The 56907-nt window shown below is 69.9% G+C and carries 53 protein-coding genes (2 of these 53 cut by a window edge); 36 read left to right on the forward strand and 17 right to left on the reverse strand.

Annotation, left to right across the window (positions count from 1 at the left end; genetic code table 11):
* Positions 1-651, forward strand: the final stretch of a protein-coding gene (locus JOF29_RS40600; protein ID WP_209699608.1) for a proline--tRNA ligase. 1113 nt of this gene lie to the left of the window's left edge; 651 of the gene's 1764 nt are visible here — the last part of the coding sequence; the start codon falls outside the window, past its left edge; it ends in the stop codon at positions 649-651.
* A gap of 171 nt (positions 652-822) precedes the next feature.
* Positions 823-2205 carry an FAD-binding oxidoreductase gene (locus JOF29_RS40605; RefSeq protein WP_209699609.1) on the forward strand — a complete coding sequence of 461 codons (1383 nt, stop codon included), beginning with the start codon at positions 823-825 and terminating at the stop codon, positions 2203-2205.
* 117 nt (positions 2206-2322) lie between these two features.
* On the opposite strand, the gene JOF29_RS40610 is transcribed toward JOF29_RS40605, so the two are convergent.
* Both JOF29_RS40610 and JOF29_RS40615 read right to left on the reverse strand, forming a co-directional pair.
* Positions 2323-3381, reverse strand: coding sequence for an RNA polymerase sigma factor (locus JOF29_RS40610; RefSeq protein ID WP_307863949.1), 1059 nt, complete (start codon positions 3379-3381; stop codon positions 2323-2325).
* Positions 3378-3767, reverse strand: coding sequence for a YciI family protein (locus JOF29_RS40615; protein ID WP_209699610.1), 390 nt, complete (start codon positions 3765-3767; stop codon positions 3378-3380). Before JOF29_RS40615 ends, JOF29_RS40610 begins: the two co-directional genes overlap by 4 nt.
* Positions 3768-3870: 103 nt before the next feature.
* On the opposite strand from JOF29_RS40615, the gene JOF29_RS40620 reads away from it, so the two are divergent.
* Both JOF29_RS40620 and JOF29_RS40625 read left to right on the forward strand, forming a co-directional pair.
* The gene (locus JOF29_RS40620; protein ID WP_209699611.1) at positions 3871-4647 is read left to right on the forward strand and encodes a sulfite exporter TauE/SafE family protein; all 777 of its coding nucleotides are present in this window, start codon (positions 3871-3873) and stop codon (positions 4645-4647) included.
* Between the two features lie 22 nt (positions 4648-4669).
* A complete protein-coding gene (locus JOF29_RS40625) occupies positions 4670-5422 on the forward strand; it encodes a class I SAM-dependent methyltransferase (RefSeq protein ID WP_209699612.1) in 753 nt (250 codons plus the stop codon).
* Here the strand turns inward: JOF29_RS40625 and JOF29_RS40630 are convergent.
* The gene (locus tag JOF29_RS40630) at positions 5406-6542 is read right to left on the reverse strand and encodes a cytochrome P450 (RefSeq protein ID WP_209699613.1); all 1137 of its coding nucleotides are present in this window, start codon (positions 6540-6542) and stop codon (positions 5406-5408) included. The genes JOF29_RS40625 and JOF29_RS40630 overlap by 17 nt on opposite strands.
* Positions 6543-6664: 122 nt before the next feature.
* Between JOF29_RS40630 and priA the strand changes: the two genes are divergently transcribed.
* The 5 genes from priA to JOF29_RS40655 are packed head-to-tail and all read left to right on the forward strand — an operon-like array spanning position 6665 to position 13468.
* Positions 6665-7402, forward strand: coding sequence for a bifunctional 1-(5-phosphoribosyl)-5-((5-phosphoribosylamino)methylideneamino)imidazole-4-carboxamide isomerase/phosphoribosylanthranilate isomerase PriA (gene priA / locus JOF29_RS40635; protein ID WP_209699614.1), 738 nt, complete (start codon positions 6665-6667; stop codon positions 7400-7402).
* Positions 7399-9723, forward strand: coding sequence for an HAD-IB family hydrolase (locus JOF29_RS40640; protein ID WP_307863950.1), 2325 nt, complete (start codon positions 7399-7401; stop codon positions 9721-9723). Before priA ends, JOF29_RS40640 begins: the two co-directional genes overlap by 4 nt.
* The gene (locus tag JOF29_RS40645) at positions 9720-10919 is read left to right on the forward strand and encodes a zinc-dependent alcohol dehydrogenase (protein WP_245359901.1); all 1200 of its coding nucleotides are present in this window, start codon (positions 9720-9722) and stop codon (positions 10917-10919) included. Before JOF29_RS40640 ends, JOF29_RS40645 begins: the two co-directional genes overlap by 4 nt.
* A 36-nt stretch (positions 10920-10955) precedes the next feature.
* The gene (gene larAH / locus JOF29_RS40650; protein WP_209699615.1) at positions 10956-12536 is read left to right on the forward strand and encodes an NPN-dependent hydroxyacid isomerase, LarAH14/15/16 family; all 1581 of its coding nucleotides are present in this window, start codon (positions 10956-10958) and stop codon (positions 12534-12536) included.
* Positions 12536-13468 carry a lysophospholipid acyltransferase family protein gene (locus tag JOF29_RS40655; protein WP_209699616.1) on the forward strand — a complete coding sequence of 311 codons (933 nt, stop codon included), beginning with the start codon at positions 12536-12538 and terminating at the stop codon, positions 13466-13468. The genes larAH and JOF29_RS40655 overlap by 1 nt, the downstream gene beginning before the upstream one ends.
* Before the next feature lie 98 nt (positions 13469-13566).
* Here JOF29_RS40655 and JOF29_RS40660 read toward each other — a convergent pair whose 3' ends face one another.
* Both JOF29_RS40660 and JOF29_RS40665 read right to left on the reverse strand, forming a co-directional pair.
* Positions 13567-14703, reverse strand: a complete 1137-nt coding sequence (locus JOF29_RS40660; protein ID WP_209699617.1) for a M1 family aminopeptidase — start codon at positions 14701-14703, stop codon at positions 13567-13569.
* On the reverse strand, positions 14700-15083 hold the full coding sequence (locus tag JOF29_RS40665; protein WP_209699618.1) for a hypothetical protein: 384 nt from the start codon (positions 15081-15083) through the stop codon (positions 14700-14702). Before JOF29_RS40665 ends, JOF29_RS40660 begins: the two co-directional genes overlap by 4 nt.
* Positions 15084-15211: 128 nt before the next feature.
* Between JOF29_RS40665 and hisF the strand changes: the two genes are divergently transcribed.
* The 4 genes from hisF to JOF29_RS40685 all read left to right on the forward strand — a co-directional run bounded on the left by hisF (position 15212) and on the right by JOF29_RS40685 (position 19010).
* Positions 15212-15973: an imidazole glycerol phosphate synthase subunit HisF gene (hisF, locus tag JOF29_RS40670; RefSeq protein WP_209699619.1), complete on the forward strand. Its 762-nt coding sequence runs from the start codon at positions 15212-15214 to the stop codon at positions 15971-15973.
* Complete coding sequence (locus JOF29_RS40675) at positions 15970-16524, forward strand: MarR family winged helix-turn-helix transcriptional regulator (RefSeq protein WP_307863951.1); 555 nt, start codon at positions 15970-15972, stop codon at positions 16522-16524. Before hisF ends, JOF29_RS40675 begins: the two co-directional genes overlap by 4 nt.
* Before the next feature lie 372 nt (positions 16525-16896).
* Positions 16897-17403 (forward strand): MarR family winged helix-turn-helix transcriptional regulator, encoded by a 507-nt coding sequence (locus tag JOF29_RS40680; protein ID WP_209699620.1) that lies wholly within the window; start codon positions 16897-16899, stop codon positions 17401-17403.
* Positions 17403-19010 carry an MDR family MFS transporter gene (locus JOF29_RS40685; RefSeq protein WP_209699621.1) on the forward strand — a complete coding sequence of 536 codons (1608 nt, stop codon included), beginning with the start codon at positions 17403-17405 and terminating at the stop codon, positions 19008-19010. The genes JOF29_RS40680 and JOF29_RS40685 overlap by 1 nt, the downstream gene beginning before the upstream one ends.
* Here the strand turns inward: JOF29_RS40685 and JOF29_RS40690 are convergent.
* From JOF29_RS40690 to dacB, 5 genes are all read right to left on the reverse strand, one after another.
* Positions 19007-20263 (reverse strand): MFS transporter, encoded by a 1257-nt coding sequence (locus JOF29_RS40690; RefSeq protein ID WP_209699622.1) that lies wholly within the window; start codon positions 20261-20263, stop codon positions 19007-19009. The genes JOF29_RS40685 and JOF29_RS40690 overlap by 4 nt on opposite strands.
* Positions 20260-20853 (reverse strand): ArsR/SmtB family transcription factor, encoded by a 594-nt coding sequence (locus JOF29_RS40695; RefSeq protein ID WP_209699623.1) that lies wholly within the window; start codon positions 20851-20853, stop codon positions 20260-20262. Before JOF29_RS40695 ends, JOF29_RS40690 begins: the two co-directional genes overlap by 4 nt.
* Before the next feature lie 100 nt (positions 20854-20953).
* Positions 20954-21904, reverse strand: a complete 951-nt coding sequence (locus JOF29_RS40700) for a GNAT family N-acetyltransferase (protein ID WP_209699624.1) — start codon at positions 21902-21904, stop codon at positions 20954-20956.
* Positions 21901-22851, reverse strand: coding sequence for a GNAT family N-acetyltransferase (locus JOF29_RS40705; RefSeq protein ID WP_209699625.1), 951 nt, complete (start codon positions 22849-22851; stop codon positions 21901-21903). The genes JOF29_RS40700 and JOF29_RS40705 overlap by 4 nt, the downstream gene beginning before the upstream one ends.
* Positions 22852-22901: 50 nt before the next feature.
* Positions 22902-24467, reverse strand: coding sequence for a D-alanyl-D-alanine carboxypeptidase/D-alanyl-D-alanine endopeptidase (gene dacB, locus JOF29_RS40710; protein ID WP_209699626.1), 1566 nt, complete (start codon positions 24465-24467; stop codon positions 22902-22904).
* Between the two features lie 163 nt (positions 24468-24630).
* Between dacB and JOF29_RS40715 the strand changes: the two genes are divergently transcribed.
* The 4 genes from JOF29_RS40715 (at position 24631) to JOF29_RS40730 (ending at position 29495) form a co-directional block, all read left to right on the forward strand.
* Positions 24631-25929: a family 43 glycosylhydrolase gene (locus JOF29_RS40715; protein WP_307863952.1), complete on the forward strand. Its 1299-nt coding sequence runs from the start codon at positions 24631-24633 to the stop codon at positions 25927-25929.
* 70 nt (positions 25930-25999) lie between these two features.
* Positions 26000-28105 (forward strand): alkaline phosphatase family protein, encoded by a 2106-nt coding sequence (locus JOF29_RS40720; protein WP_209699628.1) that lies wholly within the window; start codon positions 26000-26002, stop codon positions 28103-28105.
* A 47-nt stretch (positions 28106-28152) separates the two neighbouring features.
* Positions 28153-28917 (forward strand): MBL fold metallo-hydrolase, encoded by a 765-nt coding sequence (locus tag JOF29_RS40725; RefSeq protein WP_209699629.1) that lies wholly within the window; start codon positions 28153-28155, stop codon positions 28915-28917.
* Positions 28914-29495, forward strand: a complete 582-nt coding sequence (locus tag JOF29_RS40730; protein WP_209699630.1) for a DedA family protein — start codon at positions 28914-28916, stop codon at positions 29493-29495. The genes JOF29_RS40725 and JOF29_RS40730 overlap by 4 nt, the downstream gene beginning before the upstream one ends.
* On the opposite strand, the gene JOF29_RS40735 is transcribed toward JOF29_RS40730, so the two are convergent.
* Positions 29481-30122 carry a TIGR03085 family metal-binding protein gene (locus JOF29_RS40735; RefSeq protein WP_209699631.1) on the reverse strand — a complete coding sequence of 214 codons (642 nt, stop codon included), beginning with the start codon at positions 30120-30122 and terminating at the stop codon, positions 29481-29483. The genes JOF29_RS40730 and JOF29_RS40735 overlap by 15 nt on opposite strands.
* A 159-nt stretch (positions 30123-30281) precedes the next feature.
* On the opposite strand from JOF29_RS40735, the gene JOF29_RS40740 reads away from it, so the two are divergent.
* Both JOF29_RS40740 and JOF29_RS40745 read left to right on the forward strand, forming a co-directional pair.
* Positions 30282-32102 carry an ABC transporter ATP-binding protein gene (locus JOF29_RS40740; protein ID WP_209699632.1) on the forward strand — a complete coding sequence of 607 codons (1821 nt, stop codon included), beginning with the start codon at positions 30282-30284 and terminating at the stop codon, positions 32100-32102.
* A 76-nt stretch (positions 32103-32178) separates the two neighbouring features.
* Positions 32179-33975, forward strand: coding sequence for an ABC transporter ATP-binding protein (locus JOF29_RS40745; RefSeq protein ID WP_209699633.1), 1797 nt, complete (start codon positions 32179-32181; stop codon positions 33973-33975).
* A gap of 105 nt (positions 33976-34080) precedes the next feature.
* On the opposite strand, the gene JOF29_RS40750 is transcribed toward JOF29_RS40745, so the two are convergent.
* Together JOF29_RS40750 and JOF29_RS40755 are read right to left on the reverse strand one after the other, a co-directional pair.
* Positions 34081-34395, reverse strand: a complete 315-nt coding sequence (locus JOF29_RS40750) for a Fe-S cluster assembly protein HesB (protein WP_209699634.1) — start codon at positions 34393-34395, stop codon at positions 34081-34083.
* A gap of 125 nt (positions 34396-34520) precedes the next feature.
* On the reverse strand, positions 34521-35522 hold the full coding sequence (locus JOF29_RS40755) for a hypothetical protein (RefSeq protein ID WP_209699635.1): 1002 nt from the start codon (positions 35520-35522) through the stop codon (positions 34521-34523).
* A gap of 192 nt (positions 35523-35714) precedes the next feature.
* On the opposite strand from JOF29_RS40755, the gene JOF29_RS40760 reads away from it, so the two are divergent.
* Entirely contained in the window at positions 35715-36581 is an 867-nt protein-coding gene (locus JOF29_RS40760) for a GNAT family N-acetyltransferase (RefSeq protein ID WP_209699636.1), read from the forward strand.
* Here the strand turns inward: JOF29_RS40760 and JOF29_RS40765 are convergent.
* Complete coding sequence (locus JOF29_RS40765; RefSeq protein WP_209699637.1) at positions 36578-37693, reverse strand: dipeptidase; 1116 nt, start codon at positions 37691-37693, stop codon at positions 36578-36580. The genes JOF29_RS40760 and JOF29_RS40765 overlap by 4 nt on opposite strands.
* A gap of 89 nt (positions 37694-37782) precedes the next feature.
* Between JOF29_RS40765 and hisI the strand changes: the two genes are divergently transcribed.
* The 13 genes from hisI to JOF29_RS40830 all read left to right on the forward strand — a co-directional run bounded on the left by hisI (position 37783) and on the right by JOF29_RS40830 (position 47888).
* Positions 37783-38112 carry a phosphoribosyl-AMP cyclohydrolase gene (gene hisI / locus JOF29_RS40770; RefSeq protein WP_209699638.1) on the forward strand — a complete coding sequence of 110 codons (330 nt, stop codon included), beginning with the start codon at positions 37783-37785 and terminating at the stop codon, positions 38110-38112.
* Positions 38109-39602, forward strand: a complete 1494-nt coding sequence (locus tag JOF29_RS40775) for an anthranilate synthase component I (RefSeq protein ID WP_209699639.1) — start codon at positions 38109-38111, stop codon at positions 39600-39602. Before hisI ends, JOF29_RS40775 begins: the two co-directional genes overlap by 4 nt.
* Positions 39603-39609: 7 nt before the next feature.
* Entirely contained in the window at positions 39610-40140 is a 531-nt protein-coding gene (locus JOF29_RS40780) for a Trp biosynthesis-associated membrane protein (RefSeq protein ID WP_209699640.1), read from the forward strand.
* Between the two features lie 56 nt (positions 40141-40196).
* A complete protein-coding gene (locus tag JOF29_RS40785) occupies positions 40197-40454 on the forward strand; it encodes an HGxxPAAW family protein (RefSeq protein ID WP_245359903.1) in 258 nt (85 codons plus the stop codon).
* A gap of 13 nt (positions 40455-40467) precedes the next feature.
* Positions 40468-41274: an indole-3-glycerol phosphate synthase TrpC gene (trpC, locus tag JOF29_RS40790; protein ID WP_209699642.1), complete on the forward strand. Its 807-nt coding sequence runs from the start codon at positions 40468-40470 to the stop codon at positions 41272-41274.
* Between the two features lie 76 nt (positions 41275-41350).
* A complete protein-coding gene (gene trpB, locus JOF29_RS40795) occupies positions 41351-42559 on the forward strand; it encodes a tryptophan synthase subunit beta (protein ID WP_209699643.1) in 1209 nt (402 codons plus the stop codon).
* Positions 42556-43377: a tryptophan synthase subunit alpha gene (trpA, locus tag JOF29_RS40800; protein WP_209699644.1), complete on the forward strand. Its 822-nt coding sequence runs from the start codon at positions 42556-42558 to the stop codon at positions 43375-43377. The genes trpB and trpA overlap by 4 nt, the downstream gene beginning before the upstream one ends.
* Positions 43378-43384: 7 nt before the next feature.
* On the forward strand, positions 43385-44041 hold the full coding sequence (locus JOF29_RS40805) for an SCO family protein (protein WP_307863953.1): 657 nt from the start codon (positions 43385-43387) through the stop codon (positions 44039-44041).
* The gene (locus JOF29_RS40810) at positions 44038-44526 is read left to right on the forward strand and encodes a MauE/DoxX family redox-associated membrane protein (RefSeq protein WP_307863954.1); all 489 of its coding nucleotides are present in this window, start codon (positions 44038-44040) and stop codon (positions 44524-44526) included. Before JOF29_RS40805 ends, JOF29_RS40810 begins: the two co-directional genes overlap by 4 nt.
* Positions 44523-45224 carry a DsbA family protein gene (locus JOF29_RS40815; RefSeq protein WP_209699645.1) on the forward strand — a complete coding sequence of 234 codons (702 nt, stop codon included), beginning with the start codon at positions 44523-44525 and terminating at the stop codon, positions 45222-45224. The genes JOF29_RS40810 and JOF29_RS40815 overlap by 4 nt, the downstream gene beginning before the upstream one ends.
* A 64-nt stretch (positions 45225-45288) precedes the next feature.
* Positions 45289-46308, forward strand: a complete 1020-nt coding sequence (lgt, locus tag JOF29_RS40820) for a prolipoprotein diacylglyceryl transferase (RefSeq protein ID WP_209699646.1) — start codon at positions 45289-45291, stop codon at positions 46306-46308.
* Positions 46305-47030 (forward strand): VIT1/CCC1 transporter family protein, encoded by a 726-nt coding sequence (locus JOF29_RS40825; RefSeq protein ID WP_307863955.1) that lies wholly within the window; start codon positions 46305-46307, stop codon positions 47028-47030. Before lgt ends, JOF29_RS40825 begins: the two co-directional genes overlap by 4 nt.
* Before the next feature lie 81 nt (positions 47031-47111).
* Positions 47112-47888: a hypothetical protein gene (locus JOF29_RS40830; RefSeq protein ID WP_209699647.1), complete on the forward strand. Its 777-nt coding sequence runs from the start codon at positions 47112-47114 to the stop codon at positions 47886-47888.
* Here JOF29_RS40830 and JOF29_RS40835 read toward each other — a convergent pair whose 3' ends face one another.
* Positions 47889-48917 carry a 1-aminocyclopropane-1-carboxylate deaminase gene (locus tag JOF29_RS40835; protein WP_209699648.1) on the reverse strand — a complete coding sequence of 343 codons (1029 nt, stop codon included), beginning with the start codon at positions 48915-48917 and terminating at the stop codon, positions 47889-47891. It lies immediately after the preceding gene.
* A gap of 26 nt (positions 48918-48943) precedes the next feature.
* On the opposite strand from JOF29_RS40835, the gene JOF29_RS40840 reads away from it, so the two are divergent.
* Positions 48944-49732, forward strand: coding sequence for a serine/threonine-protein kinase (locus tag JOF29_RS40840; protein WP_209699649.1), 789 nt, complete (start codon positions 48944-48946; stop codon positions 49730-49732).
* Here the strand turns inward: JOF29_RS40840 and JOF29_RS40845 are convergent.
* Entirely contained in the window at positions 49657-50487 is an 831-nt protein-coding gene (locus tag JOF29_RS40845) for a phosphotransferase (RefSeq protein ID WP_209699650.1), read from the reverse strand. The two genes, JOF29_RS40840 and JOF29_RS40845, sit on opposite strands and share 76 nt — an antisense overlap.
* A 78-nt stretch (positions 50488-50565) precedes the next feature.
* Positions 50566-51396, reverse strand: coding sequence for a phosphotransferase family protein (locus JOF29_RS40850; protein WP_209699651.1), 831 nt, complete (start codon positions 51394-51396; stop codon positions 50566-50568).
* A gap of 240 nt (positions 51397-51636) precedes the next feature.
* Here JOF29_RS40850 and gltB point away from each other — a divergent pair, with 240 nt between their 5' ends.
* Both gltB and JOF29_RS40860 read left to right on the forward strand, forming a co-directional pair.
* Positions 51637-56175, forward strand: a complete 4539-nt coding sequence (gltB, locus tag JOF29_RS40855; RefSeq protein WP_209699652.1) for a glutamate synthase large subunit — start codon at positions 51637-51639, stop codon at positions 56173-56175.
* Positions 56175-56907, forward strand: the start of a protein-coding gene (locus JOF29_RS40860) for a glutamate synthase subunit beta (RefSeq protein ID WP_209699653.1). It continues 734 nt past the right edge of the window; the window shows 733 of its 1467 coding nt (coding positions 1-733); the start codon lies at positions 56175-56177; the stop codon falls past the right edge of the window. Before gltB ends, JOF29_RS40860 begins: the two co-directional genes overlap by 1 nt.

Consider the following 56907-nt stretch of genomic DNA (forward strand, 5'->3'; position numbering starts at 1 on the left):
GAGGGTTCCGCGTGGGTGACCGGTGCGGACAAGTCCGGCTTCCACGTGATCAACCTCGTGCACGGGCGGGACTTCACCGCGGACGGCACGATCCAGGCCGCAGAGGTCCGCGACGGCGACCAGGCGCCCGACGGTTCGGGTGCGCTGGAGACCGCGCGCGGGATCGAGATGGGGCACATCTTCCAGCTCGGCCGTAAGTACGCCGACGCGCTCGACCTGAAGGTCCTGGACCAGAACGGCAAGCTCGTCACCGTGACCATGGGGTCGTACGGCGTCGGCGTGACCCGTGCGGTGGCCGCGGTCGCGGAGGGGAACCACGACGACCTCGGCCTGATCTGGCCGCGCGAGCTGGCGCCCGCCGACGTCCATCTGGTTGCTACGGGCAAGGACAAGGAGGTCTTCGACAAGGCCGCGGAGATCGCCGCCGAGTTGGAGGCCCGCGGTCTGACCGTGCTGTACGACGACCGCGAGAAGGTCTCCCCAGGCGTCAAGTTCAAGGACGCGGAGCTGCTCGGCGTCCCCACCATCGCCGTAGTCGGCAAGGGCCTCACCGACGGCACCATCGAAGTCAAGGACCGCCGCACCGGCAACCGCACCGACGTCCCCGTCGCAGAAGTCGTCGACCACCTGGTAACCACAGTCCGCAGCTGACCCAACCCCACCCGGCCCCGCTCCCCCCAAGGAGCGGGGCCGCTCCGCGTCCCCACCCCGCACGGGTTCAGCGTCCCTCGGGCGATTGTGGGTGGGGATGTCGAGGAATGGTGGGTGGCTTCGATCTGGGGGTGTGGCGCCGAGGGGCGTCTGGGATTGAGGGAGTTGGCGATGAACGAATTTGTGGTGGCCCTGGGTGGGCTCGACGAGTTGCGGGCGGTTGTGGTGGGGGAGGTGCTCGTCGACGGGGACGCTGGGTATCCGGAGGCGGGGCGGGTGATGATGAATGCGGGCAGGCCGCGGGTTGTGGTGCGGTGTGTGGGGGCGGGAGACGTGGTGGCGGCGCTGCGGTATGCCGAGGGCAACGATCTGCCGGTTGCGGTGCGGAGCGGCGGGCATCACGCGGCCGGGTTCGGGACGAACGACGGCGGGGTGGTGATCGACGTACGAGGAATGGACGACGTGCGGGTACTGCCGGACGACGTCGTGCGGGTCGGTACCGGCGCCACCTGGGGTCACGTCGCGGGGCGGCTCGGCGAGCTGGGGCTGGCGATCTCGTCGGGTGACACCGCGAGCGTCGGCGTCGGCGGGCTGATGGCCGGCGGCGGCATCGGGTGGATGGTCCGCAAGCACGGGCTGGCGATCGACAACGTGGTCGGGGCCGAAGTGGTGACCGCCGACGGCGCGGTACGCCGGGTCGACGCCGCCACCGAGCCGGAGCTGTTCTGGGGCCTCCGCGGCGCCGCGGGCGGCCTCGGCGTGGTCACGTCGTACGACATCACCGCCGTGCGGCAGCCGACCGTCCACTTCGGCACCCTGCTGTACCCGTGGACACAGGCGGAGCAGGTGCTCAAGGGCTGGTCGGAGTACGCCGCCGACGCGCCGGAAGGGCTCACATCCTCGCTGCAGCTGGCCCCGACGATGATGGCGGATCGGCAGGTCCCGCTCGCGATCCAGCTCTGTTCGACGGACGAGGCGCTCCTCGAACCGCTGCGGCACCTCGGCTCGCTGATCACCGAGAAGGTCGCCGAGGTCCCGTACGCCGACGTGTTCGTCGACATGGCGATGCCGTCCGAGTGGCGCCCGCGGATCCGCAACGGCTTCTACGCCACGTGGTCGGACGCCCTGACCACGAAGCTGCTCGAGGCCCGTCCCCGGATCCCCGGGCTCGCGATCGAGATCCGGGCACTCGGCGGCGCGTACGGCGCGATGCCCGCGGACGGCACCGCGTTCGCGCACCGGGACGCGCGGTTCCTGGTGAACTCGGTGCTGATGGGATCACCCGGGCAGCAAGGACCCCAGCAGCCGAAGGACTTCGACGCGCTGTGGCGATCGCTGGAGCCGGACGGTGCGTACCTGAACTTCCTGTCCGACCCGACCGAGGCCGACCTCGACGCCTGCTTCCCGGAGCCGCACCGCAAGCGGCTGGCCGCGCTCAAGCAGTCCGTCGACCCGGGCCACGTGTTCCGCAACCCGCTCACCGTCCCGCCGCGCCCCGAATGGACCGGCGGCCGCCGTCACCTGATGAGGTGGGCGATGCGTTCGCGCAGGTAGTTCTGCTCGGCCGTGTTCCGGGTGCGCTCCAGCGCCGCGAGGTAGTTGGCGCGTGCCCGGTCCGGGCGGCCCGCGAGTTCGTGGAGGTGCGCGAGGACGGACAGCCGGCGGTGGTGGTCACCTACGTACCGGTCGTCGGCCAGCCCTTCGACGATCGCGATGCCGGCGTCCGGGCCCTTCGGTCATCGCGACCGCTACGGCCGCGCCGAGCGTCACCATCGGACTCGGGTCGACGCGTTCGAGGAGCCGGTAGAGGCCGGCGATCTGGATCCAGTCGGTGGTCTCGACCGATTCGGCCTCGCTGTGTACGGCGGCGATCGCGGCCTCCAGCTGGTACGGGCCGACGGCGCCGGCGCGGAGCGCCTCCTCGACCAGGCGGGTGCCTTCGGCGATCTCGCCGGCGTACCAGCGGGAACGGTCCTGCCGGTCGGCGGGGATCAGGCTGCCGCCCGGACCGGTGCGCGCGTCGCGGCGGGCGTGGGTGAGGATCATCAGCGCGAGCAGCCCGGTGACCTCGCCCGACCCACCGACGGACCGGTGCAGCAGCCGCGTGATCCGGAGCGCTTCGTCCGCGAGATCCACGCGCTGCAACGACGAGCCCGCGCTGGCGGTGTGACCTTCGTTGAAGATCAGGTACAGCACCTGCAGCACCGCGCGGAGCCGTACGTCGTACTCCTCGGCCGTCGGCAACTCGAAGCGCGCGCCGGCGATCTGCCGCTTGGCCCGGCTGATCCGCTGCGCCACGGTCGTCTCGCCGACCAGCAGCGCGGCCGCCACCTCGGCCGTCGTGAGACCGCCGACCGACCGCAGCGTGAGCGCGATCTGCGAGGCCGGGGTGAGCGCCGGATGGCAGCAGAGCACGAGCAGCCGCACGGTGTCGTCGGTGTCCTCGTGGTAGTCCTCCGGATCGGGATCCGCCGCCCGCAGGAAGTCGTTCAGCTCGCGCTGCCGCCGCGCGTTGTCCCGCCGCCAGCCGTCCATCATCCGCCGGGTCGCCACGCTGATCAGCCACCCGATCGGCTGCTCCGGTACGCCGTTCTCGCGCCACCGCACGAACGCCTCCAGCAGCGCCTCCTGGACGGAGTCCTCGCACTGGTCGAACGCGTCGTACCGCCGGACCAACGCGGCCAGTGCCCGCGGCGCGGCGGCCCGGATCGCGGCCTCGACCTCGCTCACAACTCGTTGAGCCCCGCGAGGAAGTCGTCCTGGTCGAGCCGGATCTCCCGGAACTCGACGCGCCGGAACTGCGCGAGCGGGATCAGCGCCGCGATCTCCAGCGCCCGCTCGGGCGAGGTGCAGTTCAGCACCATCGCGCCGGCCAGGTACTCCTTCGTCTCCAGGAACGGCCGGTCCGAGACGACCGGCGTACCGGCGACCAGTTGGACCTCCTTGGACGGTCCGGGCTCCTCCAGCGCGAGGACCGACACCAGCTCACCCGTCTTCAGCAGGTCGCGGGCCAGCTCGGCGATGTGCTTCGGTCCACCGGACATCTCCATCAACTGCTGCTCGGTGAAACCTTCGAGTGCTTCGGCGTTGTTGTGGATCAGCAAGAGAAACTTCACCCGGCCATTCTCCCGGATCTGGGGGTGCCTCCCGGTGTCATAGATCTCATCGGCCGGTGTAAAGGTTGAGCGGTACTACGCCCTTACCGGATCATGGTCGCCTGTGCCTGATGTTTCCTTGCTGACGTTGCTGTTTCTGGTGATCGCGGCCTTCGCGGCGGGGTGGATCGACGCGGTGGTCGGCGGCGGTGGGCTGCTGCAGCTGCCCGCGATGCTGCTCGGTCTGCCGAACGCTTCGCCCGCGCAGATCCTGTCCACCAACAAGATCTCGTCGCTGTGCGGTACGACGACCAGCGCGGTCGCGTTCGGTGTCAAGGTGCGTCCGGACCGTAAAACCGTGCTGCCGTTGGCGATTCTGGCCGGCCTCGGTGCCGCGGCCGGTGCGCTCGTCGCGACCAGGATCCCGATGTCCTGGTTCAAGCCGATCGTGCTGGTGCTGCTCGTCGTGGTCGCGATCTACACCGCGATGAAGCCGTCGCTCGGCGCCCGTACGGCGTTGCGCTTCGACGGCCGCGACCACTACCTGGCCGCGGCCGGTGTCGGCGTACTGATCGGCTTCTACGACGGCGCGGTCGGGCCTGGGACCGGGTCGTTCCTGATCTTCGCGCTGGTCGGCCTGCTCGGGTACAACTTCCTGCAGGCCAGCGCGAAGGCGAAGATCGCCAACGTGGCCACGAACCTTGGCGCGATCCTGGTCTTCGCCCTGCACGGCGCGCCGCTCTGGGGACTCGGCCTGATCATGGGTGCGGCCAACATGCTCGGCGGCCTGCTCGGTGCCCGGACCGCGGTCGCCCGCGGCAGCCGGTTCGTCCGGGTGATCTTCCTGGTGGTGGTCTCCGCGCTGATCCTGCGACTCGCCTACGACGTGTTCTTCGCGTGACGCGCGGCGGTAGGTTGACGTCATGGTCGACTACGACGGTCGGATGAGCAGCGTGTACGTCGCGGGCCGGCGGATCTCGCCGGCCGAGGTGGCGCGGTGGACGACCGCGTTCGCGGCGTACGTGCCGGAACGGCGGCCGTTGGACGTGCTCGATCTCGGCAGCGGTACGGGACGGTTCACGCCGGGTCTGGCGGCCGAGTTCGGCGGGCGGGTGTATGGCGTGGAGCCGGCGGACCGGATGCGGGAGGTGGCGGAGCCGGGGCCCGGGGTGAGCTATCTGAAGGGCAGCGCCGAGGACATTCCGTTGCCTGAGGCATCGGTTGACCTGGTGCTGATGTTCCTCACGTTCCACCACTGGACGGATCCGCTGCACGGGCTCCGGGAGGTGCGGCGGGTGTTGCGGCCCGGGGGAGTTGCGTTGCTGCGGACGCAGTTCTCGGACCTGATGCCGGACCTGTTCTGGTACCGGTACTTCCCGTCGGCGCGGGTGGTCGACGCGGCGATGTACTGCACGGTGGCCGAGGCACGGGCGCTCGCCGTCGAGGCGGGGCTGGTGCCGGACGCGGACGTCGTGCGGATCACCGGGGAGGACCCGCGGACGGTGCGGGCGACGTACGAGCGGTTGAGTGTGCGGGCGTTGTCGACGTTCGAGCATCTGCCGGAGGGGGAGACCGAGGCCGGGTTCGCGCGGTTCGCGGCGGACGTGGAGCAGGATCCGGAGCGGGTGCTGCCGGTGCACGAGGCGACGATGCTGGTGCTCACACGTCCCAGGTGACGTTCAGCGCGGACGGTTTGCGGAAGACGAGGCCGTGCGGCGGGGGTGAGTCCGGCGCGAGGCGGAGACCCGGGAGTTGGAGGACGGCTTCGAGCGCGGCGAGGGTTTCCAGGCGGGTCAGATGCATGCCGAGGCAGATGTGCGGGCCGCTGGCGAAGGCGAGATGGCGGCGGGCGTTGGTACGCCGTACGTCGAAGGTGCCGGGGTCCTCGAACACGTCCGGGTCCCGGCCGGCGCCGGCGAGCGAGACGGTCACCATGTCGCCGCGGCGGATCCGGCGTCCGGCGAGCTCGCCGTCGCGGGTGGCGTAGCGGTCGACCACGGCGGCCGCTGGTTCGAGGCGGAGCGATTCCTCGATGGCGTTCGGGAGGAGCGTCGGGTCGGCCTGCACCAGGGCTAGTTGGTCGGGGTTGGTCAGCAGGTACCAGAGGGCGTTGGTGATCATGCCCTCGGTGGTCTCGATCCCGCCGAACATCAGCACCGCGGCATTCGCCACCACCTGGTCCACCCCGAGCCCGGCGTGCGCGGCAGCCGCCAGCAGCGAGTCACCCGAGTCGATGCCCGAGGCAACGTGCTTGTGGAGCTCGGCGAATGCCGCCGCACCGGCGTCCGTCACCGGCCGTCCCGCAGACACGCCCGACACGGACTCGGAGATGTCCGAGTACCACCCCAGAACTGCCGGAGCAGATGCAGGCGGAAGCCCCAAAGAGTAGGCGACCACAGCAACGGACAACGGCCCCGCCAGCGCCGTCCGCAGATCAGCAGTCCCACGCCCGGCGGCTGCGGTGGTTTGGTGGATGGCTGTCATCAGGTCGGCCACCGTTTGCTGTACCGGTGCTGCGAAGCGGTGGCGGGTTTCGGCTAGGCCGAAGGGGGATTCGAAGGGGTCTCGGTGGGCTTTGTGGGGGTTGCCGTCGAGGGAGAGCATGGAGGGGCCGACCACCTGGGCGGTGGAGAAGCGGGGGTCGTCGACGGTGAAGGTCTCCGGGTCGCGGAGGACCTGGACGGCCAGCGCGCGGCTGGTGACGACCCAGGAGTTGAGGGGGTCGACCCAGCCGACCGGACGGATGGCGGCGAGGGTGGGATGAGGGTCGCGTTCGAGCTGTTCCAGGGTGACCACCCGACCTAGCCTAGGTGTAATACCATTGGCCCTACTGGTATTGCTGAGACAGATCGATTTCAAACGACTCAGGAGCCCTCCGGGTTACGGATCTCTCAGCAAAGCCCTCTAGGGTGTGGGCCATGTCTGACCATTTGGTGCTGCTGCCTGCCGTCGATGTGGCGGACGGGCAGGCCGTCCGGCTCGTGCAGGGCGAGGCCGGGAGCGAGACGTCGTACGGCGATCCGCTGGCGGCGGCGACGGCCTGGCAGGAGGCGGGAGCGGACTGGATCCACCTCGTCGACCTGGACGCGGCGTTCGGCCGCGGCAGCAACCGTGAGCTGCTCGCCGAGGTGACCGGCAAGCTCGACGTACAGGTCGAACTCTCCGGCGGCATCCGCGACGACGAGTCGCTGGAAGCCGCGCTGGCAACCGGCGCGCGCCGGGTGAACATCGGCACCGCCGCCCTCGAGGACCCGGAGTGGTGCGACCGGATCATCCAGCAGTACGGCGACCGGGTCGCGATCGGCCTGGATGTCCGCGGCCGGACGCTGGCCGCCCGTGGCTGGACCAAGGAAGGCGGCGACCTGTACGAGGTGCTCGCCCGGCTGGAAGCGGCCGGCTGCGAGCGGTACGTGGTCACCGACGTCACCAAGGACGGCATGCTCCAAGGCCCGAACCTGGACCTCTACCGCGACCTGTGCGCACGCACCGACAAGCCGATCATCGCGTCCGGCGGCGTCTCGAGCCTCGACGACCTCAAAGCACTCAGCACCTTGGTGCAGGACGGCGTCGAGGGCGTCATCGTCGGCAAGGCGCTGTACGCCGGCGCGTTCACCCTGACCGAGGCACTCGAGCTCACGCGTGGAGGCGACAAGTGAGTCTGGGCGGCAAGCTCAAGGACAAGCTCAAGGACAAGAAGGTCCTGGTCACCGGCGTCACCGGCTTCGTCGGTGAGGCGCTGCTGCACCGGATCATCGGTGAGCTGCCGGGCACCACGGTGGCCGCGATCATCCGCCCGAAGGGCTCGCTGACCGGCGTCGACCGGATGGCGCAGCTGCTGAAGAAGGACATCTTCAAGCCGTTCTACGGCGAGGGCACGCCGTACGCCGACGCGGAGGCGCTGACCGCGGCCCGGATCCAGGTCGTCGAGGGCGACCTGTCCGACGTACCGGAGCTGCCGAAGGATCTCGACATCGTCGTGCACTGCGCCGGTGACGTGAGCTTCGACCCGCCGATCCACGAGGCGTTCACGACCAACGTGCTCGGCACCAAGAGCCTGCTCGAGCGCATAGTGGAGACTGAGCGGCCGGTTCACTACGTCCACATCTCCACCGCTTACACCGCGGGCCGCCGGCGGGGTGCGATCCCGGAGGCGTCGGTCGAGCACAGCGTCGACTGGCGGACCGAGGCCGAGGCCGGGATGGCGATGCGGCCCCGGATCGAGGAGCAGTCCCGGTCCGCGCAGATGCTGGCCAAGTTCCGCAAGGCGGCCGAGAAGGAGCACCGCCGCGCCGGTCACCTGACGGCTGCGGCCGACACCGAGCGCCGCCGTACCGAGTGGGTCGCGAAGAAGCTGGTCGAGACCGGCACCGAACGGGCCCGCAGCCTCGGCTGGACCGACTGCTACACGTTCACCAAGGCGCTCGGCGAGCGGGTGGTGGAGGAGTTCTCCGGCACGTTGCCGACCTCGATCGTCCGCCCGGCGATCATCGAGTCCGCGCTCCAGAGCCCGCACCCGGGCTGGATCGAGGGCTTCAAGATGGCCGAGCCGCTGATCCTGGCGTACGGCCGCGGCGAGCTGCCCGAGTTCCCGGCCTCCCCGGACTCGGTGATCGAGATCATCCCGGTCGACCACGTGGTCGGCGCGATCTGCGCGGTGATGGCGACCGAGCCCGAGCTGAGCAAGCCGGAGTACTACCACATCGGCTCCGGCTCCCGGAACCCGTTGACCTTCGAGCAGTTGTACGCCGGAGTCCGCGCGTACTTCTCCAAGCACCCGTTCGATCTCGGCGAGCGTGGCGCGGTCCGGCTGCCGGTGTGGAAGTTCCCCGGCGGCGACTCGGTCGAGACGATGCTGCGGTACGGCGAGAAGGCCCACAAGATCGCCGACCGGATCATCACGACGGTGCCGCGCAGCGAGCGAGTCCGCAAGTACGCCCGCGAGCTCGACGTACAGAAGCGGCGGCTGGACTTCCTGCGCCGCTACATGGACCTGTACTCGGAGTACGCGCAGGCCGAGCTGCAGTTCATCGACGACAACGTCCTGGCCCTGCACAACGCGCTGGAGGGTGACGACAAGGAGAAGTTCGCCTGCGACACCTCGGTCGTCGACTGGCAGTACTACCTGCAGGAGCTGCACTGCCCGAGCGTCACCGAGTCGATGCGCCGGCTCGACGTCGTCCGGAAGAAGCGGAACAAGGCGCTCGCCGAGTCCGCCGGCGTACTGAAGAAGGTCGAGCCCTCCACAGCTGATACGGCCAAGGTGATCGCCGCGTTCGACATGGACGGCACGCTGCTGTCCTCGAACGTGATCGAGACCTACCTGTGGATGCGGCTGCCCGAGCTGGACGGTCCGCAGCGGGCCAACGAGATCGGCGCGATGCTCCGCAAGCTGCCGAAGCTGATCGCCGCCGAGCGCAAGGACCGCGGCACGTTCCTCCGCACGATCTACCGCCGGTACGCCGGTGCGGACCTTGAGGAACTGAACCAGATCGTCGACGAGATCCTCGCCGAGCACGTGCTGGAGCGGCTGAGCGGTGCCGCCGTCCGGCGGATCCGCGAGCACCGGGCGGCCGGGCACAAGACGATCCTGATCACCGGCGCCGTCCGGCCGCTGACCCGGCCGCTGGAGCCGCTGTTCGACGAGATCGTGGCGGCCGAGCTGGCCGTCGACGACCGCGGTCGGTGCACCGGCTTCCTGTCCGGTCCGCCGCTGGTCGGCGAGTCCCGGGCCGCGTGGATCAAGCACCACGCGCGACAGACCAACATCGACCTGTCCAAGTCGTACGCCTACGCCGACAGCCACTCGGACCTGCCGATGCTGTCGACGGTCGGCAACCCGGTCGCGGTGTCGCCGGACGTGTCGCTGTTCCGGGCCGCCCGGGCCGCACGCTGGCAGATCGTCGACTGGAAAACCCCGTCCACCTCGTCCCGACTGGAGCTCCCTGGGGTGCAGCGTTCCGGAGGTTTGGCCCGATGATGCTCGCGCTAGAGATGTACCGGTCGCCGGCCAAGTTCCTGGCGGCCAAGGCGGTCGGCGGCCGGATCCCCGGCATCCTGACCGGGCCGGCCGCGCCGCTGCGGCTGGTCACGATCAACGAGCCGAAGGCGGACCGGGACGGCTGGGCGCGGATCCGCCCGATCCTGTCCGGGATCTGCGGCTCCGACCTCGGCATGGTCACCGGCTCCACCAAGCTGTACTTCTCCGCGGTGGTGTCGATGCCGTTCGTTCCCGGCCACGAGATCGTCGGCGAACTGCTCGACGACTGCGAGGACCTGCCGAAGGGCACCCGCGTCGTCATGGACAGCGTCCTGACCTGCGCGGCCCGCGGCGTCGAGCCCTGCGCCGGCTGCGCGTCCGGGAACACCAACCGGTGCGACCGGATCACGGTCGGCCACGTGGCGCCTGGTCTGCAGACCGGGTTCTGCCAGGACACCGGCGGCGGCTGGGGCAATCTCCTGGTCGCCCACCGGAGCCAGTTGTACGCCGTACCGGATGGACTGACCGACGAGCGGGCCGTCCTGGTGGAGCCGTTGGCCGGTGCGGTGCATGCCGCGCTCCGGGCCAAGATCCAGCCAGGGCAGTCGGTGCTGGTCAGCGGAGCCGGGGCGGTCGGGCTGTTCGCGACGCTCGCGCTGCGTGAGCTGACGCAGGCCGGCCGGATCACCGTCGTCGCCAAGCACGCGAAGCAGCGGGAGCTGGCGCGGGCGTTCGGCGCCAGCGACGTGGTCGCGCCGGACGAGGTGTTCCGCGGTGTCCGGCGGTCCACCGGGGCGTTCCGGCTCAAGCCGGACTTCGGCGCGGGCGAGTTCCTGCTCGGCGGCGTGGACGTCGCGGTCGACGCGGTCGGCAGTAAGGACTCGATCGACACCGTGCTGCGAGTGACGAAGGCCGGCGGCCGGGTGGTCCTGTCCGGGATGCCGGCCAGCGGAGCCGACCTGTCGCCGGTGTGGTTCCGTGAGCTCGAGGTCACCGGTACGTACGCCTCCGCGCAGTTGGAAGTGAACGGCCGCCCGGCGTTCGAGACCGCGCTGGAGCTGGCCGGCCGGGCCCCGCTGGACGGGATCGTCGGCGCGAGGTACCCGCTGTACCGCTGGCGGGAGGCGCTCGACCACGCGCACTCCGCCGGCCGACTGGGCACAGTCAAGGTCGCATTCGATGTGAGGGCCTCATGAGGGCCGCGCCGTACGTACGACGAGAGAGGTTCTGACATGTCTCGGCCAGGTTTTGTGCTTGAGGTGGACGACCGGACGCCGCCGCTGCTCGTGCACAACGGTGAGGGCTTCCTGCTGGAGCGGTTCCCGCAGGGCACCCGGGTGGTGTACCCGCCGGAGGCGCTGCCGCCGGTCCGGGACGTCGACGAGGCGATCCAGAACGCGCTGCTGCACCCGATCGAGTCCGAGCCGCTGCCCGAGCTGCTGCGCGCCGGGATGCGGCTGACGATCGCGTTCGACGACATCTCGATCCCGCTGCCGCCGATGAAGAAGCCGGACATCCGGCAGCGCATCATCGAGGCGGTGCTGGAGCTGGCCGCACAGGCCGGTGTCGACGACGTCGAGCTGATCTCGGCGAACGCGCTGCACCGCCGGCTCACCCCGAACGAGCTGCGCGACATCGTCGGCGAGCGGGTGTTCCGGTCGTTCTTCCCGGACGGCAAGCTCTACAACTTCGACGCCGAGGACGCCGCGAACCTCACCCACCTGGGCCAGACCAGGCACGGCGAGGACGTCGAGATCTCCAAGCGGGCGGCCGAGTCGGACCTGCTGGTCTACGTGAACGTGAACCTGGTGGCGATGGACGGCGGGCACAAGTCGACGTCGATCGGGCTGGCGTCGTACAAGTCGCTGAAGCACCACCACAACAGCCACACGATGATCCACTCGCGGTCCTTCATGGACCACAAGCGGTCGAAGATGCACGAGTCGGCCTGGCGGATGGGCGAGATCCTCACCCAGCACGTCAAGGTCTTCCAGATCGAGACCACGCTGAACAACGACATCTTCGGCGGGCCGCTGGAGTTCCTGCAGAAGCGCGAGTGGGAGTGGTCGGTCAAGGACCAGGCGTCCTTCCTGGCCGCCAAGCGCGGGCTCGCCGCCGCGCCGGCCAAGCTGCGGCACAAGATCTTCACCGACACCCGCTCGAACTACGGGCTCACCGGAGTGCACGCCGGCAAGATCGAGCCGGTCCACGACAAGACCCTGGAGAACGTGCACCGCCAGCACCTGGTCGAGGTGCAGGGGCAGTCCGACGTCGCGATCATGGGCGTGCCGTTCATCGGCCCGTACAACGTGAACTCGGTGATGAACCCGATCCTGGCCGCCTGCATGGGGCTGGGCTACTACTTCAACTCGTACCGCGGCAACCCGGTCGTCCGCAAGGACGGCGCGGTGATCCTGTACCACCCGGTCGACTACGAGTTCAGCCAGCTGCACCACCCGTCGTACGTCGACTTCTTCGAGGAAGTGCTTGCCGAGAGCACCGATCCGGCGACGATCGAGGCGAAGTTCGAGAAGCAGTACGCCGAGGACCCGTGGTACATCCACCTGTACCGGACGTCGTACGCGTACCACGGCGTGCACCCGTTCTACATGTGGTACTGGATCTCGCACGCCCTCGACCACTGCGGCGACATCGTCTGGGTCGGTGCGAACCGCAAGACCGTCGAGCGGATGGGGTTCCGGTCCGCGTCGACGCTGTCCGACGCACTCGAGATGGTCAGCCATTCGGTCGGCCGGTCGCCGTCGATCACGTACCTGCACAACCCGCCGCACCTGCTCGCGGACGTGCGCTGATGGGCACGAGTCTGGTGAAGTTCGGCCGCGACACCGCGCGCGACGTGAAGCAGGTCGCGCGCGGCTGGCGCTGGGGCCGGCGGCCGCAGGTGCCGCGGTCCGCCGAGCCGTACGTGATCCCTCGCGAGTCGACGGTGTTCCCGACCAAGTGGGCCCGGACGCCGGCCGCGATCGCGGTCCGCGACCTGATCCAGAAGGGCCCGCTGAACGCGGTACTGAACTTCGAGGTCAGCCCGCAGGTCAGCGGCCTGGACTCGCTGCTCAAGCTCGACGGCCCCGCGATCATCGTGGCGAACCACTCGTCGCACCTGGACACCCCGCTGCTGCTGCTGTCGCTGCCGGACGCGATACGCCGTCGTACGGCGTTCGCGGCCGCGGCGGACTACTTCTTCGACACCTGGTGGCGGGCAGCCGGGTCGGCGATCGTGTTCAACACGTTCCCGATCGAGCGTCGCGGCGGCAAGATGAGCTCCACGCCGGGCGACCTGCTCGCGGACGGCTGGAACGTCGTCGTGTTCCCCGAGGGCACGCGGTCGCCGGACGGCTGGGTGCAGCGGTTCCGGATGGGCGCGGCGTACCTGGCCGTCGAGCACGACGTACCGATCATCCCGGTCGGCATCAAGGGATCGTTCGCCGCCATGCCCCGCGGCCGCGGCTGGCCGATCCCCGGCCGGCCCGCGGTGCACGTCCGGTACGGCGACCCGCTGCGCCCCGCCTCGGGGGAGAGCGCCCGGGACTTCGCGCCCCGGATCGCCGCTGCCGTGTCGGCCCTGCTCGACGAGGAATCCACCACCTGGTACGAGTCCCGCCGCCGCGCCGCGATCGGCGCCTCACCCGCCCAAACCGGCCCCGACGCGGCCCGCTGGCGCCGCGTCTGGGAATCCACCCGCCCCATGAAGTCCACCGACAACCGCCGCCGCGCCTGGAAGTAGCAGCCGAGGTCGGCGGACAGGAGAACCCGGCGCGTCCGCTGACCGCAGTGCTCGCGGGCGCGCTCGGGGTCCTCAGTGTGGCCGTTGATCGAGGTCGCTCAGCCTTCGTAGCGGTCGGTCTGGACGTTCGCGGTCCGCAGAGCCTTGGCGGTCGGTGGGGTGACGGTCCAGTCCGGGTGGTTCGGCATCTGAGGTTCCTTGGTGCCGTAGAGCCAGTCCTCCAGGAACGGCCGGACCGTCTCGTCGCCGCTGACCTTGGTGGCGAGAGCGATGTAGTCCTCGGTCGTTGCCGACCGGTTTCTGTAGGTCCGCAGCCAGGCCTGCTGGATCTGGTCGAACTTCGCCAGGCCGATCTTCTCGGAGAGTGCGTAGAGCGTCAGGGTGCCACCGGTGTAGCGGATGTCGTCGAACAGGTTGGCCGCGTTCGGCTTGGCCACCGGACCCGACTTGGCGCGCCAGATGTCGCCGTTCCCGTAGGTCTCCTTCATCCGGTCGAGCATGGTCGTCTTGCCGTGGGTGTCGGTCCAGCCGCGATCGTACTGGTAGCGGAACGAGTAGTAGTTCGCGTTGCCCTCGTTGAGCCACAGGCTGCCCCAGTCGCCCGGCGAGACACTGTTGCCGAACCAGCTGTGCGTGAGCTCGTGCACCATGTGCGTGCCGATCTTGTTCTCCGGCTGCTTCAGGTAGTTCGGCTTGTACAGCGTCAGTGTCTGCGTCTCCAGCCCGGTGAAATCGAAAGCGTCCGAAGCATCCGAGTTCGCCGGCAGCAGCCCGTACGCCTCGAACGGGTAGTTGCCCAGTCGCTTCTCCAACCAGCCAAGCTGTCCCTTGGTCAGATCCAGCGCGGGTGTCAGTTCGGCCAGCCGCGCCTTCGGTACGACGTCCCGCAGCCGGGCACCGCCCGCCGTCGTGCCGTGGTCGACGATGGCGAAGTCACCGACGGAGATCTGCACGAGCTCGGTCGGCATCGGTGACCGCGAGACGTACGTGAACGTCGTGCTGCCGTCGGCGTTGGCGTGCTCGGCCACCTTGTCGCCGTTCGCGACGCCGATCGTGCCGTGCGGAGCGGTGACCTTGAACGTGTAGAAGGCCTTGTCGGACGGGTGGTCGTTGCACGGGAAGACGGTATGGCCGACGTCCGGCTGCGGCGCCGTACTGAACCCGTCCGGGGTCGCGACGAAACCGCCCAGCGGCGGCTTGAGCCGGCGCGGATCGGCCTGGTAGTGGACCTTCACGCTGAACGGCGAACCGATCGTGCGGGCCGGGGTGATGACGAGTTCGTGAGCCTCCTCGCGATAGCCGGCCGGCCGTTGACCTCGACGGATTTGATGTCGAGCCCGTAGGAGTCCAGGTCGAACCGGGACAGGTTCTGGGTCGGCGTGGCCGTCATGGTCATCGTCGCGTCGATCAGTTGCGTCGAGGCGTCGTACCCCATCTCGATCAGATAGTGGTCGGCCTGGTAGCCGCCGTTGCCGAGGTTGGGGAAGACGGTGTCCCCGACTCCCGGTGCTCCCGGCGTACCGGCCTGGTCGGCGAGCGCCGGAGCCGCCGCGGCACCGGACAGTAACGCCAGACTTGCCGTGGCTGTGGCAAGACGGCTGATGGATCGGCGCATGGACGGATACCTCCGCTGGATGACGGGATGAGAGATCTGCACCAAGGGGACGCACCGACCGCGTAAAACGCTGACCAACGGGGAGGTATTCAGCCAGGGTCTAATGGTCGCCTGGGTAGTCTTGCTGCGTGAGTCTTGCTGTGCGGGTCATTCCCTGTCTGGACGTCGACGCCGGTCGCGTGGTCAAGGGCGTCAACTTCGCCGACCTGCGGGACGCGGGCGACCCGGTCGAGATGGCCCAGGTGTACGACGCCGAGGGCGCCGACGAGCTCACGTTCCTCGACATCACCGCGTCCTCGGGATCCCGGGAGACGACGTACGACGTGGTCCGGCGGACGGCCGAGCAGGTGTTCATCCCGCTGACCGTCGGCGGCGGGGTGCGGGAAGCGGCCGACGTGGACCGGCTGCTCCGGGCGGGGGCCGACAAGGTCGGGATCAACACCGGCGCGATCGCGCGGCCGGAGGTGATCCGCGAGATCGCGCACCGGTTCGGCAACCAGGTGCTGGTGCTGTCGCTCGACGTACGGCGGTCCGCGGAGCAGCCGAGCGGGTTCGAGGTCACCACCCACGGCGGCCGGCGGTCGGCCGGGCTGGACGCGATCGAGTGGGCGCAGCGCGGCTGCGAGCTGGGCGCGGGGGAGATCCTGCTGAACTCGATGGACGCCGACGGTACGAAGCGAGGGTTCGACCTGGAGCTGATCAAGGCGGTCCGGGCGGTGGTCGACGTACCGCTGATCGCCAGCGGGGGAGCGGGTGCGCCGGAGCACTTCCCGCCCGCCGTCGAGGCAGGCGCGGACGCTGTACTCGCGGCGAGTGTCTTCCACTTCGGCGACTTCCGCATCGCCGACGTGAAGAACGCACTGCGCGATGCCGGGATCGTGATCCGGTGAGCACCCCCGCCCACGTCCACCCCTCCGACCCCGCCCCCACGACCCCCACCGGGCAACCCGCCCCCACGACCCCCACCGGGCAGCCCGCCCCCGCGACACAGCCCGAGCGGTCTGAGGCGAAGGTTGCTGCGATCGAGCAGGAGTTGTCCGCGCTGTTCCGCCGTTCGCGCTCGGCCTCGCTCCGGCTGGCTCGACGCGTGCACCCCGAGATGGACGCCGCCGGGTACGCGTTGATCTCGCAGATCGAGATGGGTACCGGCAACGGCGCCGGCGTCCGGGCGTCCGACGTCGCGCACGTGCTCGGCCTCGACAAGTCCACGGTCAGTCGCGGCATCACCCAGCTGGAGAACCTCGGCCTGATCGAGCGCGTCGGCGACCCCGACGACGGCCGCGCCCGCCTGCTCCGCCTGACCACCTCCGGCGCCGAACGCTACGAGGCGATGCGCACCCAGCGGCAGACCGAGTTCCGCGCCATCCTCGACCGCTGGAACCCCACCGACCTCGCCGACCTGGGCCGCCTCCTCGGCCGCCTCAACGCCGACCTCGGCTAAACCACCGGCATCCGTCGACACGCGTCAGCACGCGCCCGCACCTGCGGGCGCTCGCCCTGCGTCGCCGGGTGTGCGTGCGTTGCGCCGGTCCGGCGCGCGGCGTCTGTTGAGGGGTTGCCCGTTCATCTGGTGGGTTGCCTATTGAGATTTTCGGGGGGCAAGCATCCATTTCAATGGGCAACCCCCGAGACGGTCGGGGTCGCGGCGCTGGGGTGCTGCCGTGCGTAGGCGGCTGTCGGCGCGGTAGGCGGCGACCAGGTGGTGGTCGGCGCCGGGGAGCTGGACTCAACCGGTCGTGACCGTGTGCGACCAGCAGTCGACAACCTGCGCATATGGTTGTGGAAACCAACTATCCAGGTATATAGTTGGGTTATGCAACTAGCTCAGCAACCCCTTGTCCCCGGGGTAGAGCGGGATGCGGCGGCTCAGGAGTTGCTCGAGGGGGTCAGCTCCCTGATCCGGGCCGTGCGCTGTATCGAGCACCGGCACCTCGGCAACGACGGCGGACTGCGCCGGTCGGACGCGAGCGTGCTGAAGGTGCTGATGAAGGACGGCGAGCAGCGCGGCGGCGAGATCGCCGGCAAGCTCGGCGTCGACGCGTCGGTGGTGAGCCGGCAACTGACCGCGCTGGAAGCCGACGGACTGGTGAGCCGTCGGCCCGATCCGGCGGACGCCCGTGTCGGGCTCGTCAGCCTCTCACTCCGAGGCAAGGCCCAACTGGAGGCGCTCTACTCCTCCTACACGCAGCAACTGAGAACCGCCTTGTCGGACCTCGACGACGACGCGCTGATCGCGGCCGCTGCCACCATGCAGCGCGTCGCGGTCGCGATCACCGAGGCCAACAAGCTCGTGAGGCAAACGCCCAAGACTGGAGAGTAATGACTGCCACCGAGACCCGGCAGCTGACTGGGCCCAATTCTGGGCCGGCTGCGCCGGAACTCACCCATCGCGAGATCCTCGAGATCCTGATCGGCCTGCTGGCCGCGCTGTTCACGGCGATGCTCAGCTCGACGATCGTCAGCAACGCCCTGCCGACGATCATCGCCGACCTCGAGGGCACCCAGACGCAGTACACGTGGGTCCTCACCGCGAGCCTGCTGGCCACCACGGTGTCCACCCCGATCTGGGGCAAGCTCTCCGACCTGGTGAGCAAGAAACTGCTGGTCCAGCTGGCGATCACGGTCTTCGTGATCGGGTCCGCGCTGGCCGGCCTGTCCCACAACGTGCCGTTCCTGATCGGTGCCCGGGTCCTCCAGGGTCTCGCGATGGGCGGTCTGATGGCGCTCGCCCAGGCCATCATCGGCGCCGCGATCCCACCCCGGTCGCGGGGCCGGTACTCCGGTTACATGGGCGCCGTGATGGCGGTCGCGACCGTCAGCGGCCCGCTGATCGGCGGCGTCATCGTCGACACCTCGTGGCTCGGCTGGCGCTGGTGCTTCTATGTCTGCGTCCCGCTGGCCGTGGTCAGCCTGGTGATCCTCCAGAAGTACCTGCATCTGCCGGTGCTCAAGCGCAAGGTCCAGATCGACTACCTCGGCGCCGTCCTGATCAGCATCGCGGCCAGCCTGCCGCTGCTCTGGGTCACCTTCGCCGGTACGAAGTTCGCCTGGATGTCCTGGCAGTCCGCCCTGTTCGTCGGCGGCACGCTGCTGGTCGGCTTCCTCGCCGTACTCGTCGAGAACCGGGTCGCCGAGCCGCTCGTCCCGCTGAAGGTCGTCCGTGAGCGCACCACCGCGCTGGCGATCGTGGCCAGCCTGTCGGTCGGTGTCGCGATGTTCGGCAGCGCGCTGTTCCTCGGGCAGTACTTCCAGATCGCCCGCGGGTACAGCCCGACCGAGGCCGGCCTGCTGACGATTCCGATGATGCTCGGCTCGTTCGTCGGCTCGGCCGGGTCCGGGCAGCTGATCAGTCGCTACGGCAAGTGGAAGCGGTACCTGGTCTCCGGCGGCGTCCTGCTGCTCGTCGGCCTGCTGATCCTCGGCACGATCGACCACAGCACCCCGTACTGGTACGCCGGACTCGGCATGCTGGCGATGGGCCTCGGCATGGGTATGACGATGCAGAACCTGGTGCTCGCCGTACAGAACACCGTCGACGTCACGCAGATCGGCGCCTCGTCCGCGACCGTCGCGTTCTTCCGCAGCCTCGGCGGTGCGGTCGGCGTCTCGGCACTCGGTGCGGTGCTCGCGGCCCGGGTCAAGACCCTGATCGTCGCCGGCGTACTCGCCGGCCCCAACGGCCCCGAGACGGCGCGCAAGCTGCAGGAGGGCGGCTCCGGCAGCACCAGCCTGCTGGACGTGAAGAACCTCCCGCCGCAGCTGGCCACGCTGGTCCGGCACGCGTACGGCGATGCCACCGGCCGGATCTTCCTGATCGCCGCCGCGTGCGCGGTCGTCAGCCTGGTCGCGGTGATCTTCATCGAGGAGGTCCCGCTCCGCAAGACCGTCAACAAGGTCGACGTCGTCGAGGAACTGGTCGAGGACTAAACCTCGGGCGGCTCCAGACCGGTCAGGTCGCGGGTGCGGATGATCGGCGAGCCGACCAGCCAGAGTACGGACAGCAGGCCGCCGGCGGCGGAGACGAGGAGGGTTTCGCGGACACCGATCCAGGTGCCGAGGAACCCTCCGGCGACCGCGCCGAGCGGCCTGATGCCGTAGTTGATGCTGCTGAACGCACCGGAGACCCGGCTCCGCATGGTGTCGTGGCAGACCGCGGCCTGCAACGCGTTCAGCGGTACGTCGAAGCACATCACCGCGAACGCCCCGACGAACTCGGCCACCGCCAACGCGACTGCCTTCAGCCAGGTCGGCCCGCCCGCCAGAGCGGCGATCGCGATCGAGCTCGGGAACACGACGGCGCCGAACGCGATCACCGGACCGGCACCGAACCGGCGGCTGAGCGGGGAGGCACTGACCGCACCGAGCAGGCCGCCCGACGCGCCGATACCGAACGCCAGGCCGATGACCCCCGCGGACAGCCCGAGGATGCGGCTCGCGAACAGCACGAGCAGCGCCGTACTCATCAGGTTGAAGAAGTTCACGGTGGTCGCACAGCCCAGGCTGCGGCTGATGTACGGGTGCCTCAGCACGTAACGCATCCCGGCCGCCGCCCGGCGAAGCATCGGCTCGCCGGACTCCTCCGCCGGACCCGGCTCGATCTTCAGCCGGCCGAGCTGTACCGCCGAGAACACGAACGTGAGCGCGTCGACGAAGATCGCGACCGGCGCCGTCAGCCACTGCACCAGCAGACCGGCGACGGCAGGCCCGCCCATGAACGAGATCGACCGGGTCGCGGACAGCTTGCTGTTCGCTTCGAGGTACTGCTCACGATCCACCAGCCGGACGAAGAACGACGCGTACGCCGTGTTGAACACGACGTGCGCCGTACCGGCGAGGATCGCGATCGCGTACAAGTGGCCGAGGGCAAGGAAACCGGACCAGTACGCGACCGGCAGCGTGAGCAGCAGCACCGTCCGGGTGAGGTCGGCGGCGATCATCAGCGGGCGCTTGTCGCGGCGGTGGTCGACCCAGGTGCCGATGAACAGCGACGCGATGTTCGGCAGCCAGACCGCCGCGGTCAGGAAGCCGACCTGGCTGGGGGAGGCGTCCAGCATCGTGACCGCGATCAGCGGCAGCGCCAGCTCCGTGATCCGGTCGCCGAACTCGGAGACACCCTGCGCGGACCAGAATCGGCGGAACCGTAGGTCGCGCCAAAGGCTCGTGGCGGCGAGCGCCTTCATTCGGAATCCGTTGCTTCGGGCAACGACAGCCGGATGTGCCGAACCGGCCTGGCGTCGTCCGGTACCTCGTCGGTGCCGTAGCGCTGGATGTACGGAGCGAGCAGTTGCTCGATCGCCGACTCGATGGCCTCGGCCTCGGCGGGGTTGACGACGAGCAGGGTGTTCGCGGACCCGGCCAGCCGGCTCCACTCCGGCTCGAGACGCGGCTCCATGTCGACGAGCCAGCTCTGGGCGGCCTCGAGCGCCTGGTTCATGATCTCGGCGCGCAGCAGCCGGCCGGCCTCGGCGTCCTCGGGCGTGCTCGGCATGTCGTACCGGAACCCGCGGGCGACGGCGTACCACCAGCGTTGCCGGCGGTCGGAGCCGCTCGGCGGTGGGCCGTCGTTGACCAGCCCGAATCCGGCCAGGTGCCGCAGGTGCCAACTGGTCACGGAGGGGGAGGCGCCGACGTGTTCGGACAGTTGGGTTGCGGTCGCGGGACCGTGGCGTTGCAGGTAGCTGAGCGCGGAGAGCCGGACCGGATGCGCGAGCGCGCGCATCGCCTGCGGGTCGGTGATCTCGAAATCGCCGTACGGATTCCTGAGAGACATGTTTCGAGAGTAGTCTCTCAGATCTCCCGGAGGCAAGGTTATGGACCTGCAGGCAGGCAGAACCCACCTTTTCGAGGGTGCTTCGACACTGTTTCGGGGGTTATGCCTGCCTGCAGGAACACCGCGTCCAGATGTCGCTGATCAGGTCCGGGCGCATGCCGACGGCGGTGTAGAGGGCGAGCGCCGGGGTCGGGTTGTTGGTGTCCACGTGCAGGATCGTGCCGGAGCGACCGGCGGCGGAGTCGACGGCGAAGGCGTTGCGCAGCAGGTACTTGGCCAGGCCGCGTCCGCGGGCGGACGGCACGACGTCGAGCCTTCCGACGTACCCGCAGTTGTCGGTGCTGACGACGTTGTCGTTGCACTCGGTCATCCCGACCGCCTGCCCGGCGCGCTCGACGATCGTCACCTGCGGCCAGTCGAACGTCGACCGGCTCTCCCGCGACGCCACCCACTCCTCGTACGGCCGCGGCAGTGTCCCGGGCTGCTCCGCGAACGCCTCCATCAGTACGGCGTGCGCCGCCCGCCGACTCGCCTCATTCAGAGCTCCACGCCGAACAACAATCCCCTCCGGCACGTCGACCGCCGGCACCGCACCGTCGAACGCGATCCGCATCCGCTGCACCGACGTCCCAACCACATACCCCCGCGCAGCAAGAACACCCCCGAGCAACTCGTCCTGCCGAACCACCCCCACCCGCACCACAACCCCCCACCCGCCAACCGCGCGCTCAGCGCCCGCCGCGCGCGCTTCCGCCTTTTCCAGGAGCCAGTGGAGGATGGCGGGGTCGGGGCTGAGGATGTCGACGACTACGTGGGAGCCGGCGGTGATTGGGACTGCGGTGGCTGAGCCGGCGAAGTTGTGGGGGCCGGACACCAGCCAGCTGTCGGTGGTCAGGTTGGTGCCGGGGTCGCGGAGGTAGTTCGCGACGTCCTCGGCGCTGTGCTTCGCGAACCCGAGCAACGCGGAGGTGTGCTCCGCGGACCGCGCAGCGATCAGCCCCGCGTCCTCCAGTCGCATCGCCCGCCAGGTGTAACCGGCGGGCAGGCTCATACGGCGACCTCGAGTCGCCAGACCTCCATCACCAGCACGGCCTGCATCCCGACCGACAGGTACACGCCGAGCGCCGGCGTCGGGTTGTTGGTGTCGACGTGCAGGATCGTCCCGGCCCGCCCGTTCGCGGCATCCACCGCGAACTGGTCCCGCAGCAGGAACTTCGCGAGCCCCCTCCCACGAGCCTTCTCGAGTACGGCGAGCCGCCCGACGTACCCGCAGTCCTCGTCCTCGACGAACTGGTCGTTCGCGGCCAGCATCGCGACCGCCTCGCCGTCCACCTCGAGCAACGTCAGCTGCGACCAGTCGAACGCCGAGTGGTTCTCCTGCGACGCCTGCCACTCCTCGAACGACCGCGGCGTGAACCCGAACTGCCCGTCGAAGGCCGCATTCAGTACGCCGTGCGCAGCCCGCCGACTCGCCTCGTCGGGCGTACCCCGGCGCACCGTCACCCCGGCCGGCACCTCCGGCGCAGCAACCGGACCGTCGTGGACGATCCGCATCCGATGGAAGACCGTCCCGCGCGCGTAGCCGTACCCCGCCAGCCGGTCGCGGCGCGCGGTGTCGGCCTGGTACGCGACCGCGTCGAGCTGTACGACGCTCTGCCCGTACTCGCGCCCGAGCTCCCGCGCCCGCTCCTCGACCCGGTCGAGCAGCCACCGCTCGAGTGCCAGGTCGTCGGCGACCACGTCCTGGTCGAGCTGCCGGCGATCGCCCTTGCCCGCGACCCAGCCGAAGCCGGCCGGCCGGTCGCCCTCGAAGACCAGCCAGCCGTCGCGGGCGGGGTCGAACGACTCGTCGGTGAGGCCGTCCACCGCGTCGTCGAGCGTCCAGTCCGCGAACCCGATCACCGAGGTGTTGTAGGCGGACACCAGCTCGAGGATCGTCCGCGCGTCCTCCGTCGTTGGCGGGCGGACGGTGTACTTCTCAGGCAGTACGGCGGTCATCCGCCCATCGTGGTGAACGACCGCCGTACTGTCCATGTGATTAACGGCGATCAACAGGCCTTGTCCCACTCCGATTCACACGTCGTCGGCGCGGTCCGCACACTGGCGACGGCGGCCGGTGGTGACTGGTCGGACCACGAGGCGAGCGTGACGCCGACCGCGTCCTCGATCGAGCGCGGGCTGACCAGGTAGTTGTTGCTGATCATCGAGAACACCAGCTTCCGGCCGTCCTTGTCGGTGACGTATCCGGACAGCGACGTCACCCCGGTGAGCGAGCCGGTCTTGCCGTGCAGGTTGTTGGCGGCCGGCGTGTTCTGCATCCGGCTGCGCAGCGTGCCGCCGACGAACCGGTTCGGGTTGCCCGCGATCGGCAGCGCGTCGTACCACTGCTTCCACCACGACTCCTTCTGCGCACCGATCAGTACGTCGGTGATCGAGTCGGCCGTGACATTGACCTTCCGGGACAGGCCGGAGCCGTCCGACAGCCGGATCCGGCTGGTGTCGACGCCGAGCGTCTTCGCGTACTTCGTCACCACGTCGAGGCCGGCCGGCCAGCTGCCGTCGGCTTCCGCGACCGCGCCCATCGTCTTGACGAGCGTCTCGGCGTGCATGTTGTTGGAGAGCTTGAGGAACGGCGTGAGCAGTTCGCCGACCGTCATCGACTCGTCCCGGGCCAGCCGGCCGGCGCCGGCCGGGGTCGCAGCGTTCTTGATCCTGCCGGCGACCGTGATGCCCTGCGCGGCGAGCGCCCGCCGGAACACGTCGCCGGCATACAGCTCAGGCTCCCAGACGGTCACCCAGTCCTGCTCGACCGCGGACCCGAGCGGCATCGAGCCGGTGATCCGGACGACGTTCGTGCCGTGGTCGCGGTCGACGCTGATCGTGTTCGCGGAGCCGGCCGCGCCGGTGGTCGCGGTGTTGACCAGCTTGAGTACGCCGTTCGCCGGTACCAGGTCGAGCTTCACCGGAGCGCCCGCGGCGGCACCGGGACGGCTCTCGACGATCGCCGTACCGGAGTCGTAGTCGGTGTTCGGCGCCAGCGTCAGCGCGGAGATCTGCGCGTTGTAGTAGTACGGCTCGTCGTCCCAGGCCCAGCTGTCGCCGAGGCGGACGTGGTCGAAGTACGTGTCGTCCGCGACCAGGTCGCCGAAGACCCGCCGGACGCCGGCTGCCTTGAGCTGTTTCGCCAGGCCGACGTAGTCCGACTCGAGCGCGGTCGGGTCGCCGTACCCCTTGAGGTAGAGGTCACCGAGCAGCAGGCCACCGCGGACGGGTGCGGTGGCGAGGACGTCGGTGTGGAAGCGGTACGACGGGCCGAGCGTGTGCATCGCGGCCGTCGAGGTGAACAGCTTGGTGTTCGACGCGGGCAGCAACCGCTCGGCGCCGTTCTTGTCGTACAGCGTCTCGCCGGTGGTCGCGTCCCGCACCACGAGCGCGACCTGCGAACCGTCGTACCGGCTGTCGTTCAGCAGCCCGTCGAGCCGCTGCTGCAGAGGCGTCGCTTGTACGGCGGTCGGCGCCGCGGCGGACTGACCGACAAAGCCGCCGGTGACGGCGGCGACCGCGGCCACGGCGGCCACCATCCCGCGCCCCGACATTCTCGGTAAAAGACTCACGAGACACTCCCTTGATCCAGGCGGAAATCAACTAGCGGGAGTCTCTACCCCGGGTTCGCCCGGGTCCAGGGATGGAAGAAAAAAGATGGAAGGGGGTGCCTCTCAGGTGAATCGATGTAAAAGTGGGGATCCACAGGTATCCGCCCCACCTGAGGAGTCAACCGTGAAACGACTTCTGGCGGCCGTGCTGGCCGTCTTCAGCATCTCGACCTTCCTCTCGCCGGCCGTTCACGCGGCGACTACCGCGGCCGTCTTCCCGAGCGAGATCATCGGCGAGAACTTCCCCGACCCGGACGTCTTCGAGCAGAACGGCACCTGGTACGCGTACGCGACCAACGGCAGCCGCGGTACCGTCCCGGTCGCCACCGCGCCGAGCGCCAACGGCCCGTGGACGATCCGCGGCGACGCGATGCCCGGCGGCCCGTCCAGCGCCTGGGCCCAGCCCGGCCGCACCTGGGCGCCGGACGTCTACCCGAACCCGGACGGCACCTACACGCTCACGTACACCGCCTGGCACAAGGCGTCCGGCAGGCAGTGCATCGGCGTCGCCACCGCCACCAGCCCGCTCGGCCCGTTCCAGCCGGTCGGTACGGCGCCGTTGATCTGTCCGCTCGACATCGGCGGCGCGATCGACCCGAACACGTTCGTCGCGAACGACGGCACCCGGTACCTGGTCTGGAAGAACGACGGCAACGCGGTCAGCCAGCCGTCGACGCTCTGGCTCACCAAGACCGCGAACAACGGCCAGACCGTGGTCGGCGGCAACACCGCGATGCTGACGTCGAGCGGCATCATCGAGGCGCCGGACCTGGTGCAGCGCGGCTCGCAGTACGTGCTCTACTTCTCCGGCGGCGGGTACAGCGACTGCAACTACCTGACCTCCTACGCAACGTCGAAGAGCCTCGGCGGTCCGTGGACCACGGCGTACCGGCCGCTGATGACGACCGCGACGTTCGACAGCCACGTCTGCGGGCCGGGTGGCGCGGACTTCGTCGGCGACAAGGTGTTCATGCACGGCTGGGTGAACGGCGGCCGGCACCTGTACGTCGCGGACGTCGGGTACGCGAACGACTACCCGGTGGTCCGCGGCAGCCGGGTCCGGACCGAAGCTGAGCGCGGGACGCTCAACCACTGCTGGGTCCGTTCGAACGCGGCCGGCGCGTCGGACGGCAAGGTGGTCGCGTACATCGACTACGCGGACTCGTGGGTGGAGAACACGGTGTTCGCCCCGGTCGCCGGCAGCTACACGCTGTACGTCGGGTACGCCAACGGTTCGGCGTCGACCGCAAGCCACGGTCTCGTTGTCAACGGCAACAACGCGGGCTCGGTCAGCTACCCGGTCACCGGATGGGACAACTGGCACGAGAGCGCGGTGCCGATCACGCTGAACGCCGGGTGGAACACGATCCGGCTGACCAAGGGCACGCTGTACACGGAGGTCGACTACCTCGAGGTGCAGTAGAGCTGTCGTAGCGACCCCGTAGTCTCGTACTGCACCGTGAATCTCAGCGGGCACTACGGGGAAGCAGGCGATGGCGAAACCACCAGAACAGGTGTCGAAGACCCGGCGACGACGTCCGGTATGGCTGGATCTCCGCCGTACCGGACGTGGCCTGGGAGCGATGCTGTACGGCGGGCTCGCGTCGCTGATCACGCTCACCCTCACGTTCTGGCTGCTGCCGCAGATCAGCAGCGACGGCCGGCTGCCGATCTTCCGGCTGGTCGTGCTGCTGGCGGTGTTCTCGGTGCTGATGCGCTGGATCCTGTCCGGGATCGCGATCCTGATCGGGTCGATCGGCGTCCTGGTCGGCGGCCTGCTGTCGCAGTTCGCGGTCGTGTATCTCGGGATCACCGTCGACCCCGGCGTGGACCTGCACGGCGGGGTCGAGGCGCCGGTGCTGGTGTCGATCGTGATGTCGTCGATCAGCGCGTTCGTCGGCTGGGTCGCGTACGCCGGCAGCGACGACGCGTACGTCGCCGAGGTGATGCGGGTCGTGCACCGCCGCGCCCGGCGGATCCAGCCGGCGCCGAAGACCGGGATGCTGATCGTCCAGCTCGACGGCCTGTCCGCCCCGCTGCTGAACTGGATGGTGCTGGCCGGCAACCTGCCGAACCTCGGCGGCTGGATCCGGGACGGGAACCACTCGCTGCAGACCTGGCACACCGGCGTACCGGCGACCACGCCCGCGAGCCAGGCGGGCATCCTGCACGGCGGCTCGATGCACATCCCGGCGTTCCGGTGGTACGAGAAGGAGACCGGCCGGGTGATGGTCACCAACCGGGTCCGGGACGCGGCGGAGATCGAGAAGCGGATGTCGACCGGGCGCGGGCTGCTCGCCGACGGCGGCGTCAGTATCAGCAACAACTGGTCCGGCGACGCCGAGAAGTGCGAGCTGGTGTTCAGCCAGGCCGCCCTGCCGAACAGCCGCAGCCGGGGCTACATCCGGTTCTTCTCCAGCCCGCAGGGCGCCGCGCGCGGCCTGATCCTGTGCGTCGCGGAGGTGATCAAGGAGCTGCACCAGGCCCGCCGGCAGCGCGTCCGGCACCTGGTCCCGCGGGTGAAGCGCGGCGGCGGGTACATCTTCCTGCGCGCGATCACCAACGTCCTGCTCCGCGACCTGAACGTCTCGCTGATCACCGACGAGCTGGTCAAGGGCACGCCGGTGGTCTACTGCGACTTCGTCGACTACGACGAGGTCGCGCACCACGCCGGACCGACCCGCGCCGAGTCGCTGCAGACCCTGGAGGGCCTGGACCGGGTGCTCGGTGCGCTGCAGCGGATCATCGACATCCTGCCGCACTCGTACGAGATCGTCGTACTGTCCGACCACGGCCAGAGCCAGGGCTCGACCTTCCTGCAGCGGTACGGCCGGACTCTCGCCGAGGTGGTCGACGACCTCGTCGACACCACCAAGGAGCCGGTCGCGGCGGTCGGCAAGTCCGAGGGCTGGGGGCCGGTGAACGCGTTCCTGACCGAGCTGACGATGCGCCGCAGCGTCGCCGGATCGGTGACCCGGAAGGCGTTGCACGTGAAGGCCGGCGAGGTCGAGCTCGGCCCGAAGGACTGCGAGCCGCCGGTCGCCGCGGACGAGCAGATGGTCGTCACCGCGTCCGGCAACCTGGCGCTGATCTACCTCGCGACCACACCCGGCCGGGTGCCGCTGGAGGAGATCGAGCTGCTGCACCCGAAGCTGATCCCGGGGCTCGCGACGCATCCCGGCATCGGGTTCGTGGTGGTCGACTCGCTGGCCGAAGGCCCGGTCGCGATCGGCCGGGCGGGCGTCCGGGTACTGCGGACCGGGCGGGTCGAGGGGGCGGACCCGTTGACGCAGTTCGGCGAACTTGCTGCCGCCTCGATGCTCCGGCAGGCGGGGATGCCGCACAACGGGGACCTCGTCGTGGTCAGCCGGCTGGACGAGTACACCCATGAGGTGGCGGCGTTCGAGGAGCTCGTCGGATGCCACGGCGGGATCGGCGGCTGGCAGACCGAGGCGGTGCTGGTGCATCCGAGCCGCTGGGTGCTCACCGAGCCTCCCGTAGGCTCGGACGCGGTACATGAGGTGCTGATCGGCTGGCTGGAGAAGCTGGGGCAGCGCAAGGACCAGCGGGAACCGGTCGAGTCGAAAGTGAAGGCCTGAAGCGTGCGGGTGACATGCGAGTGACGTGCGAGTGACATGCGAGTGACATGCGAGTGACATGGTGGGGCCATGCCACCACCACGATCGAGGCGGACGGCACGCGGCTTCTCACGGACCCGGTGCTGACCGCGCGGATCGCGCATCTGCGTCGCCGGCGCGGGCCGTCGCCGCTGCCCGCGGCGGGGGAGTGCGACGCGGTCCTGGTGTCGCACCTGCATGCCGATCACCTGCATCTGACGTCGTTTCCGTTCATCTCGCCGGACGCCGCGCTGGTGGTGCCGCGCGGTGCCGCGAAGCTGATCCACGCCGACGGCGGCCCGCTGTACTCGGACCGCTGCATCGAGGTTGCTCCCGGCAACCAGATCAAGATCGGGTCGCTGGAGATCAGCGTCGTCACGGCCCACCACGACGGCCGCCGGCTGCCCTGGTCGTCGTACGCCGCGCCCGCGGTCGGGTACCGGATCGACAGCTCGCCGAGTGTCTGGTTCGCCGGGGACACCGACCTGTACGACGGTCTCGCGGCCGAGGCCGGGCCGGTCGATCTCGCGCTGGTGCCGGTCGGCGGCTGGGGGCCGTCGCTGGGTCCGGGGCACCTGGACCCGGTCCGTGCCGCGGAGGCGGTGCGGCGGGTCGGTGCGACGACCGCGGTGCCGGTACATTTCGGGACGTTCTGGCCGATCGGCCTCGACTGGGTCAAACCGGAGCTGTTCCTGCCACCGGGGGAGAGGTTCAAGACCGCGATGACCGACGTCGACCCTGGAGTGAAGGTCGAGGTTCTGACGCCGGGCGGGTCACTCGAGGTTCCTGCATGACCGGGGACGCCACATTCGACCTCTGGTACTTGTTCGCGCTGGCCGGGGCGGTGCTGATCGGGGCGGTGCTGCCGGTGCTGCCGACGGGTGCCGCGGTGTCCGCGGGCGCCGTACTGGCGTCGCACGGCCACCCGATCGGGCTGGTCGGCGTACTGATCGCAGGCGCGGCCGGGGCGTATGTGGGGGACCTGATCGTGTACGCCGGGTGCCGGTTCGGCGGTGAGCGGCTGGCGAAACGGATCGGGTGGTTGCGGGACAACGCGTCGCTCGACGCGCTCAAGGACCGCCTGGCCGAGCACGAGATCAGCGTGCTGCTCACCTCGCGGCTGATCCCGGGCGGCCGGGTTCCGGTGCTGCTCGCCGCGGGGCTCGCCGGGTACCGGTGGGAGCGGTTCGCGCTCGTCGACCTGGCCGCGTCGTCGTTGTGGTCGGCGGTCTACATGGCGATCGGTCTGCTCGGCTACGTGCTCTTCGACGAGCCGTGGCAGGGCGTGCTGGCGGCGATCGTGCTGGTGATCCTCACGACCGTCGCGAGCACGCTCATCCAGCGCGCCCGGCGGCGGTCACAGACCGAATGACGCGTTGCGGAGGTGCTCCACAGCCTCCGCCTCACCGTCGAGCTGTACGTCGGCCACCGCCTGCCGCCCGCTGCAGAACAGTGTCAGCTCGGCGGGCTCACCGGTCACCGTGACCGAGCCGAGCGCGGTCGGCTGCTTCGCGACGATGCTCGTACCGTCGGGCCGCGCCAGCACCATGCCGGTCGGTGACTTGCGGGCCATCGACTTCGCCGCCAGCTTGATCCCCTTCCACAGGCCCTCCTGCTGATCGGCCGGCAGCGTGCGGATCTCGTACGACGGCTGGGCGCGGCGGACGTCCTCGTGGTGGATGAAGTACTCCGCGGTGTTGATCTGGGCACCGAGCTTCGGGACCGCGAACAGCGACACCCGCGGGGGCCCGTTCCGGACCTTGTCGACCACCTCGGGGAACCCGTATCTCTCCTTGGCCCGCTTCATCCGCCGCTCGGTGGTGTCCGCGAGCGCGGAGATCACCAGGCCCGGGCCGGCCATCGGGTCGGATTCGCGGACGTACAGATGGACCGCGAGGTCGTACGCGTCCCAGCCTTCGCAGAGCGTGGGTGCGGCTGGTCCGACCTGATCGAAGAGTTCACACAGAGCGAGTCGTTCTACCCGGCTGTAGTCGGTCACACATCCGATCCTATTCCTCACCTCGCTTCTTTCCTTCCCCTCTCTGATGGGAGGGGAAGGAAAGAAAAGAGGTGAGGAGGAAGCTCCGGGGAATGGCAGAATGTCAATCGTTGTCATGCCTGTGTCCCGTGTATGCACCTGACTGTCCTGGAGCGTGTTTTGCCTGTCCCGAAAGTCCCAGACAAGGGCAGCGTCACCCGGAGAGGTTTCGGGGTGCTGCGGGTCGCGATCTGGGAGGAGCCGGGCATCTTCGCGCTGTCCGTGCTCGCCAGCATGCTGTACGGCGGGATGACCGTGGCCGGCGGCTGGGCGCTCGGCTGGTCCACCGACCACCTGATCCGACCGGCGTTCGAGCGTGGCGACGTCAGCGGCGGCACGATCGCGGCGCTGATCTCGCTGTTCGTCGGGATCGCGATCCTGAACGCGATCGGTGTCGTCGGGCGCCGGCTCGGGGCCGGCGTGATGCAGTTCCGGCTGCAGGCGACGTACCGCCGCCGGGTCACCCGGCAGTACCTGAAGCTCCCGCTCGAGTGGCACCACCAGCACTCCACCGGCATGCTGCTCTCGAACGCGAACGCCGACGTGGAGTCGACCTGGTTCGTGATCGCGCCGCTGCCGATGGCGATCGGCGTGATCGCGATGCTGGTGTTCGCGACCGTCGCGATGTTCGCCGCCGACGCGTGGCTGGGGCTGGTCGGCTGCCTGGTGTTCCCGCTGGTGTTCGTCGCGAACGTGATCTTCCAGCGGTACCTGCAGCCGCTCGCGACCCGCGCGCAGCAGCTCCGCGCGGACGTGTCCGAGGTGGCGCACGAGTCGTTCGACGGCGCGCTGGTGGTGAAGACGCTGGGCCGGGAGGCGGCCGAGACCGAGCGCTTCCGCGAGCCGACGTACGCGCTCCGGGACGCGAACATCGCGGTGAACAAGGCCCGCGGCATGTTCGACCCGGTGATCGACGGCCTGCCGCGGCTCGGCGTGCTCGCCGTACTGCTGGTCGGCGTCGCGCGGGTGCGGTCCGGCGGCGCGGACGCCGGTGACGTGGTCCAGGTCGCGTTCCTGTTCACGCTGATCGGGTTCCCGATCCGGGCGCTCGGCTGGGTGCTCGGCGAACTCCCGCGGTCGGTCGTCGGCTGGGACCGGGTGCAGCGCGTGCTGACCGCCGAGGGCGGGATGGCGTACGGCGCGGCGCGGCTGACGTCGGCGAAGGCGGCCCGGCTGCAGGTGGCCGGCGTCCGGTTCGGGTACCTCCCGGAGCGCGACGTACTCGCCGGAGTCGACTTCACCGTCGAGCCCGGCCGGACCGTCGCGGTTGTCGGGCCGACCGGGTCCGGGAAGTCGACGATGACCACGCTGCTGACCCGGCTGGTCGACCCGGAGCAGGGCGCCGTGAAGGTCGACGGGGTCGACCTGCGAGAGCTGGCGCGCGACGAACTGGCCGGCTCGGTCGCGCTGGTGGCGCAGACCGCGTTCCTGTTCGACGACACGATTCGCGGGAACATCACGCTCGGTGGCGAATACACCGACGACGACGTGTGGGACGCGCTGCGGATCGCCCAGGGCGACGGCTTCGTGAAGGCGCTGCCGGACGGCCTGGACACCAAGGTCGGCGAGCGCGGTACGACGCTGTCCGGCGGTCAGCGGCAGCGGATCGCGCTGGCCCGCGCGCTGGTCCGGCGGCCGCGGCTGCTGATCCTGGACGACGCGACGAGCGCGGTCGACCCGCAGGTCGAGGCGAGGATCCTGGCCGGGCTGCGTTCCGCGGTGCACGACGATGCTGGGGCGGCGACGACCGTCCTGGTGATCGCGTACCGGAAGGCGACGATCTCGCTGGCCGACGAGGTGCTGTTCCTGGACGAGGGCCGGATCCAGGCGCACGGCTCGCACACCGAGCTGCAGGCGTCGACGCCCGCGTACCGGGACCTGGTGGACGCGTACGAGAAGGACGCCGAACGCCGCGAGGAAGAACTGGAGGCGTCCACGTGATCGAGCGAAGCGAGTTCACCGGTGAGCACAGCAGCGACACGCGCTCATCCACGCCCGGAGCGAAGCGAGGACGTGGATGAGCGCGGCTGAAGCGAGTCGGTTGGACCATGGTGACAACGCCGGTGGTCTGCAGACTCTGAAGGACGGCCTGAAGGTTTCGCCGGAGCTGGCGCGGGGGTGGTGGCTGACCGGGATTCTCGCGCTGACGATGACAGCCGGGCGGATCGTCGTACCGATCGCTGTCCAGCAGACCATCGACAAGGGGCTGTCCGGGCCGAAGGGTCCGAACATGTCCTACGTCGCCTGGATGTGCCTGGTGTGTGCGCTCGGCGTGATCCTCACCGCGGGCGCGTCGTACCTGACCACCGTGCGGCTGGCGGTCAACTCGGAGTCCGGGTTGGCGACGATGCGGATCAAGGCGTTCCGGCACGTGCACGACCTGCCGGTGCTGACCCAGAGCACCGAGCGCCGCGGCGCGCTGGTCAGCCGGGTGACGTCGGACGTCGACACGGTGTCGCAGTTCCTGCAGTTCGGCGGGTTCATCTTCCTGGTCAGCATCGGGCAGATGTTCCTCGCGACGATCGTGATGTTCTTCTACTCGTGGCAGCTCGCGCTGGTGGTGCTGGTCTGCTTCGTCCCGCTGTTCGGCAGCCTGAAGTACCTGCAGCGCGCGATGTCGGCGGCGTACGGCGTGGTTCGGGCGAAGGTCGGCGAGATGCTGTCCGCGATCGCGGAGCCGGTGGTCGGCGCGCAGGTGGTCCGCTCGTACGCGATCGAGCAGCGCACCCAGGACCGGATCGACGCCTCGATCGAGGACTACCGGAAGACCGCGACCCGGGCGCAGACGATCACCGGCGTGACGTTCTCGATCGGCGGTCTGGCCGCGGGGCTGGCGAACGCCGGCGTCCTCACGGTCGGCGTACTGCTCGGCGTGGACAAGCAGGCGACGCTGGGCGAGCTGCTCGCGTTCATGTTCCTGGTGGCGCTGTTCTCGGACCCGGTGCAGATCGCGACGCAGGTGCTGACCGACGCGCAGAGCGCGTTCGCCGGCTGGCGGCGGGTGCTCGGCGTGATCGCCACGCCCGCCGACGTCGCGGACCCGGGCGAGGACGGCGTGCGGCAGGCCCGCGGGCCGATCACGGTGGAGTTCGACGACGTCGACTTCGCGTACCCGGAGGGCGAGCTGGTGCTGCGGGACGTCGACGTCCGGATCGAGCCGCGGCGCCGGGTCGCGGTCGTGGGCGAGACGGGGTCGGGCAAGACGACGTTCGCGAAGCTGCTCACCCGGCTGATGGACCCGACCTCCGGGGAGGTCCGGCTGGACGGGGTGGACGCCCGGAAGATCTCCTTCGACTCGCTGCGGGAGCGGGTCGTGATGGTGCCGCAGGACGGGTACCTGTTCGACGCGTCGCTGGCCGACAACGTGCGGTTCGGGCGGCCGGAGGTGACGGACGCGGAGCTGCTCACCGCGTTCGGGTCCCTCGGGCTGACGGACTGGCTGGAGTCGCTGCCGGACGGGCTCGACTCGCCGGTCGGTCAGCGCGGCGAGTCGCTGTCCGCGGGCGAGCGGCAACTGGTCGCGCTGGTCCGCGCGAACATCGCAGACCCGGATCTGCTGGTGCTCGACGAGGCGACCTCGGCGGTCGACCCCGGGACCGAGGTCCGGGTGAACGCGGCGCTCGAGCGGCTGATGGCCGGCCGTACGTCGGTCACGATCGCGCACCGGTTGTCGACGGCCGAGGCCGCGGACGAGGTCCTGGTGTTCGACGAGGGTGCTGTCGTGGAACGTGGTCCGCACGCCGAGCTGGTTGCGGCGGGCGGGGTCTATGCGCGGCTGCACGACAGCTGGGTCGCGCAGCGCAACGCGGTGTGAGGTACCGAAGAACGGGCAGTCCTCCCCGCCGGGAGCCGTGGTCACGCTCAGCGTGAGCTGCCGACGGGCGAGGACGGTCAGTACTGCCCGTTCTTCGGTACGGGATCAGGCGGTCGGCGCCGCAGCGTTGCTGGGCCCCGGCTGCGGGACCAGCAGGAACTCGACACCACCCTTGTCGTCCACAGCGGCGTCCAGGATCTTGTCGTCGAGCGCGTTCGCGGCGTTCTGCTCGAGGAAGACCCGGGCACCCGCCTCCTCGACGACCTGGTCTCCCGGCTGCGGAGCCTCGGTCGTGGTCACCGCGAGCGCCGGATCCGCCGGGTTCTCCTGCGAGATCCGCACCCCGGCCCCCGCCGGCGCGCCCTCGACCCCGGTGATGCTCTTGATCACCAGCGTCGCGTTCTCTGTCAGGGTCAGCACAGCCCACTCCATCCGTCGGTTGTCATAGCCCCCGCCCCGTGCCCCTTCCCCCGATCGACAAACCCTCACCTTGGGCACCCACCAGTCATCAGCGGATCCCGAGAACGGTTGACCCGGGCCCAAGGTCACGCGGCGTCGGCGTGTGGGGGTGGTGCCGCGCGCCAGACGGGCGGCTCGGCGGTGCGGGAGTCGCCGCGCGCGAAGGCCGCTCGAAAGCGTGCGATGAGGTCCGACCGTGGATCGACGACGTCCTCCCAGCCGAAGTGGACCAGCTCGACGCCGCGGTCGCTGAGCCGCTGGTCACGACGATGGCTCCTGCGCAGCAGCCGCCGGCGTTCCTGCGGGCTGCTCGCCTCGTACTTCGCCAGCCCGTCGGCCTCCCCGACGGTACGGAACCAGGGCCACCAGAAGTCCACCCTCTCGGGCATCCAGCCGAAGCCGTCGAAGAACTGAACCTGCAGGATCGGCGGAGGCAGACCGCCCGCGGCGAACCTGGCCCGGGCGATCGACTCCAGGGGTGACTCCGACGCGGAGTCGCCGAACGCGATGGCCGACAGCGCTCTCCGGCTGCCGGGCCAGTGCTGCTGGTGTTCGGCCACCGCGCGCAGGTCCGCCGTCGTCGTCCCACTCCGCAGTGCGGCGTCGACTGTGACGATCGACTCATGCAGCGGCAGCTCCCGCGTGAGGTCGACGACGCTCCGGGCCACGCTGGTGACGGGCAGCCACCCGTGATGTGACAGGTCGGCAACCGTCAGACCCGCACGCCGTACGACGATGTCCGGGCGGCGTTGATTGCGCGGGGCCTCCGGCGGCCGGGTCAGCCAGGTGGCGTCGATCGGGGCCGAGCTCCCGCGGTCGGTCCACACGGGGATGCCGGCCAGGCGGGCGGCGCTGAAGTGGCTCACAACCGATCCCGGGTAGGCGGCCTGGGCACAGGCGATCACCGCGACCTGCTCGTCGAGACGTCCGTCGACGTAATGGCCGTGATGGTGTCGCAGTGCTCCGCGCCGGACGAGCCGACGAAGGTCGGCATCCCCCAGCCCGACCTCGCGGAGCGCCGCCCGCCGCTGCGGAGTCCGCGCGACCACCAGCAGCCGCTCGCGCACGCCGTACCCAAGCCGATCCATCCCCCAACCCTGCCCCCCACCCCGCCCGACCGCACCCCCGGCGATCCGAACCTGTGGAAAACCCTCTTTGGGCACCGGCCAACCGAATCTGGCCGACGAGTTTGGTTGGCGGGTGCTCAAGGTCGGGGTGGAGTGGTTGGTGGGAGCTCAAAGTGGGGTGCGGAGGAGCCGGGGATGGTGTGGGATCGGGGTATGGCGATCGAGTTGAGTACTGCGGGGACCGATGAGCTGGGTGACGTGGTGGCGGTGCTGCGGGAGTGGACGCGGGAGGACGTGCCGCTGCAGTTGCATCCGGGGGATCTGGGGTGGTTCTGGCGGTTCGGGGGCGAGCGGACGGCGGCGGCGACCCGGGTCTGGCGGCGGGACGGGGAGATCGTCGCGGTCGGGATGCTGGACGAGCCGGACTGGGTGCGGATGGCGATCGCGCCGGACGCGCAGCGCGACGAGGAGCTCGCGGAGCGGATCGCGGCGGACGTCGCGGACCCGGCGACCGGTGTGCTGATCGAGGGCAAGGTGTACGTCGAGACGCCGATGGGCGCGCTGGTCCAGGACCTGCTGTTCAAGGACGGCTGGAACGCGGACGCCCCGTGGGTCCCGGTCTGCCGTGACCTGACCGGCCCGGTGCCGGACCCGGGCGCCCGGGTCGACGTGATCGGCGCGGAGGAGGCGCACGAGCGGACCGCCGTCCAGCGGGCGTCGTTCACCGGGTCCACGTTCACGAACGAGCGCTGGTTCGCGATGTCCGACGGCCTGCCGTACGCCGACGCGCGGTGCCTGGTGCTGCGCAACGACATCGGTGAATCGGTGGCGGCCGCGACCGTGTGGTCGGCCGGGGCGGGACGCCCGGGCTACATCGAGCCGATGGGCGTCCACAGCCTGCATCGCGGCCGCGGGTACGGCACCGCGATGGTCCTCGCCTGTGCGCGGGCACTGCAGGAGCTGGGCTCGTCCAGCATCTACACGGTCACGCCGGCCACCAACGTCGGCGCGGTCGCGACGTACCAGGCCGCGGGACTCGAGCCGCTGGAGGAGATCCGCGCCCAGTACCGCGAGGCCTAGCCGGCCGCGACGTCGTCCGCGGCCCGCAGCACGCGCAGGATGTTGCCGCCGGCAAGCTTTCCGAGGTCCTCGTCGCTCCAGCCGCGGTCGGCCAGCGCCGTGAACAGCACCGGGTACGACGCGACGTCCGGCAGCTCGACCGGGAAGTCCGGGCAGCCGTCGTAGTCGCCGCCGACCCCGATGTGGTCGATCCCGGCGACTTCCCGGACATGCTCGACGTGCGCGACCACGTCCGCCAACGTGGCCTGCGGCCGCGGCCGGCCGACCAGCTCCTCGATCTGCTCCCGGTGCTCCGGGCTGTACAGCTGCAGGCCGGCCTCCTTCGCCTTGGGCTGTGCCTCGTCGACCCACTCGGCATACGCCGCGGACACGAACATGGGGACGAAGGTCACCATGCAGACGCCGTCGTTGCCGGCCAGCGTCTCCAGCACGTCGTCGGGCGCGTTCCGCGGTACGTCGCAGACCGCGCGGGCCGACGAGTGGCTGAAGATCGCCGGTGCGTTGGTCACCCGGAGCGCGTGCCGCATGGTGTCGGCGGACACGTGCGAGAGGTCGACCAGCATGCCGATCCGGTTCATCTCCCGGACCACCTGCTCGCCGAACTCGTTCATCCCGCCGAGCACCGGCTCGTCGGTCGCCGAGTCCGCCCAGGACACGTTGTCGTTGTGCGTCAGCGTCATGTACCGGACGCCGAGCGCCCGCATCACCCGCAGTACGCCGAGCGACTCACCGATCGAGTGGCCGCCCTCCATCCCCATCAGCGACGCGACCCGGCCGGCCTTGATCGCGGCCTCAACGTCGTCGGCGGTGTCCGCGAGCTGCAGGTCGTCGGGGAACCGCTCGACCAGCCGCCGGACGAAGTCCAGCTGCTCGAAGGTCCGCCGTACGGCGTGCTCGTCCTGCGGCACCCACAGCGACCAGAACTGCCCGCCGACGTGCCCGGTCCGCAGCCGCGGCAGGTCCGTGTTCAGCTGCGGTACGGACCCGGCGAGGTCGTGCGCGTCCAGATCGTACCCGCACAACTCGTAGAACGCGATCGGCAGATCGTTGTGCCCGTCGATCACCGGATGGTCCGCCAGCATCGCCTGAACCCGTGCCTCACTCGTCGTCATGAGGGTCATCTTGTCAGCTGTTTGCGCACCGGAGTTCGTCGGCGCACACCGTTGTCAGGCCCCGACTTGTGATCAGCGACAATGGACGGGTGAACATCGACGAGTTGACCTTCGACGCGGCCGGGCTGATCCCGGCGGTGGTGCAGCAGTACGACACGCGCGAGGTCCTGATGGTCGGCTGGATGAACGCCGAGGCGGTACGCCGTACCGCGGAGACCGGGCGCAGCACGTTCTGGTCCCGCAGCCGGCAGCAGTACTGGGTGAAGGGCGAAACCAGCGGCCACCGTCAGTTCGTCAAGCAGATCCTCGTCGACTGCGACGCGGACACCCTGCTCGTGCTCGTCGACCAGGAAGGCCCGGCCTGCCACACCGGTACTCGCAGCTGCTTCGAGCACGGTGAGATCGAGGTGGCGGCGTGACGTCGGTTCCGGAGCTGGAGACGTTCCGCGAGTACGCGAAGGACCGCCGGGTCATCCCGGTCACCCGCCGGCTGCTGGCCGACGCCGAGACCCCGATCGGGGTGTACGGCAAGCTGGCCGCCGAGCGTGAGGGCACCTTCCTGCTGGAGTCCGCTGAGAACGGCGGCGTCTGGTCGCGGTACTCGTTCATCGGCGTCCGCTCGGCCGCGACGCTGACCGAGCGGAACGGCGAGGCCGTCTGGACCGGCAACCCGCCGGTCGGCCTGCCGCAGACCGGCGACCCGCTGCGGGCGCTCCGCGAGACGGTGGAGATCCTGCACACCCCGCGGCTCCCGGACCTGCCGCCGCTGACCGGCGGCATGGTCGGCTTCCTCGGGTACGACGCCGTCCGCCGGCTGGAGCGGTTGCCGGACACAACGACCGACGACCTCGGGCTGCCCGAGCTGACGTTCCTGTTCGCGACCGACCTGGCCGCCCTCGACCACGAGACCGGCGAGATCTGGCTGATCGCGAACGCGGTCAACTGGGACGACTCCGACGACCGTGTCGACGAGGCGTACGCGGACGCCGTCCGGCGGCTGGACGCGATGGAGCGGGACCTGGCCCGGCCGACCCCGTCGTACGTCGTGCGCGCCGACCGGCAGGCCGAGCCGGACCCGCACCGGCAGCGTTCGAGCGCGGAGTACCGGCAGGCCGTCGAGCACGCCAAGGAGGAGATCCGCGCGGGCGAGGCGTTCCAGATCGTCGTCTCGCAGCGGTTCGAGCTGCCGAGCACGGCGTCCGCGCTGGACATCTACCGGGTGCTCCGCCGGTCGAACCCGAGCCCGTACATGTACCTGGTCCGCCTGGACGGCTTCGACATCGTCGGCTCCAGCCCGGAGGCCCTGGTCAAGGTCACCGAGAACAAGGTGATCCTGCATCCGATCGCCGGCACCCGCCGCCGCGGCGCGACGCCGGAGGAGGACCACGCGCTGGAGGAGGAGCTGCGCGCGGACGCGAAGGAGCGCGCCGAGCACCTGATGCTCGTCGACCTCGGCCGCAACGACGTCGGCCGGGTCTGCGCGCCCGGGACCGTCGAGGTCGTGGACTTCATGGACGTCCGGCGGTACAGCCACGTGATGCACCTCGAATCGACGGTGACCGGGCAGCTCAAGGCCGGCATGACGGCCTTCGACGCGCTCACCGCCGCGTTCCCCGCCGGAACGTTGTCCGGAGCACCCAAGCCACGGGCGATGGAGATCATCGACAAGCTCGAGATCACCCGGCGCGGGGTCTACGGCGGCGTGGTCGGCTACCTGGACTTCGCCGGCGACGCCGACACCGCGATCGCGATCCGGACCGCGGTGCTGCGCGGCGGGACGGCGTACGTGCAGGCCGGTGCCGGGATCGTCGCGGACTCGGACCCGGCCGCCGAGGACGCGGAGTGCCGGACCAAGGCGGCCGCCGTACTGAACGCGATCGCGGTCGCGGGAACGTTCAGTGACATATGAGGGAAGTATGAGATTCCAGCGGATCGTCGACCTGCTCGCCGTCGCGGCGCTCGCCCTGCTCGGTCTGTCGGCGTACCTCACCTGGGTGTCCGCCGACCCGGGGAACGGGCGCAAAGCTGTGGTCTTCACCGGGTACACGATCACCAAGGCACCGGTCACGCTCGCGCTGGCGGGGGTGGTCGCGATCGTCGTCACCAAGCTCGCAGGTACCGTCCTGCGGCGAGTACTGGGCGGTCTGGTCGCGCTCCTCGGGGTGGCGGCGGTCGCCGTTTCCCTGGGCGTCCGCCCGGACGGCCCCGAGCTGAGCAGGTTGCGGCCCGAGTTGAGCGAGGCGGTCACCGACCAGGTCCGGCAGTCCCTGGGGCCGGCGCCGTGGTTCGCTCTGGCGGGCGGGGTTGCGCTGGCCGCGGCCGGGTTGATCGCCGTACTGACGGCGCAGCGATGGCGGCGGCCGACCGAGCGGTACGAGCGTGATCCGGCCGCCGCACCGGCCGATCAGTGGAAGGCGATCGACGCCGGGGAGGACCCGACTCTCTGATCGCGGAGGGCTACCGCCACAATAGGACAGGACGACGAGGAGGAGTGGCGCCAACTATGGACAACACGGTGGCGAATCAAGGGGTCGACCGGATCGAGGAGGAGGCTCCGCACGATCTGCACGGCAACAGCCCCGCGGCGTGGACGGCCGTGGCGGTCGTGCTGGTCGCGTTCACGGTCGGCGCCATCGCGATGGTGCTCGGGCCGAACTGGGTGCTGTTCTGGATCTCCGTCGGCATCGCGGTGCTCGGTGCCCTGGCCGGCAAGGTGCTGCAGTTGCTGGGCTTCGGGGTTCCGACCGACGGCCACCTCTGAAGGGCGGACGGACATGACTGTGCTTGACGACATCCTCGCCGGGGTCCGGGAGGACCTCGCGGAGCGCCAGGCGCGGGTCAGCCTGGACGACCTGAAGCTGGAGGCCCAGCGGAAGCCCGACGCCAAGGACCCGATGCCGGTGTTCCGCGGCGACGGGATCGCGGTGATCGCCGAGGTGAAGCGGTCCAGCCCGTCCAAGGGCGAGCTGGCCGAGATCACCGACCCGGCCGCACTGGCCGGGGAGTATGAGCTGGGTGGTGCCGCGGCGATTTCGGTGCTGACCGAAGAGCGCCGGTTCAACGGCAGCCTGGACGACCTGCGTGCGGTCCGCGGCCGGGTGGACGTGCCGGTGCTGCGCAAGGACTTCGTGGTCTCGTCGTATCAGCTCTGGGAGGCCCGGGCGGCCGGCGCGGACATGATCCTGCTGATCGCGGCGGCGCTGGAGCAGGAGGCCCTGGTCTCGCTGATCGAGCGTGCGCACTCGATCGGCCTGTGCCCGCTGGTCGAGGTGCACGACGAGGAGGAGACGCGGCGTGCGGTGGACGCCGGCGCCCAGCTCATCGGCGTCAACAACCGGAACCTGAAGACTCTCGAGGTCGACCGGGACACCTTCGCCCGGGTGGCGCCGACGATCCCGACCGAGCTGGTCCGGGTGGCCGAGTCCGGGGTCCGTGGCCCGCATGATGTAATCGAGTTCGCGCGCGCCGGGGCCGATGTCGTCCTCGTCGGTGAAACCCTGGTGACCGGCCGCGATCCCCGCGCCTCGGTCGCCGACCTCGTCGCCGCCGGATCGCACCCCGCCATCCAGCAGCGGCACTAGAACTCCCGCCCGGTCCAAACGGTGCGGGGCCGTAACTGTCCCGCGCCGTTCGGGCCGGGTTGGAAGGTTTTGTCGGATGAGTACTGTGCTGCCCGACCAGTTCGGGCACTTCGGCCGTTTCGGCGGCAGGTTCATGCCGGAGGCGCTGATCGCGCCGCTCGACGAGCTCACCCAGGCGTGGCGGGAAGCCATGGCCGACCCGGAGTTCACCGGTGAGTTCGAGCGGATGCTGCGCGACTACATCGGCGCCCCGAGCCTGCTGTACGACGCGACCCGGCTGTCGGACGTGGCCGGCGCGCGGATCCTGCTGAAGCGCGAGGACCTGAACCACACCGGCGCGCACAAGATCCGGAACGCGATCGGCCAGGCGCTGCTGACCAAGCGGATGGGCAAGCCGCGGGTGATCGCCGAGACCGGCGCCGGCCAGCACGGTGTCGCGACCGCGACCGCGTGCGCCTACCTCGGCCTCGAGTGCGTGGTCTACATGGGCGAGGTCGACACCGAGCGCCAGTCGCTGAACGTGGCCCGGATGCGGCTGCTCGGCGCCGAGGTGATCTCGGTCAAGACCGGCAGCCGGACGCTCAAGGACGCCATCAACGAGGCGCTCCGCGACTGGGTCGCCAGCGTGGACAAGACGCACTACATCCTCGGTACGGCGGCCGGTTCGCACCCGTTCCCGGCGATGGTCCGGGACTTCGTCCGTGGCATCGGCGACGAGGCCCGGGAGCAGATCCTGGCGCTGACCGGGAAGCTGCCGGACGCCGCGGTCGCGTCGGTCGGCGGCGGGTCGAACGCGATCGGCCTGTTCACCGCGTTCATCCCGGACGAGGACGTGAAGCTGTACGGCATCGAGCCGGGCGGCGACGGGTTCGAGACCGGCCGGCACGCGGCCACGATCACCGCCGGGCAGGTCGGCGTACTGCACGGTGCGCGGTCGTTCCTGCTGCAGGACGAGGACGGGCAGACGATCGAGTCGCACTCGATCTCCGCCGGGCTGGACTACCCGGGCGTCGGCCCGGAGCACGCGTGGCTGGCCGAGACCGGGCGGGCGACGTACCGGCCGATCACCGACGCGGAGGCGATGGACGCGTTCAAGCTGCTGTCCCGGACCGAAGGCATCATCCCGGCGATCGAGTCCGCGCACGCGGTCTCGGGCGCGCTCGGCATCGCCAAGGAACTGGGGCCGGAGGCAACCATCCTGGTGAACCTCTCGGGACGTGGCGACAAGGACATGGACACGGCCGCGACCTGGTTCGGGCTGGGCGAGAAGGGATCCGGGGAATGAGCGACGTTGCCCTGGGCAAGGCCGGAGCCGCGATCCGGACGGCGAACGAGGCCGGCCGCGGAGCCTTCATCGGATACCTGCCGGCCGGGTACCCGACGTACGACGGCGCACTCGACGGGCTGAAGGCGCTCGTCGACGGCGGCGCCGACGTGATCGAGCTCGGCCTGCCGTACAGCGATCCGGTGATGGACGGTGTCACGATCCAGCGGGCCACCGAGATCGCGCTCGCCGGCGGTCTGCGCACCCGCGACGTGCTCAGCACGGTCGAGAAGCTCGCGGCGTACGCCGACGTACCGGTGCTCGTGATGACGTACTGGAACCCGATCGAGCGGTACGGCGTGGACCGCTTCGCCGCGGACTTCGCCGGCGCCGGGGGAGCGGGGCTGATCACGCCCGACCTGATCCCGGACGAGGGTGCGGAGTGGATCGCGGCCGCGGACAAGCACGACCTGGACAAGGTGTTCCTCGTCTCGCCGTCGTCGACCGACGAGCGGATCGCGATGACCACCGCGGCCTGCCGCGGGTTCGTGTACGCGACCGCCGTGATGGGGGTCACCGGCGCGCGGGACAAGCCGTCGGAGCTGGCGGCGCCGTTGGTGGCCCGGGTGCACGCGGCGACCGGGCTGCCGGTCGGTGTCGGCCTCGGGATCTCCAACGGTGATCAGGCGGCCGGCGTGACCGCGTTCGCGGACGCGGCGATCGTCGGCGCGGCACTGGTCCGGGCTCTCGGCGACGGCGGCGCGGCTGCGGTGCGTGCGCTTGCGGAGGACCTTTCCGCGGGCGTCCGCCGGGAACCTCGTACGTCCGCCGGTCGTTGATACAGCCGTGAGTCGAACCAGGAACGCTGCCCTGCTCTTGGCGGCGGTGGCCCTGCTCGCCCTCGCGGGGTGCGGTGGCAATCAGCAGAAGGCGGACAACCCCGGCGGGGCGATCATCCGCAGCAGCCAGGATCCCAACGGGTTGCGCGGCGCCACGCTGGACCGTCCGTACTCGATGCCCGCGGCCACCTTGACCGACACCAACGGTGACCCGTTCAACCTGGTCACGTCGACGAAGAAGCCGGTCACGCTGGTGTTCTTCGGGTACACGAACTGCCCGGACGTGTGCCCGACCGTGATGGCCGACGTGGCGTCCGCGCTCACCAAGCTGGACAAGCCGGTGCAGGACCAGATCCAGATGCTGTTCATCACCACCGACCCGGCACGCGACACCGGGCCGGTGATCCGCAAGTACCTGGACCGCTTCGACCCGTCGTTCGTCGGGCTGACCGGTTCACTGACGTCGATCAAGGACATCGCGAAGGCGGTCGGCGTACCGGTCGAGGGCATGCAGAAGCTGCCGTCGGGCGGGTACGAGGTCGGTCACGGAGCGCAGGTGATCGGCTTCGGGAAGAACGACAAGGCGAACGTGATCTGGCTGTCGAACGCCGCGATCGGCGACCTGGCGCACGACTTCGGGAAGCTGGTCGAGGACAACCAGTGAAGCGGCGGGGCTGGTTCGGGTGGGTCTCGCTGGGGGCGCGGTTGCTGCTCGGCGGCGTGATGCTGGTCGCCGGTGCGATGAAGGTCACCGACCCGGAGACGGCCGCGCAGGCGGTCCGGGCGTACGAGCTGCTGCCGTCGTCGCTGGTGCAGCCGGTCGGCTGGGGGATGCCGTTCCTGGAGATCGCGATCGGGCTGCTGCTGATCGTCGGCTTCGGGGTCCGGGCGTCCGCGGCCGCCGCCGGGGTGTTCCTCGTGGTGTTCGTGGTCGCGGTGTCGTCGGCCTGGGCGCGTGGGCTGTCGATCGACTGCGGCTGCTTCGGCGGCGGCGGGCAGGTCGCGCCGGGAGAAACGAAGTACCTGCAGGAGATCCTGCGGGACGCCGGCCTGCTGGTGCTGGCCGGCTGGCTGTGGTTGTACCCGGCCAGTAAGTTCGCTGTCGTACAAGACCCGCACACAGGACCACAAGGAGCCACCGCGTCGTGAGCAATGCCAACTTCCCCGGGAATCCGCTGGCGCAGCAGCCGAAGCGCCGGATCTCACCCGGGATCGTCGTCGGCGTCATCCTGGTACTGGCGCTCGCCGCCGGCGTCGGCGTGCAGTACTTCCGCGGCCACTCCAAGGTCGAGGTGACGTCGACCGGTCGGCCCGAGCCGGCGGTCATCACCGGCCCGGGGACGTCCGGCAAGGGCGTCACGGTCGGCAAGGCCGGCGCGAAGGTGAACATCGACCTGTACCTCGACTTCCGCTGCCCGCACTGCGCGGACTTCGAGAAGGAGAGCGGCGCGACCGTCGACAAGCTGGTCGCGGACGGTACGGCGACGCTCACGTACTGGCCGCTGCAGTTCGTCAACCCGAGCGCCTCCCCGCGGCTGGCGAACGCGTTCGCCGCAGCCGCCGCCAACGGCAAGGCGCTGGGCTTCGCGGACCAGCTGTACGGCGACTTCACGAAGTCCTGGACCACCGACCAGCTGGTCGAGCTCGGCAAGCAGCTCGGCGTCGGCGACGCGAAGTACCAGCAGGCCCTGCAGGACAACACGTACGCGGGCTGGCTCGAGTCGGTCGGCAAGGCCGCCGACGACCGCGGCGTGACCGGTACGCCGACCGTGTACCTGAACGGCAAACAGCTCCCGACCGACCAACTGACCGCCGAGGGCCTGCAAAAGGCCGTCGACGCACTCTGAGGCCCCATCGTGACCGTGCGTTTCTGGCAGTGCCCTGACGGGTCGAGTAGCGTTCCCACTTGCCATGTCTAGTCTGAGTCTTGCCGTGACGGTTCCGGCGTTCATCCCCAGCCCGAGCCAGGGCGTCTGGCACCTTCTCGGCCTGCCGGTCCGCGCGTACGCGCTGTGCATCCTGGCCGGCATCTTCGCCGGGTACTGGCTCGGCCGCCGGCGCTGGGTCGCCCGTGGCGGCTCCGCACCGGTGCTCGCCGACATCATGTTCTGGGCGATCCCGTTCGGCCTGGTCGGCGCCCGGATCTACCACGTGATCACCGACGCCGAGCTGTACTTCGGTCCTGGCAGGCACCCGATCGACGCGCTGAAGATCTGGCACGGCGGGCTCGGCATCTGGGGTGCGGTCGGGTTCGGCGCGCTCGGCGCCTGGATCGCCTGCCGGCGGGCCAAGGTGCCGTTCCTGGCGGTCGCGGACGCGATGGCGCCCGGGATCGCGCTGGCGCAGATCTTCGGCCGGTTCGGCAACTACTTCAACCAGGAGCTGTTCGGCCGCCCGACCACGAAGCCGTGGGGCCTGGAGATCTCCCCGGAGCACCGGCCGCCGGGGTACGCCGACTTCGCCACGTTCCACCCGACGTTCCTGTACGAGGCGATCTGGAACCTCGGCGTGGTCGCGCTCGTCCTGCTCGTCGACCGCCGCTTCAAGCTCGGCCACGGCCGTGCCTTCTTCCTGTACGCCGCCGCGTACACCGCGGGCCGCGCCTGGATCGAGAACCTGCGCATCGACACCGTCAACCACATCTTCGGCCTCCGCCTGAACGTGTGGACGGCCCTGATCATGTTCGTGCTGTCCGTCATCGCCTTCGTCATCAGCGCCCGCAAACGCCCCGGCCAGGAAAGCATCACCACCGGCCCCGCCGCCGGCAGCCCGACCGTCGACGCCGACGGCGCGGCGGACGGCGCGGACGAGGGTGCTGACCAAGCACCTGCCGCCGCCGAGAAGGACGGTTCCGCCTCGGTGGAGCCGGCCGGTGAGACGCAGCCGGAAACGCCTGGCCCTACTCATCACACCGGGCCCAGACTGAAGTGAACGACTTTCCGCAGGTGTCGTCGGAGCATCACGGGGACCACACCCACCGTGATGTGACCGGCGGCTGGCTGCGGCCCGCGGTGTTCGGCGCGATGGACGGGCTGGTCTCGAACTTCGCGCTGATCGCCGGCATGGACGGCGGTACCAGCTCGGGCTCGAAGTTCATCGTGCTGGCCGGCCTCGCGGGCCTCGCCGCCGGTGCGTTCTCGATGGCTGCCGGGGAGTACACCTCGGTCGCGTCCCAGCGCGAGCTCGCGCACGCCGAGATCGAGGTCGAACGCTCCGAGATCAGGAAACACCCGATCGACGAGGAGATCGAGCTCGCCGAGACCTACCGCGCGAAGGGCCTCGACCCGGACCTGGCCGGCAAGGTCGCCAAGCAGTTCCACGCGAACCCCGACCAGGCCCTCGAGGAACACGTCCGCGAAGAACTCGGCATCGACCCGTCCGACCTCCCGAATCCGGTGATCGCCGCCGCGTCGTCCTTCATCTGCTTCGCCGTCGGCGCTTTCGTCCCACTGGCGCCGTACCTGCTGGGCGCCGGCAACGTCGTCCCGTCCCTGATCCTCGCCCTCACCGCCCTGTTCGTCTGCGGCGCGGTGGTTTCCCGGGTCACCAGCCGCTCCTGGTGGTACTCCGGCCTCCGCCAGCTCCTCCTCGGCGCCGCCGCCGCCGGACTCACCTACTTCGTCGGCACCCTCGTCGGCCCCGGCATCGGCTGAGTCCGGGGTATCGCCGGCGCTACCTTCGGGGTCGCCTCGGCGTCATGGTTCGCAGGGGATCGGTTCGCCTAGGTTGTGCGCATGAAGAGGTTTTCTGTGCTTGCAGCGGCGCTCATCGTGGCGTTCGTCGTGGCTCCGGGCATGCTGGCCGGCAACGGGGCGACGGCCGATCTGAGGAGTGAGCGGGGGCTCGCCGGTACCTTCCGCGGAGAGTTCGTCACGTACTGGGGTTCTGGCGAGCGCAGTTTCGAGCCGGGGATGCAGCGGGTGGTCGACTACTGGTTCCGGTATCACATCGCGAAGGGCGTGCTCGCCGGGGCGTTGCTCGTTGCGCTCGTCGTACTCGGGGTGATGGTTTGGCGGGCGTTCCTGCGGGCCCGTGGTCTTCGGGCGGCGGGGCTTGCGGCGGGCGGTGTTCTGTCGACCGCGCTGGCGGTGGTGTCGCTCGCGGCGGTGATGGCGAACATCCATGGGACGGCGGCGCCGTTCGGCTCGCTGTTGCCGATGCTGTTCGGCGCCCCGGCCGGTCCACTGGATGACACACTCGGGCAGATCAGGCAGCAGCTGGCCGCTGGGCAGCAGTCGCCGCCTCTCGATGTGATCACCGGCGACTACGTGTTGTTCCACGCTGTGATGGCTGTCGAGGGCGCGATCGTCATCGCCGGCCTCGTCGTACTGGCTGTCCTGCTGTGGCGCTGGTTCATCAAGGCCGAGGGGCGTACGAGGCGAGTGCTGGCCGGGTACGGCGTATTCGTGCCCGTGCTTTCGCTGGCGCTTGCCGTCGTCGTGGTGGCGAACACGACCACGGCGGCCCACCCGCTACCCGGCCTCGAAGGGTTCTTCGCCGGCGGCTGGTGATCAGTCGGCGATCCGCTGCGTCCGGGTGAAGAGGCTGCTGTACGCGTTCAGGGCGGGCTGGCCGCCCAGATGGGCGTACAGCACGGTGGAGGTCCTGGGGATCTCGTTGGTGCGGATGAGGTCGATCAGGCCCGCCATCGACTTTCCTTCGTAGACCGGGTCGATGATCATGCCCTCGAGCTGGCCGGTGAGGCGGATCGCGTCGAGGGTGGACTGCACCGGTACGCCGTACTCGTCGCCGGCCCAGCCCTCCAGGACGGTGATCTCGTCGGCGCGCAGGTCGCGGCCGAGGTCGATCAGGCGGGCGGTGTTGCGGGCGATCCGTTCGACCTGGTCGCGGGTCTCCTGGAGTTTGGCGCTCGCGTCGATGCCGATCACCCGGCGCGGGCGGTCCTGGCCGGCGAATCCGGCGATCATGCCGGCGTGGGTGGAGCCGGTGACGGAGCAGACCACGATCGTGTCGAAGAAGATCCCGAGCTCGCGTTCCTGCTGCTCGACCTCGTCCGCCCAGTTCGCGAACCCGAGCCCGCCGAGCGGGTGGTCGGAGGCGCCGGCCGGGATCGCGTACGGCGTACCGCCGCGCGCCTCGACGTCCGCGAGCGCCTGCTTCCAGCTGTCCTTGAAGCCGATCCCGAACCCGGCCGGGTCGAGCCGTACCTCGGCGCCCATGATCCGGCTGAGCAGGATGTTGCCGACCCGGTCGTTGAGCGCGTCCGGCCAGTCGACCCAGTTCTCCTGTACCAGCACGGCCTTCAGCCCGGCCTTCGCGGCGACGGCGGCGACCTGGCGGGTGTGGTTCGACTGGTAGCCGCCGATCGACACGAGCGTGTCGGCGCCCTGCGCGAGCGCGTCCGGGATCAGGTACTCCAGCTTGCGCGTCTTGTTCCCGCCGTACGCGAGCCCCGAGTTGCAGTCCTCGCGCTTCGCCCAGATCTGCGCGCCGCCGAGGTACGCCGACAACCGCTCCAGCGGATGCAGCGGACTGGGGCCGAACAGCAGCGGGTACCGCGGAAAATCGCTGAGCGCCATGGTGTTCCTCCACTAGGGTCGGCGGAATGTTTCCCGGTGAGATCGATGTCCGTCCGGCCACGTACCTCAACCAGCTAGGCACCATCTTCGCCCGGTTCGCCCCCAAGGGCTCCGGCAACATCTCGTACGGCGTACAGACCGACGGCGCCCGGTACTTCGTCAAGACCGCGGGCGACCCGGCGAACACCGAGCCCCACCTCGACTTCACCGACCGAGTAGCTCTCCTGCGCAACACGGTCGAGCTCGCCCGCGCCGTCGCCCATCCCGCGCTACCCGCCCTGCACACAGTCATCGAATCCGCGGGCGGTCCGCTCCTGGTCTACGACTGGCGCGACGGTGACCTTCTCCACAATCCGGACGTCCCTGAGCGCTTCCGGGCCCTGCCGACCGAGGAGATCCTCGCTGCCCTCGACACTCTCTACGACCTACATGCCGCCCTGGACGCAGCCGGCTGGGTCGAGGGCGACTTCTACGATGGGTCGTTGCTCTACGACTTCACAACGCAACGCCTGACCGTCATCGACCTCGACTCGTATCACCGCGGCCCGTTCCGCAACACGATGGGTCGGATGTTCGGCTCCAGCCGCTTCATGGCCCCTGAGGAACACATCTTCGGCGCCCCGATCGACACCCGAACCACCGCCTACGCCCTGGCCCGCGCAGGCCTGATCCTTCTTCCAGACCCGCCGCAGGCGCTCGAAGATGTCCTCATCGAGGCGACGACCGCGCGATTTCCGAGTTATCGGGCGTTCCACGAGGCGTGGCTGACTGCTTCGTCGACGATCGCCGACAGCGTGACCAACCGCTCCAGGTGAAGCCCGGGGTCGGGTTGATCGAGCGCCCACGCGGCCCGCGCGACCAGGGTGACGGCAGCAGTCAGTACGGCGCCTCGCCGGACGAGATCGGCGGGCCACGTGGCCGCGCTGCCGACCTGGAAGGCGGCCACCAGCTCGGCGATCGGTGTCGGGGTGGACAGCAACAGGTACGCGAGGTCGAAGCCCAACGGGCCGACGCCGAATTGATCCCAGTCCACCGCGATCACGTCGTCGCCGTCCGCCCGGAGCAGGTTGAGCGGATGCGCGTCGCCGTGGACGAGGTGCTGTGGCAGTCGATCGAGCTCGGACATCACCTCCGCCCGGTGCGTCCACAGTCGATGGCCCGAACGCCGTACGTCGGCGGGCAGAACGCCGGCCGTTTCGATCGCGGCCCAGCCCCCGTGCTGCTGATCGTCGGCCAGCCGGTCGCGCAGCGTCCGCCGCGCGAACCAGTCGGCGGGCTCCAGCCGATTCAGGGCGAACCGCCCGAGCGCGGTTGCCGCGTCGGCAGAGGTGAGCGGAGTCGTCCGAACTGCATCCGTCCAGAGCGTGACGCCGTCCGGATCGCTGTCGACCTTCACGCACCGAGGTGCGCGTAGCCCAGCGGTCAGCTCGAGCAGACCGCTGGCGGCGACATCGGCCTGGCGGCGCCAGTAGGCGTAGTGACTCGGCCGCTCCTCACCGGGTACCAGTCGCTTCGCGACGAAGCCGTCAGGCGTCCTCCACACACCGCCGTCCGCCCGGTCGTTCCCCACGCTGAGCAGAATCCAGTCACGCTCCGGTCGCCATCCCATCGAGCAGAACTATCACCCGCTCGGTCCACCCCGCCCGCCTCAGAGGTGATCGACTGCCTGTTCGACGACGGGGGACAGGTCGCGCAGGAGCCGCACGTGATCGCCGGAGTCGGGCTGGGTGAGCGACCAGGCCGCGCGTGACACGACGGTGTACGCCGCGGTGAGCACGGCTCCCCGTCGTACAGCGGCCGCCTGACCACCATGCGCCGCCAACAACTCGTCCAGCGGTGCATTGACGGCCAGGAGCAGGTAGCCGAGGTCGAAACCGGCCGGTCCCAGGCCGAACTGTTCCCAGTCGATGGCGATCACGTCGTCGCCGTCGCGGCCGAGGAGGTTCACCGGATGGGCATCGCCGTGCGTCGGCACCCGCGGAAGCGCGTCCAGCGCATCCAGCGCGGCCTCCCGACGGGTCCACAGTTCCTCGATCGCCGGTGTCGACGACCCGCCCAGCGCCCCCCACCCGCCGCGACGCTCCACGGTCCTCAGACGGTCCCGAAGTACGTCCCGCGCACCCCACGCGGGCTCGACCACGGAACAGCCCGAGAAACGCCCCAGAGCCCCCGCCAGCGCCTCCGGAGCCCAGTCGTACGGCGCGACGTACGCCGTCCGGAGCGTGATCCCGTCCGCATCCCGCTCCACGCCCGTCCAACCTGGCGCCCGGAGCCCCGCCGTACGGGTGACGACGCCGGACTCGGCGACCAGCGCCTGCCGTTCCCAGTACGCGTGATGCCGCGGATCGGTCACACCCCGGACCAGGCGTTTCACCACCTCCCCGCCGGGCGTCCGCCAGACGCCGCCGGTCGCTTGTCCGGTACCGGCGGTGAGTGGTTCCCAACGGGAGGAGGGCTGCCAGGACAGTTGCCGAGACATGGTTCCGGTCTATCAGTCCCAGCAAGTGAATTTCCGGGGCGTGGGTGGTTGCGGACGCGGTCGGCTGGGAAGATAGAGGGCTAGTAGTGAGCGCTTGCTTACTGAGGGTCATCAAGGCGTTGCGCGGTGGACAGGAAGTCCATTTGGCGGGCGTCATGAGGTAGTCTCGGGACTCCCGGCTTGGGCCAGTGTTGTCCCGCGGCCAGTTGTATTTGACCGTAGGACGACGGGAGCTCCTGAATGTATGGTCGCCCCCCCACCGGAGAGCTGCAGAGGCCGAGCGAGGGCCTCTACGACGGACGGCACGAGCACGACGCGTGTGGTGTTGCCTTCGTCGCGACCCTGACCGGTGAACCGAGCCACGACATCGTGGCCAAGGCATTGACCGCCCTGCGGAACCTCGAGCACCGTGGTGCGTCCGGTGCCGAGCCCGACTCCGGCGACGGTGCCGGCATCCTGCTCCAGGTTCCGGACGCCTTCTACCGCAAGGTGTGCGAGTTCGAGCTGCCGGCGCCGCACAGCTATGCGACCGGTATCGCGTTCCTCCCGGCCGACCCGGACGACGCGGCGAAGGCGACGGAACGGATCGAGGAGCTCGCCGCCGAGGAGCAGTTGAGCGTCGTCGGCTGGCGGGACATCCCGACCACGCCCGACCTGCTCGGTGCGACCGCGCGTTCGGTGATGCCGACGTTCAAGCAGCTGTTCGTGACCGCGAAGGCGGGCCGCGTGCTCGGCCTGGCGCTGGAGCGGATGGCCTTCCGGCTGCGCAAGCGCGCCGAGAAGGAGACCGCGACGTACTTCCCGTCGCTGTCCGGCCGGACCATCACCTACAAGGGGATGCTGACCACCGACCAGCTCGACAAGTTCTTCCCGGAGCTGACCGACCCGGACCTGGCGTCCGCGATCGGCGTCGTGCACTCGCGGTTCTCGACGAACACGTTCCCGTCCTGGCCGCTCGCCCACCCGTACCGGTACATCGCCCACAACGGTGAGATCAACACCGTCCAGGGCAACCGGAACTGGATGCGCGCCCGCGAGGCCCTGCTCGCCAGCGACTTGATCCCGGGAGACCTGGAGCAGCTCTACCCGATCTGTACGCCGGGAGCCTCGGACTCCGCGTCCTTCGACGAGGTCCTCGAGCTCCTGCACCTCGGCGGCCGCTCGCTGCCGCACGCGATGCTGATGATGATCCCGGAGGCGTGGGAGAACGCCACCACGATGGATCCGAAACGGCGCGCGTTCTACGAGTTCCACTCGACGCTGATGGAGCCGTGGGACGGCCCGGCGTCGGTGGTCTTCTCCGACGGTACGAAGGTCGGCGCCGTGCTGGACCGCAACGGCCTGCGCCCCTCGCGGTACTGGGTGACCGACGACGGCCTCGTCGTACTCGCCTCCGAGGCCGGTGTCCTGGACATCGACCCGGCGACCGTCACCGAGAAGGGCCGGCTCGAGCCCGGCCGGATCTTCCTGGTCGACGTCGACGCGCACCGGATCATCACCGACACCGAGGTGAAGAACACGCTCGCGGCCGAGCACCCGTACGACGAGTGGCTGCACGCCGGCCTGATCCGCTTCGAGGACCTGCACGAGCGCGAGCACGTCGTCCACAGCCACGCATCGGTGACCCGGCGCCAGCAGGTCTTCGGGTACACCGAAGAGGAGCTGCGCGTCATCCTGACCCCGATGGCGAGGACCGCCGCGGAGCCGATCGGCTCGATGGGGACCGACACCCCGATCGCGGTGCTGAGTGACCGGCCGCGGCTGCTGTTCGACTACTTCGCGCAGCTGTTCGCGCAGGTCACGAACCCGCCGCTGGACGCGATCCGCGAGGAGCTGGTGACCTCGCTGTCGTCCAGCCTCGGCCCGGAGTCGAACCTGCTGAACCCGAGCCCGGCGTCCTGCCGGCAGGTGGTGATCCCGTTCCCGGTGATCACCAACGACGAGCTGGCCAAGCTCCGGCACATCAACCTCGACGGCGACATGCCCGGCCTGGCCACCACGGTGCTGCGCGGCGTGTACGACGTCGAAGGTGGCGGCGAGGCGCTCCGGACACGCCTCGACGAGATCTGCGCCGAGGCCGACGCCGCGATCAGCGACGGCGCCCGCATCCTGGTGCTGTCCGACCGGCACTCGAACGCCGACAGCGCGCCGGTCCCGTCGCTGCTGCTGACCGCCGCGGTTCATCACCACCTGGTGCGGAAGAAGACCCGCACCCAGGTCGGCCTGGTCGTCGAGGCCGGTGACGTCCGCGAGGTGCACCACGTCGCGCTCCTGATGGGGTACGGCGCGGCAGCGATCAACCCCTACCTGGCGCTGGAGTCGGTCGAGGACCTGTGCCGGCGCGGCACCTATCTGCCGGGCATAGAGCCCGAGCAGGCGGTTCGCAACGTGGTGAAGTCGCTCGGCAAGGGCGTGCTCAAGGTCATGTCGAAGATGGGTGTCTCGACGGTCGCGTCGTACACCGGCGCCCAGATCTTCGAGGCGAACGGGCTGTCCCCGTTCCTGGTCGACATCTACTTCACCGGTACGTCGTCGAGGATCGGCGGCGTCGGCCTGGACACGATCGCCGAGGAGGTACGCCGCCGGCACCTGCGCGCCTACCCGGCCGACGGGATCCTGCCCGCGCACCGCAAGCTCGAGATCGGCGGCGAGTACCAGTGGCGCCGTGAGGGTGAGCCGCACCTGTTCGACCCGGACACGGTGTTCCGGCTGCAGCACAGCACCCGCACCGGGCGGTACGACATCTTCAAGCAGTACACGGCGAAGGTGGACGAGCAGTCCGAGCGGCTGATGACGCTGCGTGGGTTGTTCGGGTTCAAGTCGGACCGGCAGCCGATCCCGATCGACGAGGTCGAGCCGGTCAGCGCGATCGTCAAGCGGTTCTCCACCGGCGCGATGAGCTACGGCTCGATCAGCGCCGAGGCGCACACCACGCTGGCGATCGCGATGAACCGGCTCGGCGGCAAGTCGAACACCGGTGAGGGCGGCGAGGACGCCGACCGGCTGTACGACCCGGCCCGGCGGAGCTCGATCAAGCAGGTCGCGTCCGGCCGGTTCGGCGTCACCGCGGAGTACCTGACGAACTCCGACGACATCCAGATCAAGATGGCGCAGGGCGCGAAGCCCGGCGAGGGCGGGCAGCTGCCCGGCCCGAAGGTGTACCCGTGGGTGGCGAGCACCCGGCACTCGACGCCCGGCGTCGGCCTGATCTCGCCGCCGCCGCACCACGACATCTACTCGATCGAGGACCTGGCGCAGCTGATCCACGACCTGAAGAACGCGAACCCCCAGGCGCGGATCCACGTGAAGCTTGTCTCCGAGGTCGGTGTCGGCACGATCGCCGCGGGTGTCTCGAAGGCGCACGCCGACGTCGTACTGATCTCCGGCCACGACGGCGGTACCGGCGCGGCGCCGCTGACCTCGCTGAAGCACGCGGGCGGTCCTTGGGAGCTCGGCCTCGCCGAGACCCAGCAGACCCTGCTGCTGAACGGGTTGCGGGACCGGATCGTGGTCCAGACCGACGGCCAGCTGAAGACCGGGCGGGACGTCGTGATCGCGGCGCTGCTCGGTGCCGAGGAGTACGGTTTCGCGACCGCTCCGCTGGTGGTGTCGGGCTGCATCATGATGCGCGTCTGCCACCTGGACACCTGCCCGGTCGGCGTCGCCACCCAGAACCCGGTGCTCCGGGAGCGGTTCTCGGGCAAGCCGGAGTTCGTGGTGAACTTCTTCGAGTTCATCGCCGAGGAGGTCCGCGAGTACCTGGCCGAGCTCGGGTTCCGGACGCTGGACGAGGCGATCGGGCACGCCGAAGTACTGGACATCGAGCGCGCGGTCGACCACTGGAAGGCCGACGGGCTCGACCTGTCGCCGATCCTGCACGTGCCGGCGCTGCCGGAAGGCGCGGCGCTGCACCAGACCGTCGAGCAGAACCACGGGCTGGACAAGGCGCTCGACAACGAGCTGATCCGGATCTGCCGGCCGGCGCTCGACAACGGCGAGCCGGTCCGGGCGCAGGTCGCGATCCGGAACGTGAACCGGACCGTCGGCACGATGCTCGGCCACGAGATCACCAAGCGGTACAAGGCCGCCGGTCTCGCGGACGGGACGATCGACCTGACCTTCACCGGGTCGGCCGGCAACTCGTTCGCCGCCTTCGTGCCGCCCGGGGTCACCCTGCGGCTCGAGGGTGACGCCAACGACTACGTCGGCAAGGGCCTGTCCGGCGGCCGGGTGGTGATCCGGCCGGACCGCCGGGCCCGGTTCGACGCCGCCGGCCAGATCATCGCCGGCAACGTGATCGCGTACGGCGCGACGTCCGGCGAGCTGTTCATCAGCGGCGGCGTCGGCCAGCGGTTCTGCGTCCGGAACTCCGGCGCGACCGCGATCGTCGAGTCGGTCGGCGACCACGCCTGCGAGTACATGACCGGCGGGCGTGTCGTCGTCCTGGGTGCTGTCGGACGGAACTTCGCGGCCGGTATGTCGGGCGGTGTGGCCCACGTGATCGACCTGGACCACTCCCTGGTGAACCCGGAGCTGGTGGATCTGCACCCGGTCACGACGGACGAGTCCGAGCTGCTGCACGACCTGGTCCGCAGGCACTTCGAGGAGACCGGATCGGAACGGGCGGCCAAGCTGCTCGCCGACTGGCCGGCCGCGGCCGCCAGATTCACCACGGTGATGCCCCGCGACTACGCCCGGGTACTGGCGGCCAAGGCGGCCGCCGAGCGTGACGGGCTGGACGAGGACGCCACCACGCGAGCGATGATGGAGGCCATCTGATGGCTGATCCCAAGGGATTCCTGACCACCCCGCGCGAGGTCGCCGACCGGCGGCCGGTGGAGGAACGCAAGCAGGACTGGAAAGAGGTCTACCCCGGCGGGCCCGGCAAGGCGCTGCTGCCGATCATCACCAAACAGGCCGGCCGCTGCATGGACTGCGGCATCCCGTTCTGCCACAGCGGCTGCCCGCTCGGCAACCTGATCCCGGAGTGGAACGACCTGGTCTGGCGGGACGACTGGTCGAGCGCGATCGAGCGGCTGCACGCGACCAACAACTTCCCGGAGTTCACCGGGCGGCTGTGCCCGGCGCCGTGCGAGACCGCCTGCGTGCTCGGCATCAACCAGGACCCGGTGACGATCAAGAACGTCGAGGTCGCGATCATCGACAAGGCCTGGGAGACCGGCGACGTCAAGCCGCAGCCGCCGGAATGGCTGACCGGTAAGACGATCGCGGTCGTCGGGTCCGGCCCGGCCGGTTTGGCCGCGGCGCAGCAGCTGACCCGCGCGGGTCACACCGTCGCGGTGTACGAGCGCGCCGACACCCCGGGCGGCCTGCTCCGGTACGGCATTCCCGAGTTCAAGATGGAGAAGGTGCAGGTCGACCGCCGGATCCAGCAGATGAAGGACGAGGGCACGGTCTTCCGCTCCGGCGTCAACGTCGGCGTCGACGTCACCGGAACCCAGCTCAAGCAGCGGTACGACGCGGTCGTGATCGCGACCGGCGCCACCGCCG

The organism is Kribbella aluminosa (genome assembly GCF_017876295.1).
Lineage (GTDB): Bacteria > Actinomycetota > Actinomycetes > Propionibacteriales > Kribbellaceae > Kribbella > Kribbella aluminosa.

Bases quoted from the DNA above. Each gene is read 5' to 3' on its own strand.
- JOF29_RS40605 (WP_209699609.1), top strand. From the start codon at position 823: ATGAACGAATTTGTGGTGGCCCTGGGTGGGCTCGACGAGTTGCGGGCG.
- JOF29_RS40625 (WP_209699612.1), top strand. From the start codon at position 4,670: ATGGTCGACTACGACGGTCGGATGAGCAGCGTGTACGTCGCGGGCCGG.
- priA (WP_209699614.1), top strand. From the start codon at position 6,665: ATGTCTGACCATTTGGTGCTGCTGCCTGCCGTCGATGTGGCGGACGGG.
- JOF29_RS40645 (WP_245359901.1), top strand. From the start codon at position 9,720: ATGATGCTCGCGCTAGAGATGTACCGGTCGCCGGCCAAGTTCCTGGCG.
- larAH (WP_209699615.1), top strand. From the start codon at position 10,956: ATGTCTCGGCCAGGTTTTGTGCTTGAGGTGGACGACCGGACGCCGCCG.
- JOF29_RS40655 (WP_209699616.1), top strand. From the start codon at position 12,536: ATGGGCACGAGTCTGGTGAAGTTCGGCCGCGACACCGCGCGCGACGTG.
- JOF29_RS40665 (WP_209699618.1), bottom strand. From the start codon at position 15,083: ATGCGCCGATCCATCAGCCGTCTTGCCACAGCCACGGCAAGTCTGGCG.
- JOF29_RS40680 (WP_209699620.1), top strand. From the start codon at position 16,897: ATGCAACTAGCTCAGCAACCCCTTGTCCCCGGGGTAGAGCGGGATGCG.
- JOF29_RS40685 (WP_209699621.1), top strand. From the start codon at position 17,403: ATGACTGCCACCGAGACCCGGCAGCTGACTGGGCCCAATTCTGGGCCG.
- JOF29_RS40690 (WP_209699622.1), bottom strand. From the start codon at position 20,263: ATGAAGGCGCTCGCCGCCACGAGCCTTTGGCGCGACCTACGGTTCCGC.
- JOF29_RS40695 (WP_209699623.1), bottom strand. From the start codon at position 20,853: ATGTCTCTCAGGAATCCGTACGGCGATTTCGAGATCACCGACCCGCAG.
- JOF29_RS40700 (WP_209699624.1), bottom strand. From the start codon at position 21,904: ATGAGCCTGCCCGCCGGTTACACCTGGCGGGCGATGCGACTGGAGGAC.
- JOF29_RS40705 (WP_209699625.1), bottom strand. From the start codon at position 22,851: ATGACCGCCGTACTGCCTGAGAAGTACACCGTCCGCCCGCCAACGACG.
- JOF29_RS40720 (WP_209699628.1), top strand. From the start codon at position 26,000: ATGGCGAAACCACCAGAACAGGTGTCGAAGACCCGGCGACGACGTCCG.
- JOF29_RS40725 (WP_209699629.1), top strand. From the start codon at position 28,153: ATGCGAGTGACATGGTGGGGCCATGCCACCACCACGATCGAGGCGGAC.
- JOF29_RS40730 (WP_209699630.1), top strand. From the start codon at position 28,914: ATGACCGGGGACGCCACATTCGACCTCTGGTACTTGTTCGCGCTGGCC.
- JOF29_RS40745 (WP_209699633.1), top strand. From the start codon at position 32,179: ATGAGCGCGGCTGAAGCGAGTCGGTTGGACCATGGTGACAACGCCGGT.
- JOF29_RS40755 (WP_209699635.1), bottom strand. From the start codon at position 35,522: ATGGATCGGCTTGGGTACGGCGTGCGCGAGCGGCTGCTGGTGGTCGCG.
- JOF29_RS40760 (WP_209699636.1), top strand. From the start codon at position 35,715: ATGGCGATCGAGTTGAGTACTGCGGGGACCGATGAGCTGGGTGACGTG.
- JOF29_RS40765 (WP_209699637.1), bottom strand. From the start codon at position 37,693: ATGACGACGAGTGAGGCACGGGTTCAGGCGATGCTGGCGGACCATCCG.
- JOF29_RS40780 (WP_209699640.1), top strand. From the start codon at position 39,610: ATGAGATTCCAGCGGATCGTCGACCTGCTCGCCGTCGCGGCGCTCGCC.
- JOF29_RS40785 (WP_245359903.1), top strand. From the start codon at position 40,197: ATGGACAACACGGTGGCGAATCAAGGGGTCGACCGGATCGAGGAGGAG.
- trpC (WP_209699642.1), top strand. From the start codon at position 40,468: ATGACTGTGCTTGACGACATCCTCGCCGGGGTCCGGGAGGACCTCGCG.
- trpB (WP_209699643.1), top strand. From the start codon at position 41,351: ATGAGTACTGTGCTGCCCGACCAGTTCGGGCACTTCGGCCGTTTCGGC.
- trpA (WP_209699644.1), top strand. From the start codon at position 42,556: ATGAGCGACGTTGCCCTGGGCAAGGCCGGAGCCGCGATCCGGACGGCG.
- lgt (WP_209699646.1), top strand. From the start codon at position 45,289: ATGTCTAGTCTGAGTCTTGCCGTGACGGTTCCGGCGTTCATCCCCAGC.
- JOF29_RS40830 (WP_209699647.1), top strand. From the start codon at position 47,112: ATGAAGAGGTTTTCTGTGCTTGCAGCGGCGCTCATCGTGGCGTTCGTC.
- JOF29_RS40835 (WP_209699648.1), bottom strand. From the start codon at position 48,917: ATGGCGCTCAGCGATTTTCCGCGGTACCCGCTGCTGTTCGGCCCCAGT.
- JOF29_RS40840 (WP_209699649.1), top strand. From the start codon at position 48,944: ATGTTTCCCGGTGAGATCGATGTCCGTCCGGCCACGTACCTCAACCAG.
- JOF29_RS40850 (WP_209699651.1), bottom strand. From the start codon at position 51,396: ATGTCTCGGCAACTGTCCTGGCAGCCCTCCTCCCGTTGGGAACCACTC.
- gltB (WP_209699652.1), top strand. From the start codon at position 51,637: ATGTATGGTCGCCCCCCCACCGGAGAGCTGCAGAGGCCGAGCGAGGGC.